This is a genomic window from Delftia sp. DS1230, from assembly GCF_040112715.1.
Lineage (GTDB): Bacteria > Pseudomonadota > Gammaproteobacteria > Burkholderiales > Burkholderiaceae_C > Comamonas > Comamonas tsuruhatensis.
The window spans coordinates 3,922,979-3,978,879 of sequence record NZ_CP157763.1; the positions used below are offsets into that span (position 1 = coordinate 3,922,979).

The 55,901-nt window shown below is 67.8% G+C and carries 48 protein-coding genes, 2 tRNA genes and 2 pseudogenes (2 of these 52 running past the window's edge); 30 read left to right on the forward strand and 22 right to left on the reverse strand.

Annotation, left to right across the window (positions count from 1 at the left end):
* The 3 genes in view from AAN986_RS17640 to AAN986_RS17650 are tightly spaced (at most 10 nt apart) and all read right to left on the reverse strand, a layout consistent with a single transcriptional unit that may run on beyond the window.
* Positions 1-255, reverse strand: partial view of a thioredoxin family protein gene (locus AAN986_RS17640; protein ID WP_016452383.1) — the 5' portion only. It extends 147 nt beyond the left edge of the window; only the first 255 of its 402 coding nucleotides appear in the window; the start codon lies at positions 253-255; its stop codon lies beyond the left edge, outside the window.
* 10 nt (positions 256-265) lie between these two features.
* The gene (locus AAN986_RS17645) at positions 266-1,606 is read right to left on the reverse strand and encodes a cytochrome c (protein ID WP_016452384.1); all 1,341 of its coding nucleotides are present in this window, start codon (positions 1,604-1,606) and stop codon (positions 266-268) included.
* The gene (locus tag AAN986_RS17650) at positions 1,603-2,430 is read right to left on the reverse strand and encodes a c-type cytochrome (RefSeq protein ID WP_047217230.1); all 828 of its coding nucleotides are present in this window, start codon (positions 2,428-2,430) and stop codon (positions 1,603-1,605) included. The genes AAN986_RS17645 and AAN986_RS17650 overlap by 4 nt, the downstream gene beginning before the upstream one ends.
* Before the next feature lie 168 nt (positions 2,431-2,598).
* On the opposite strand from AAN986_RS17650, the gene AAN986_RS17655 reads away from it, so the two are divergent.
* Complete coding sequence (locus AAN986_RS17655; protein ID WP_047217229.1) at positions 2,599-3,588, forward strand: J domain-containing protein; 990 nt, start codon at positions 2,599-2,601, stop codon at positions 3,586-3,588.
* Complete coding sequence (locus tag AAN986_RS17660; RefSeq protein WP_047217228.1) at positions 3,585-3,920, forward strand: MerR family transcriptional regulator; 336 nt, start codon at positions 3,585-3,587, stop codon at positions 3,918-3,920. Before AAN986_RS17655 ends, AAN986_RS17660 begins: the two co-directional genes overlap by 4 nt.
* Positions 3,921-4,009: 89 nt before the next feature.
* Here the strand turns inward: AAN986_RS17660 and AAN986_RS17665 are convergent, their stop codons facing one another.
* On the reverse strand, positions 4,010-4,171 hold the full coding sequence (locus tag AAN986_RS17665; protein WP_012204826.1) for a hypothetical protein: 162 nt from the start codon (positions 4,169-4,171) through the stop codon (positions 4,010-4,012).
* A gap of 246 nt (positions 4,172-4,417) precedes the next feature.
* On the opposite strand from AAN986_RS17665, the gene AAN986_RS17670 reads away from it, so the two are divergent.
* On the forward strand, positions 4,418-5,044 hold the full coding sequence (locus tag AAN986_RS17670; RefSeq protein WP_016448892.1) for a lipocalin family protein: 627 nt from the start codon (positions 4,418-4,420) through the stop codon (positions 5,042-5,044).
* 24 nt (positions 5,045-5,068) lie between these two features.
* Here the strand turns inward: AAN986_RS17670 and AAN986_RS17675 are convergent, their stop codons facing one another.
* From AAN986_RS17675 to AAN986_RS17690, 4 genes are all read right to left on the reverse strand, one after another.
* Positions 5,069-6,757 carry a dipeptide ABC transporter ATP-binding protein gene (locus tag AAN986_RS17675; RefSeq protein ID WP_047217227.1) on the reverse strand — a complete coding sequence of 563 codons (1,689 nt, stop codon included), beginning with the start codon at positions 6,755-6,757 and terminating at the stop codon, positions 5,069-5,071.
* Positions 6,754-7,884: an ABC transporter permease gene (locus AAN986_RS17680; protein ID WP_235434632.1), complete on the reverse strand. Its 1,131-nt coding sequence runs from the start codon at positions 7,882-7,884 to the stop codon at positions 6,754-6,756. Before AAN986_RS17680 ends, AAN986_RS17675 begins: the two co-directional genes overlap by 4 nt.
* Positions 7,885-8,000: 116 nt before the next feature.
* Positions 8,001-9,029, reverse strand: coding sequence for an ABC transporter permease subunit (locus AAN986_RS17685; RefSeq protein WP_016448895.1), 1,029 nt, complete (start codon positions 9,027-9,029; stop codon positions 8,001-8,003).
* A gap of 96 nt (positions 9,030-9,125) precedes the next feature.
* Positions 9,126-10,955 carry an extracellular solute-binding protein gene (locus AAN986_RS17690; RefSeq protein ID WP_047217226.1) on the reverse strand — a complete coding sequence of 610 codons (1,830 nt, stop codon included), beginning with the start codon at positions 10,953-10,955 and terminating at the stop codon, positions 9,126-9,128.
* Positions 10,956-11,066: 111 nt separating this feature from the next.
* Between AAN986_RS17690 and fabI the strand changes: the two genes are divergently transcribed.
* The 4 genes from fabI to AAN986_RS17710 all read left to right on the forward strand — a co-directional run bounded on the left by fabI (position 11,067) and on the right by AAN986_RS17710 (position 13,879).
* Entirely contained in the window at positions 11,067-11,867 is an 801-nt protein-coding gene (gene fabI / locus AAN986_RS17695; RefSeq protein WP_016448897.1) for an enoyl-ACP reductase FabI, read from the forward strand.
* Between the two features lie 215 nt (positions 11,868-12,082).
* Positions 12,083-12,208 carry a hypothetical protein gene (locus AAN986_RS17700; protein WP_016448898.1) on the forward strand — a complete coding sequence of 42 codons (126 nt, stop codon included), beginning with the start codon at positions 12,083-12,085 and terminating at the stop codon, positions 12,206-12,208.
* A gap of 69 nt (positions 12,209-12,277) precedes the next feature.
* Entirely contained in the window at positions 12,278-12,913 is a 636-nt protein-coding gene (locus AAN986_RS17705; RefSeq protein WP_047217225.1) for a superoxide dismutase, read from the forward strand.
* 45 nt (positions 12,914-12,958) lie between these two features.
* On the forward strand, positions 12,959-13,879 hold the full coding sequence (locus AAN986_RS17710; protein ID WP_016448900.1) for a ZIP family metal transporter: 921 nt from the start codon (positions 12,959-12,961) through the stop codon (positions 13,877-13,879).
* 24 nt (positions 13,880-13,903) lie between these two features.
* On the opposite strand, the gene AAN986_RS17715 is transcribed toward AAN986_RS17710, so the two are convergent.
* Entirely contained in the window at positions 13,904-14,635 is a 732-nt protein-coding gene (locus AAN986_RS17715; protein ID WP_012204816.1) for an IclR family transcriptional regulator, read from the reverse strand.
* Between the two features lie 159 nt (positions 14,636-14,794).
* Here AAN986_RS17715 and AAN986_RS17720 point away from each other — a divergent pair, with 159 nt between their 5' ends.
* The 3 genes from AAN986_RS17720 (at position 14,795) to AAN986_RS17730 (ending at position 18,230) form a co-directional block, all read left to right on the forward strand.
* Positions 14,795-15,748, forward strand: coding sequence for a hydroxymethylglutaryl-CoA lyase (locus AAN986_RS17720; protein WP_047217224.1), 954 nt, complete (start codon positions 14,795-14,797; stop codon positions 15,746-15,748).
* A gap of 39 nt (positions 15,749-15,787) precedes the next feature.
* Entirely contained in the window at positions 15,788-17,035 is a 1,248-nt protein-coding gene (locus AAN986_RS17725; RefSeq protein ID WP_047217223.1) for a CaiB/BaiF CoA-transferase family protein, read from the forward strand.
* A gap of 145 nt (positions 17,036-17,180) precedes the next feature.
* Entirely contained in the window at positions 17,181-18,230 is a 1,050-nt protein-coding gene (locus tag AAN986_RS17730) for a tripartite tricarboxylate transporter substrate binding protein (protein ID WP_349335426.1), read from the forward strand.
* Positions 18,231-18,317: 87 nt separating this feature from the next.
* On the opposite strand, the gene AAN986_RS17735 is transcribed toward AAN986_RS17730, so the two are convergent.
* Positions 18,318-20,891, reverse strand: coding sequence for an arginine/lysine/ornithine decarboxylase (locus tag AAN986_RS17735; RefSeq protein ID WP_016452397.1), 2,574 nt, complete (start codon positions 20,889-20,891; stop codon positions 18,318-18,320).
* Positions 20,892-21,042: 151 nt separating this feature from the next.
* On the opposite strand from AAN986_RS17735, the gene AAN986_RS17740 reads away from it, so the two are divergent.
* Complete coding sequence (locus tag AAN986_RS17740) at positions 21,043-21,468, forward strand: NfeD family protein (RefSeq protein WP_016448906.1); 426 nt, start codon at positions 21,043-21,045, stop codon at positions 21,466-21,468.
* A 127-nt stretch (positions 21,469-21,595) separates the two neighbouring features.
* Complete coding sequence (locus tag AAN986_RS17745) at positions 21,596-22,513, forward strand: stomatin-like protein (protein WP_047217221.1); 918 nt, start codon at positions 21,596-21,598, stop codon at positions 22,511-22,513.
* A gap of 68 nt (positions 22,514-22,581) precedes the next feature.
* Here AAN986_RS17745 and AAN986_RS17750 read toward each other — a convergent pair whose 3' ends face one another.
* Entirely contained in the window at positions 22,582-22,989 is a 408-nt protein-coding gene (locus AAN986_RS17750) for a tautomerase family protein (protein ID WP_047217220.1), read from the reverse strand.
* Between the two features lie 185 nt (positions 22,990-23,174).
* Here AAN986_RS17750 and AAN986_RS17755 point away from each other — a divergent pair, with 185 nt between their 5' ends.
* Positions 23,175-24,134 carry a LysR substrate-binding domain-containing protein gene (locus AAN986_RS17755; protein ID WP_349335427.1) on the forward strand — a complete coding sequence of 320 codons (960 nt, stop codon included), beginning with the start codon at positions 23,175-23,177 and terminating at the stop codon, positions 24,132-24,134.
* A 13-nt stretch (positions 24,135-24,147) separates the two neighbouring features.
* Positions 24,148-24,237 (forward strand) — tRNA-Ser (locus AAN986_RS17760).
* 72 nt (positions 24,238-24,309) lie between these two features.
* Here AAN986_RS17760 and AAN986_RS17765 read toward each other — a convergent pair.
* Positions 24,310-25,047, reverse strand: a pseudogene (locus AAN986_RS17765) (zinc-binding dehydrogenase); the annotation flags it as partial.
* A 98-nt stretch (positions 25,048-25,145) separates the two neighbouring features.
* On the opposite strand from AAN986_RS17765, the pseudogene AAN986_RS17770 reads away from it, so the two are divergent.
* Positions 25,146-25,910, forward strand: a pseudogene (locus AAN986_RS17770) (sigma 54-interacting transcriptional regulator); the annotation flags it as partial.
* Between the two features lie 62 nt (positions 25,911-25,972).
* Here the strand turns inward: AAN986_RS17770 and AAN986_RS17775 are convergent.
* Positions 25,973-26,401 carry a hypothetical protein gene (locus tag AAN986_RS17775; RefSeq protein WP_223275261.1) on the reverse strand — a complete coding sequence of 143 codons (429 nt, stop codon included), beginning with the start codon at positions 26,399-26,401 and terminating at the stop codon, positions 25,973-25,975.
* A 64-nt stretch (positions 26,402-26,465) separates the two neighbouring features.
* Between AAN986_RS17775 and AAN986_RS17780 the strand changes: the two genes are divergently transcribed.
* Positions 26,466-26,891, forward strand: a complete 426-nt coding sequence (locus tag AAN986_RS17780; protein WP_227469615.1) for a hypothetical protein — start codon at positions 26,466-26,468, stop codon at positions 26,889-26,891.
* Positions 26,892-26,936: 45 nt separating this feature from the next.
* Here the strand turns inward: AAN986_RS17780 and AAN986_RS17785 are convergent, their stop codons facing one another.
* Positions 26,937-28,874: a PAS domain-containing sensor histidine kinase gene (locus AAN986_RS17785; RefSeq protein ID WP_016452403.1), complete on the reverse strand. Its 1,938-nt coding sequence runs from the start codon at positions 28,872-28,874 to the stop codon at positions 26,937-26,939.
* Between the two features lie 86 nt (positions 28,875-28,960).
* Entirely contained in the window at positions 28,961-29,254 is a 294-nt protein-coding gene (locus AAN986_RS17790; protein ID WP_016452404.1) for a DUF2789 domain-containing protein, read from the reverse strand.
* Positions 29,255-29,457: 203 nt separating this feature from the next.
* On the opposite strand from AAN986_RS17790, the gene AAN986_RS17795 reads away from it, so the two are divergent.
* Entirely contained in the window at positions 29,458-29,721 is a 264-nt protein-coding gene (locus tag AAN986_RS17795; RefSeq protein WP_016452405.1) for a hypothetical protein, read from the forward strand.
* A gap of 183 nt (positions 29,722-29,904) precedes the next feature.
* Here AAN986_RS17795 and AAN986_RS17800 read toward each other — a convergent pair whose 3' ends face one another.
* A complete protein-coding gene (locus tag AAN986_RS17800; RefSeq protein ID WP_016448914.1) occupies positions 29,905-30,861 on the reverse strand; it encodes a LysR family transcriptional regulator in 957 nt (318 codons plus the stop codon).
* Positions 30,862-30,967: 106 nt separating this feature from the next.
* Between AAN986_RS17800 and AAN986_RS17805 the strand changes: the two genes are divergently transcribed.
* Complete coding sequence (locus AAN986_RS17805) at positions 30,968-32,185, forward strand: MFS transporter (protein WP_070080484.1); 1,218 nt, start codon at positions 30,968-30,970, stop codon at positions 32,183-32,185.
* Positions 32,186-32,232: 47 nt separating this feature from the next.
* Here AAN986_RS17805 and AAN986_RS17810 read toward each other — a convergent pair whose 3' ends face one another.
* From AAN986_RS17810 to AAN986_RS17820, 3 genes are all read right to left on the reverse strand, one after another.
* Positions 32,233-34,038, reverse strand: a complete 1,806-nt coding sequence (locus tag AAN986_RS17810; RefSeq protein ID WP_047217218.1) for a tetratricopeptide repeat protein — start codon at positions 34,036-34,038, stop codon at positions 32,233-32,235.
* Positions 34,039-34,108: 70 nt separating this feature from the next.
* Positions 34,109-35,209, reverse strand: coding sequence for a peptidoglycan-binding protein (locus AAN986_RS17815; protein WP_034364978.1), 1,101 nt, complete (start codon positions 35,207-35,209; stop codon positions 34,109-34,111).
* A 45-nt stretch (positions 35,210-35,254) separates the two neighbouring features.
* Positions 35,255-36,277 carry a hypothetical protein gene (locus AAN986_RS17820; protein ID WP_241150310.1) on the reverse strand — a complete coding sequence of 341 codons (1,023 nt, stop codon included), beginning with the start codon at positions 36,275-36,277 and terminating at the stop codon, positions 35,255-35,257.
* 590 nt (positions 36,278-36,867) lie between these two features.
* On the opposite strand from AAN986_RS17820, the gene AAN986_RS17825 reads away from it, so the two are divergent.
* The 12 genes from AAN986_RS17825 (at position 36,868) to AAN986_RS17880 (ending at position 53,209) form a co-directional block, all read left to right on the forward strand.
* Positions 36,868-36,957 (forward strand) — tRNA-Ser (locus tag AAN986_RS17825).
* Between the two features lie 584 nt (positions 36,958-37,541).
* A complete protein-coding gene (wecB, locus tag AAN986_RS17830) occupies positions 37,542-38,726 on the forward strand; it encodes a UDP-N-acetylglucosamine 2-epimerase (non-hydrolyzing) (protein ID WP_047217217.1) in 1,185 nt (394 codons plus the stop codon).
* Between the two features lie 99 nt (positions 38,727-38,825).
* On the forward strand, positions 38,826-41,057 hold the full coding sequence (locus AAN986_RS17835) for a cellulose biosynthesis cyclic di-GMP-binding regulatory protein BcsB (RefSeq protein WP_160855127.1): 2,232 nt from the start codon (positions 38,826-38,828) through the stop codon (positions 41,055-41,057).
* Positions 41,058-41,099: 42 nt separating this feature from the next.
* Complete coding sequence (locus AAN986_RS17840) at positions 41,100-42,821, forward strand: glycosyl transferase family protein (protein ID WP_047217216.1); 1,722 nt, start codon at positions 41,100-41,102, stop codon at positions 42,819-42,821.
* Positions 42,818-45,685 carry a tetratricopeptide repeat protein gene (locus tag AAN986_RS17845; protein ID WP_047217215.1) on the forward strand — a complete coding sequence of 956 codons (2,868 nt, stop codon included), beginning with the start codon at positions 42,818-42,820 and terminating at the stop codon, positions 45,683-45,685. The genes AAN986_RS17840 and AAN986_RS17845 overlap by 4 nt, the downstream gene beginning before the upstream one ends.
* A gap of 54 nt (positions 45,686-45,739) precedes the next feature.
* Positions 45,740-46,792, forward strand: coding sequence for a hypothetical protein (locus AAN986_RS17850; RefSeq protein WP_016449886.1), 1,053 nt, complete (start codon positions 45,740-45,742; stop codon positions 46,790-46,792).
* A 3-nt stretch (positions 46,793-46,795) separates the two neighbouring features.
* On the forward strand, positions 46,796-47,929 hold the full coding sequence (locus AAN986_RS17855; protein WP_047217214.1) for a cell division protein FtsQ: 1,134 nt from the start codon (positions 46,796-46,798) through the stop codon (positions 47,927-47,929).
* Between the two features lie 13 nt (positions 47,930-47,942).
* Entirely contained in the window at positions 47,943-49,523 is a 1,581-nt protein-coding gene (locus tag AAN986_RS17860) for an MBOAT family O-acyltransferase (RefSeq protein WP_047217213.1), read from the forward strand.
* 22 nt (positions 49,524-49,545) lie between these two features.
* Entirely contained in the window at positions 49,546-49,785 is a 240-nt protein-coding gene (locus AAN986_RS17865) for an acyl carrier protein (protein ID WP_016449889.1), read from the forward strand.
* A 69-nt stretch (positions 49,786-49,854) separates the two neighbouring features.
* The gene (locus AAN986_RS17870; protein WP_047217212.1) at positions 49,855-51,318 is read left to right on the forward strand and encodes an AMP-binding protein; all 1,464 of its coding nucleotides are present in this window, start codon (positions 49,855-49,857) and stop codon (positions 51,316-51,318) included.
* A 17-nt stretch (positions 51,319-51,335) separates the two neighbouring features.
* Positions 51,336-52,037 (forward strand): alginate O-acetyltransferase AlgF, encoded by a 702-nt coding sequence (locus AAN986_RS17875; RefSeq protein WP_349335428.1) that lies wholly within the window; start codon positions 51,336-51,338, stop codon positions 52,035-52,037.
* Positions 52,038-52,063: 26 nt separating this feature from the next.
* Complete coding sequence (locus tag AAN986_RS17880) at positions 52,064-53,209, forward strand: acyl-CoA dehydrogenase family protein (RefSeq protein WP_016452419.1); 1,146 nt, start codon at positions 52,064-52,066, stop codon at positions 53,207-53,209.
* Between the two features lie 16 nt (positions 53,210-53,225).
* Here the strand turns inward: AAN986_RS17880 and AAN986_RS17885 are convergent, their stop codons facing one another.
* The 3 genes from AAN986_RS17885 to iolE form a co-directional block, all read right to left on the reverse strand.
* A complete protein-coding gene (locus AAN986_RS17885) occupies positions 53,226-54,200 on the reverse strand; it encodes a DUF4434 domain-containing protein (protein WP_016449893.1) in 975 nt (324 codons plus the stop codon).
* A gap of 135 nt (positions 54,201-54,335) precedes the next feature.
* A complete protein-coding gene (locus AAN986_RS17890; RefSeq protein ID WP_047217210.1) occupies positions 54,336-55,433 on the reverse strand; it encodes a porin in 1,098 nt (365 codons plus the stop codon).
* 44 nt (positions 55,434-55,477) lie between these two features.
* Positions 55,478-55,901 carry the end of a myo-inosose-2 dehydratase gene (gene iolE, locus AAN986_RS17895; RefSeq protein ID WP_047217209.1) on the reverse strand. 503 nt of this gene lie beyond the right edge of the window, so only the last 424 of its 927 coding nucleotides appear in the window; its start codon lies beyond the right edge, outside the window; the stop codon is at positions 55,478-55,480.

Consider the following 55,901-nt stretch of genomic DNA (forward strand, 5'->3'; position numbering starts at 1 on the left):
CCCCAGAAAGCGCGCGCGCTCGCCGTCAGCGATCAGCACAGAGGGAAAGGTTTCGATGTCCAGGTCCCCGGCCACATCCTCGCGGTCCTCGACATCAAGCCAGACGAAGTGCATCTGCGGGAACTGGGTGGCCAGCTCCGCAAACGCGCTCCGGTACTGGTTGCAAACGCCGCACCATTGCGCACACAGGCAAACCACCCACCAGGGGCTGGCTGCCGCGCTGTCGTCCGGCAGCTTGCCGGCCATTGAATCCATGGAAAACCTCTCAGAAACCACGCCCTTCCCGGGCGCGATAAACCTCCATGGTACCGATTTCCGCCGCCTTGTTGCCCCATGCATTGCGCACATAGCTGGCCACGGCGGCCACCTGTGCGTCAGACAGCACATGGCCAAAGGGCGGCATGCCATGCGGCTGCGGCTGTTGCCGGGTGGACGGGGGATAGCCACCGTCCAGCAGCACCAGCAGCAGGTTGCGCGGCTCGGCCATGGTCACGGAGGCATTGCCGGCCAGCGCAGGAAACGCGCCCGGTGTTCCCTGGCCCTGCGCACCATGGCAGACCGCGCACTGCCGTTCGTACACGGCCCGCCCCAAGGCCATCTGCCCAGGCTGCACAGCCTTGATGGCGCCGTGCCCGTCTGTGCCGGCAGATGGGGCAGCAGCGCCCTGCTCCTGCAGATAGGAAGCCAGCGCCTGCAGATCCTGTGGCTGCCAGTGCTGGGTGCTGCGCGCCACGACTTCGGCCATGGGGCCCAGTGCCGAGCCTGAAGGGCCGGACCCCGTCTGCAGCAACTGCACCCAGGCGGATTCCTGGCCGGCGCGCACACCCGCCTCGCCGGGATCGAGCAGCGAAGGCGCATACCAGGACTGCCCTGCCACAAAGCCGCCGGACATGGCCTGGCCGGAGGCACCCAGGCCATTGCGCGGCGCATGGCAGGCCGCGCAATGGCCCAGCCCCTGGGCAAGATAGGCGCCGCGATTCCAGGCCGGGGCCTTCCCTGGCTGGTCCTGCCAATCCTTCGGCGAGAAGAACAGCGCCCGCCAGACGGCCAGCGACCCCTGCCAGCCATAGGGAAAGTCCAGCGCATGCGGCGGCGTCTGCGCGCGCACGGCGGGCAGGCTTTGCAGATAGGCGAACAAGGCGTCCGAATCGGCGCGCGTCACGCGGGTGTAGCTGTCATACGGGAAGGCGGGATACAGCAGGCGCCCTTCGCGCGAGCGCCCGTTGTGCAGCGCACGCCAGAAGTCCTGCGCCGACCACAGTCCCAAGCCCGTCTCCTTGTCGGAGGTGAGATTGCTGGTGTACAGCGTGCCGAACGCGGTGGGCAAGCCCCGCCCGCCCGCATATTCGGCACCGCCCGCCGCCGTGTGGCAGCCAGCGCAGTTGCCTACCCGCGCAAGGTAGGCGCCGCGCTCGACCAGGGCGGCCCGTGTTTCGGTCGATCCCGACCAGCCGCCGTGGCCATAGGCATGAACCCCCTGCTCCCCCCGCAGGTTGAGCCAGACCAGCAGCAGCCCCACCAGGACCAGGGCCAGGACCACAAGAGCCAGCAGGGGCCACCGCCCGCGTACGCTCGCGCTGGCCGGATTTTCCACTTGGACACTCATGGCCGGCCCTCCTGACCGCCCACAGCGGCCACCGCACCGCAGCGCAGCGGCAAGGGGCGCGCCAAGGCCTCGTGCCCTCCCGGCGTCGCCGATGCAGGCCGCGACGACAGCCATGCCGTGACGGCCACGACTTCCTGCGGCGTCAGCGCCTTGGCCACCTGGTCCATGCAATCGGGAGCGGCCGCCTGGCGCTGGCCCGAGCGCCAGGCGCCGATCTGGCTGTTGAGATAGTCGCGTGACAGGCCCAGCAGACCCGGGATATCGTCGCCCGCGCCCATGAGCCGCTGGCCATGGCAGGCAGCACAGGCGGGCAGGCCCCGCTGCGCGTCGCCCTGCAGCACCAGCTGCTCGCCACGCGCGAGGTCGGCGGGCGGCAGCTGCGCCGGCACGGGCGGCGCATAGGGCAGCTCAAGGCTTGCGAAATGCACGGCGATCTGGCGCAGATAGTCGTCCGACATGAATTCGATCAGCCGGTTCATGGCCGGATAGCTGCGGCGCCCCTGCTGGAAATTCTTGAGCTGGCGGTAAAGATAGCCCGCAGGCTTGCCCGCAATGCGAGGAAAGTAGCCGCTGGGTGTGGCCCGTCCCTCGGGACCATGGCAGGCCGTGCAGGCCAGCACCCTGGACGCCATGGAGCCCACATCGGGCAGAGGCGCACTGACCACGGCGGGGGGCAGGTCCGCCATCGGCACGCCCGGTGCCGGCTGGGCGGACTGCGCCATCACGCCGCATGCACAGGCCGCCAGCCATGCGCCCAGCAAGCTCCTTGCCTCCTTGACGCCTGAAAGCCCTGTCCCGTACCGCCATCGCCTGCCATGTGCCATGTCCGACGCCTCCTGTTGCGTCCTGCCGACGCGCGAATGTAGTAAACCCGTCACAAGATGCCAGTCCAGCAGGAAAAGGCCCATCGGTTGAGACCCTGCCATGACCGGGCTATGCTGGCTTCTGGCTTGTCCAGAACATCGCCCGCAAGGGCTGGAGGACGGAAATTCATGGAATACAAGGACTACTACCGCATCCTGGCCGTGGACCGGCAGGCCAGTGCTGACGAGATCAAGAAGGCCTACCGCAAGCTGGCGCGCAAGTACCACCCGGACATCAGCAAGGAAGCGGATGCCTCGCAACGCATGGCCGAGATCAATGAAGCCAACGCCGTGCTGTCCGATCCCGAAAAGCGTGCCGCCTACGACGCGCTGGCCGATGCGCCCCGCCGCAGCGCAGGCGCCGGCGGATTCCAGCCGCCACCGGACTGGGAAGGTCAGGACTTCCACTTTCGCAGCGGCGATGGCGCAATGCCGGACGGCGATGCGGATTTCAGCGAATTCTTCTCGCAGATGTTCGGCCAGGGCGCCCGCGCGCGCCATGCGGGCGGCGGGCAGCACCGACCTCCACCCGACCTGCGCGGGCAGGACCAGCACGCCAGCATCGAGCTGGACCTGCTGGACAGCTACCACGGCGCCCAGCGCAGCCTGCACCTGCGCAGCACGGTGCTGGATGAGGACGGGCGGCCGGTGGCGCGGGACAAGGAATTGCAGGTCAGCATTCCCAAGGGGGTGCGCGAAGGCCAGATGATCCGTCTGGCCGGCCAGGGGGGCCCGGGCCTGGGCAACGGTCCGGCAGGCGATCTGCTGCTGGAAGTGCACCTGCGCCACGACCCGCGCTGGTGGGCCGAGGGCAAGGATGTCTATCAACCCATCGCGCTCGCGCCCTGGGAAGCCGCGCTGGGCGGCACGGTCCGTCTCGCCACGATTGCCGGCGAATTCGATGTCGGCATCCCTGCCGGCAGCCGCGCCGGCCGCAAGCTGCGGATCAAGGGCAAGGGCTTGCCCGCCGCCACGCCGGGCGATCTGTATCTGGTGCTGGGCATCAGCCTGCCGGAGCCGCAGACCGACGCCCAGCGAAAGGCCTATGAGGCACTGGCCCAGGCCTTCCCCTCGTTCGATGCCCGCCAGCACGGCACGGGCCAAGGAGCCACGCGATGAGCACGCCGCTGTATCCCTTCTACGAGCCCGCAGAACTGCTGGGCGAAGGCGCTCTGGACCTGCAGGATCTCGCCCGCCACTGCCAGCGCAACACCGCCTGGGTGGTGGAGCGCGTGCAGACCGGGGTGCTGTACTGCGAGAACGAGCCGGCCGGCGACGCGGCCGACGCGCAGGCACAGTGGCGCTTCAGCAGCCACATGCTGGTGCGTGCGCGCCGCATAGCCCATCTGGAGCACAGCTTCGATGCCGACCCTCAACTGGCCGCGCTGACCGCGGACCTGATCGAGGAAGTGCAGATGCTGCGCCGCAAGCTCCAGGCACTGCAGCACTGAGCGCATTCGCCCCAAAAGCAAAAGCCCTCTTTCGAGGGCTCTTGCTTTCAGAACGCGGCCGCAGCAGTCATGCATGCGGCCCGCCGTGCTCAGCGGTGACGCTTGCCGGGGTTCTTCTTGGTATGGGTGTGGGCGCCACGGGCGCGGCTCACGCGCTGGCCACGGCCGGGCGTCGGCAGGGTGACGCCGTTGGGCAGGGGAGGCTGGGGAGTGAACTTGCGGTCGGCTTCGGTAACGATCTTGTTGCCCATGGCATTTCCTTCTTCAAAAAAATGAGAACGCGCAATTAGGCCATAGACCTGCAGGCCCGCGCATAAAAAAACACATGGCCTGCTCCGGCATAGGGAAAGTTCCTGCGTTGCGCAGCCCGCACAGCCGCAGTTCCGGCAGCGCCGGCCTACACCGCGGCCCGGCGTTCTGTCCTAAAGTAGGAGCACGCTGCCAAGCGCACATGATGCCCCTGGCATGCGCTCTGCCTGAACACGGAGTTCCGCACGATGTCACCCCGCCAACCACGCACAGAAGTCACCACCCCGTCCACACCCCGCCCTGCCTGGGTTCGGCCCGCGGCAGGCCTGGCTGGGCTTGCCGTCGGGGCCGCTGCAGCCGCCTTGCTTTGGAAGGGCCTGCGCAACCCGCCCATTCCTGCCACAGTGGAGCCCGTACGCGGCTGGGACATCCAGCGCTACATGGGCCGCTGGTACGAAGTGGCCCGCATAGACCACCGCTTCGAAAAAGGCCTGGAGCGCACCCAGGCCGAATACACGCCGCTTCCCGATGGAAGCGTGCATGTGCTGAACCGGGGCTACGACGCAGGCCGCCGGCGCTGGAAGTCCGCTGAAGGCAAGGCCCGCACGGTGCATGGCCCCGGCGTTGCGGCGCTCAAGGTCTCGTTCTTCGGACCGTTCTACGGCGGCTACAACGTGGTGGCCCTGGATGCCGACTACCGCTGGGCCATGGTGGTCGGCTCGGACCTGCGCTATTTCTGGATTCTTTCGCGCACCCCTGAACTGCCCGATGGCGTGGCAGCGCGCCTGCTGGCCCAGGCCCGGCTGCTGGGCGTGCCCGTGGACAAGGTGCAGTGGATTCTTCAGGACGGGGTCAATCCCACAGGCAGCTGGTAGCGGCCCGGCGGCAGGCCGGCGAACTCAGAACCCTTCGGGCATGCCGTCACCCGAAAAGCCAGCAGCCTCCACCAGCCGCTGCGTATAGGCCTCACGCGGCGCGCCCAGCACCTGGGCCACGGGGCCGGATTCGACGATGGCACCATCCTTCATCACCACCACGTCATGGGCCATGGCGCGGATCACGTCCACATCGTGCGTGATGAGCAGATAGGCCAGGCCACGTTCCCGCTGCAGCCGCTGCAGCAGGCCCAGCACCTGCTGCTGAATGGTCACATCCAGCGCACTGGTGGGCTCGTCAAGCACCAGCACTTCAGGCTCCAGCACCAGGGCACGCGCAATGGCGATACGCTGGCGCTGGCCCCCGGAGAACTCATGCGGATAGCGATCGAGCAGACCGGGGAACTGCTCATCCGTCAGCCCGACGGCAGACAGCATGTCCACGACACGGTCACGGCGCTGCCGCCCCGTGAGCGCCGGGGCGTGCACGCGCAGGCCCTCGCCAACGATCTGCTCCAGCGTCAGCCGTGGCGACAGCGATGAATACGGGTCCTGGAACACCACTTGCACCTTGCGCCGCAGCGCAAGATTGGCCGGCGAGTTGCGCGTGGCCGGCTGCCTCCAGGCCTGGCCAGCGATGCGCAGCTGGCCTTCATGCGGCAGCAGTCCCAGCACGGCCTGGGCCAGCGTGGACTTGCCCGAGCCCGACTCCCCGACCACACCCACGGTGCGCCCGGGCATCAGGTCCAGGTCGGCGGACTGCACGGCAACAAAACGCCCCTGGCCAAACCAGCCGCGCACGCCCGTCAACGGCACCGGGTAGCTGACCTTGAGGCCCTGCGCATGGACCAGCGGCTCGGGAGCCGCCCCCGGTATACCGGCCTGCGCCTCGACCAGATCGCGGCGCGGCACACTGGCCAGCAGCTTGCGCGTGTAGGCATGGCGCGGAGCTGCCATGACCGCCGGCACCTCGCCCTGCTCCACCAGCTGCCCGCGCTCCATCACCGCCACGCGATCGGCAAAGCGCCGCACCAGGTGCAGGTCGTGGGTGATCATCAGCACGGCCATGCCGGTCTGGCGTTGCAGGTCATCGAGCAATTGCAGGATCTGTCCGCGCAGCGTGACGTCGAGCGCCGTGGTCGGCTCATCGGCCAGCAGCAGGCGCGGGCTGCTGGCCAGTGCCATGGCGATCATGGCGCGCTGACGCTGGCCGCCGCTGAGCTGATGCGGAAAGGCGCGGGCACGGCGCACGGGCTCGGCAATGCCCGTGGTCGCCAGCAGTTCGGCCGCCTGGGCCAGGGACTGCGCCCGCGTCAGCCCCTGCTTGAGGCGCAGCACCTCGCCCACCTGTTCGCCCACGGTCATCAGCGGATTGAGCGCCGTCATGGGCTCCTGGAAGATCATGGCCACGTCGCCGCCGCGCACGGCCCGCATCTCGCGCTCGGGCAGGCGCAGGAGGTCGCGGCCGTCGAAAAGCGCCTGCCCGCCCAGCTGGGCGTCACCGGCCAGCCGCAGCAGGGACAGCGCCGTGATGGTCTTGCCCGAACCGGACTCACCCACCAGCGCCAGCTTCTCACCGGCCGCCAGATCGAAGCTCACGCCGTGCACCACGTCCTTGCTGCCAAAGCGCACGCGCAGGTTGCGCACAGACAGCAGCGTCCGGCCGCGACCGGGGGCGGAAGGCATGTCCATTGCCGGCTGCTCTGCGTTCATGCGGCGTCCTTCGCATCAACGGCCGGGGCTGCATCGGTGGCAGCGGCCTTGCGCGGGTCCAGCGCATCGCGCAGCGCATCGCCCATGAAGGTCAGCAGCAGCAGCGTCACCACCAGCACCGCAAAGGTGGACAGCGAGATCCACCAGGCATCGATGCTGTTCTTGCCCTGGCTCAGCAACTCGCCCAGGCTGGGCGTATCGGGCGGAACGCCCAGGCCCAGGAAATCAAGCGAAGTCAGCGCCAGGATGGCTGCACTCATGCGAAACGGCAAAAAGGTGACCACGGGCGTCATGCTGTTGGGCAGCAGATGGCGCCAGATCAGCGCGCCATTGCCCACGCCCAGCGCACGCGCCGACTTCACGTAGTCGAGCTGGCGGTTGCGCAGGAATTCGGCCCGCACATAGTCCGACAGCCCCATCCAGCCGAACAGCGACAGCAGCACCAGCAGCAGCGAGACGCTGGGCGCCAGCACCGCGCTGAAGATGATCAGCAGATACAGCTCGGGCATGGAGCCCCAGATCTCGATGAAGCGCTGAAACGCCAGATCGGTCCTGCCGCCGAAAAAGCCCTGGATGGCCCCCGTCACCACGCCCAGCACAACGCCGGAGGCCGTCAGCGCCAGCGCAAACAGCACGCTCACGCGAAAGCCGTAGATCAGTTGCGCCAGCAGATCGCGCCCGCGATCGTCCGTGCCCAGCAGGTTCTCGCGCGAGGGCGGCGCCGGATTGGGCAAGCTCGCAAAGTAGTTGAGCGCCTGCGGTCCGTAGGGATTGAGCGTGTACAGCGCCCAGTTGCCACCCTGGCTCAGGCGATCCCGGATGTAGGGATCCAGATAGTCGGCCGCCGTCTCGAAGTCGCCGCCGAAGGTCTTCTCGGAATAATCGTTCCACAGCGGCCAGTAGGTCTGGCCTTCGTAGCGCACCACCAGGGGCCGGTCGTTGCTGATCAGCTCGGCGCCCAGGCTCAGCACCACCATCACGCAAAAAGCGACCAGGCTCCAATATCCCAGCCGATTGCGCCTGAACCGCAGCCAGGCCCGCCGCGCCGGCGAAACCGCCGCCGCCGCCAGCGGTGCAGCCGCCCCAGCCCCTGGCAGCCCCGTTCCAGAAACCACAACGGATTGCATTTCAGTGTCCATGTCGCTCCAGGAAACGAAGCCCGGCGCCACGCGCCGCCCGTCCGCCCTCCGCGATACAGGGCGCCGTGCATACCGGGCAAGCCGCGAAGCGGCTCGGAAGGTACCTAGTCAAACCGTACACGCGGATCCACCCACACATAACAAAGATCGCTGACCAGCTTGGTCACCAGGCCGATCAGCGTGAACAGGTACAGCGTGCCCAGCACCACGGGATAGTCGCGCCGTATCACGCTGTCATAGCTGAGCAGGCCCAGGCCGTCCAGCGAGAACAGCGTTTCTATCAGCAGCGAGCCCGTGAAGAAGGCACCGATGAAGGCGGCCGGAAAGCCGGTGACGATGGGAATCAGCGCATTGCGCAGCACATGCCGATAAAGCACCTGCCGCTCCGACAGGCCCTTGGCGCGGGCTGTCAGCACATATTGCTTGCGGATCTCTTCCAGAAAGGCATTCTTGGTGAGCATGGCGGTGATGGCGAAGCTGCCCGCCACCATGGCCGTGACCGGCAGCGCGATATGCCATAGATAGTCCACGATGCGCGCGCCCCAGGACAGCTCATCCCAGTTGGCCGAGGTCAGCCCGCGCAGCGGAAACCATTGCAGCTGCCCGCCGAAGATCACCAGCAGCGCCACGCCCAGCACAAAGCCCGGAATCGCATAGCCCACCAGGATCAGCAGCGTGGTGAAGAAGTCGAAACGCGAGCCGGCACGCACGGCCTTGGCAATGCCCAGGGGCACGGCCACGAGGTAGCTGATGAAAAAGGTCCACAGGCCCAGGCTGGCCGAGACCGGCAGCTTCTCCTTGATCAGCTGCCAGACATCCTTGTTCTGAAAGAAACTGCGCCCCAGATCGAACCGCGCGAACTGCCCGAGCATCTGGAAGAAGCGCTCATGGGCCGGCTTGTCAAACCCGTAGAGGGCCTTGATCTGCTCTATGCGCTGGGGGTCCACCCCCTGGTTGCCACGGTAGGCCAGGCCACCGCCTTCGCCGCCACGGCCCACGCTGGCCTTGGCTTCGGCAAGGTACTGCTCCACCGGGCCACCGGGCACGAACTGCACGACCACGAAGGTCAGCAGCAGCACGCCCAGCAGGGTCGGCACCATCAGCAGCAAGCGTTTGAGTATGTAGGCCCACATAAGAAGTCCTGCATTATGTCGATTGCCGGGGGGCACCCCGGCCCGGGAGCGTGCCCATCATGCAACGGATCGCAACGATGCGGCGGCAGCGCCCGCTCATGGAGGCGGCGCGGTCAGCACCGGCATGCGGGCCCACCAGGTATCCATGGCCCAGCTCTCGCCCTTGGCGTAGGCGGGAACCACGGCGGGCCGCACCAGCCGCCAGGAGTCGTAGACCATGCGGTGCGTTCCCGCGCTCCACTGCGGAATCAGGTAGTGTCCATGCGCGATGACACGCTCCAGTGCGTGGCACGCGGGCAACAGCTGCGCCTCGGTCTTGGCCTCGGTCATGCGCCGGATCAAGGCATCGACGGCGGGATTCTTGACTCCGGGAAAATTGCCCGAGCCGTCCGTGTCCGCCGCCCGACTGCCGAACAGGTCGGCGAATTCCTGGCCCGGGTTGTTCGTGCCCTGGTAGGCAATGGAGATGATGTCGTAGTCGAACTTCTCCACGCGCTGCTGGTACAGCGCGAAGTCCGCCGAACGAAAGCGCAGCCGTATGCCCAGCTTTTCCAGATTGCGTATCCAGGGCGAGACCTGGCGTATGCCCGACTCGCTGCTGTCCAGGTACTCCAGCTCCATGGCCTGGCCCCGCGCATTGCGCAGCACACCATCCTGAATGGTCCAGCCGGCATCGGCCAGCAATTGCCGCGCCTGGCGCAGGTTGGCACGCAGCGAGTTGTTGCCATCGGTGCGCGGCGGCTCGGCCATGGGGCCGAAGGCCTCCGGCGGAATGCTCTTGCGCAGGGGCTCCATGAGCGCCAGCTCCTCTGGCGAGGGCTCGCCATGGGTCTCGCAGGCCGTGTTGCCGAACAGCCCGCGCACGCGCTGGTAGGAGCCGTAGAACATCTGCCGGTTCATCCATTCGTAGTCCAGGGCCAGGTCCAGCGCACGGCGAACGCGCACGTCCTGCAGCAAAGGGCGCCGGGTGTTGAGCACATAGCTCTGGAACCCCGAGGGCAGCTTGTTGCTGAATTCGCCCTTGACCAGCTCGCCCCGGTCGAAGCGCTTGCCGTACAGGCGCCGCGCCCAGTCGCCGGCGCTGTAAAAACGCATCAGGTCGAACTCGCCGGCCTTCAGCGCTTCCAGCTTCGCCGTGTTGTCGCGGTAGATCTTGACGGAGATGCGATCGAAATTGGCCGTGCCCACGCGCGCAGGCAGATCGCGCCCCCAGTAGTCCGGGTCGCGCACATAGGTGATGTCCTTGCCGAAGCGCACAGGTCCTATCCTGTAGGGCCCACTGCCGATGGGCGTATCCGTCACCACCTGGTCGAAGGGCTTGGGCTTGCCGTTTTCCATGCCCCAGTCGCGGCTGAAGACGGGAATGGCGCCCACAACCAGCGGCAGTTCCCGGTTCGGCTGCTTGAAGCGAAAGCGCACCGTGCGTTCATCCAGCACGTCGACCCCCGCCACATCGAAGAACAGCGATCGGTAGCCAGGCAATGCGTGCGGCCCCATCAGCGTGTCATAGCTGAACTTGACATCGGCAGCCAGCACGGGCTTGCCGTTGTGAAAGCGCGCTTGCGGCCGCAGCCGGAACGTGGCCGACAGGCCGTCGGGGGCAGCCTGCACATCCTCTGCCAGCAGTCCGTAGCCCGTGGCGGTCTCGTCCAGCGAGGGCCACAGCAGGGTGTCGAACATCAGTTCGGCCAGATAGGCCGGAGACGATCCCTTGATGGTGAACGGGTTGTACTTGTCAAAGGTGGAGATGCGCAGGTTGCTCACCAGGCGCAGCTCGCCGCCCTTGGGGGCCTTGGCGTTGACATAGTCGAAATGGCTGAAGCCCTCGGCATAGCGGGGCTCTCCCCACAGGGCATAGGCATGCGAGCCCCACGCCGGCACACACGCCGAGGCCAGCAGCAGCGAAGAAATCATCCAATGGCGCATGCGACAATTCTGCACCACGCAGCCAGCCGCCCGCTGGCAAACGCTGACGCGGGGCCCCGCCTTCGCCGCCAGCTGCTGCGCACTTCCACTCACTTCCTCTGGAGAACAACAATGGGCTTTCTCGCCGGTAAAAAACTGCTGATCACGGGCGTTCTGTCCAACCGCTCCATCGCCTACGGCATCGCCAAGGCCTGCCACGCACAGGGCGCGGAGCTGGCGTTCAGCTATGTGGGCGAGCGCTTCAAGGACCGCATCACTGAGTTCGCCGCCGAATTCGACTCCAAGCTGATCTTTGACTGCGACGTGGCCGACGACGCCCAGATCGACAAGCTGTTCGCCGACCTGGGCGCCACCTGGGGCAAGTTCGACGGCTTCGTGCACAGCATCGGCTTCGCGCCGCGCGAGGCCATCGCCGGCAACTTCCTGGAAGGCCTGTCGCGCGAGGGCTTCAAGATCGCGCACGACATCAGCGCCTACAGCTTCCCCGCGATGGCCAAGGCGGCCCTGCCTTACCTCAACGACAAGTCCTCGCTGCTGACGCTGTCGTACCTGGGCGCGCTGCGCTCCATCCCCAACTACAACACCATGGGCCTGGCCAAGGCATCGCTGGAAGCCTCGGTGCGCTACCTGGCCGAGGCCGTGGGCCGCACGGCAGACGGCCGCGCCATCCGCGCCAACGGCATCTCGGCCGGTCCCATCAAGACGCTGGCCGCATCGGGTATCAAGGACTTCGGCAAGCTGCTGGGCCGCGTGGCCGATGCATCGCCGCTGCGCCGCAACGTGACCATCGAGGATGTGGGCAATGTGGCCGCCTTCCTGCTGTCCGACCTGGCCTCGGGCGTGACGGCTGAGATCACCTACGTGGACGGCGGCTTCAGCCAGACTGCAGGCCTGTCGGCCGACCAGGTCTAAGCGGCCACCGCCACCCGACCGGCCCCGCAGGCATTGCCGCCTGCGGGGCTTTTTTTCGCCCGGAACCCACGACTGCGGGTCCTGCCTGCACGCGCAAGGAAATACACATCGGCTTGACTGAGGTCATTTTTGTTTTGAATGAGAATGATTCTCATGAATAATACAATTCTCAGATCAATATCAAGGAATCTCTGAAACCCTCGGAGCCAGCAGAGATGCAAGCAACCCCTGACCTCAGCCTGCCCTCTCCCGTTCCAGCCCCCATCGATGCGGCACTGCAGGCCTCGTCCCGGGTCTTCGACATCGCGGCAACGGCCCTGCCCTCGCGGCTGGCGCACTGACTGCAGGTCTCGCCCCCCCCACACGCCTTCGACGCACCGATTTCCCCCGTAGTCCCTGAAAGAAACCACATGAGTAACTACACCCTGCCTCCCCTGAACTACGCCTACGACGCGCTGGAGCCCCATATCGATGCGCAGACCATGGAGATCCACTACACCAAGCACCATCAGGCCTATGTGAACAACCTGAATGCCGCACTCAAGGACACGCCGCACGGCAGCCAGCCCGTGGAGCAGCTGATCGCCGACCTGTCCCTGCTGCCCGAAGGCGTGCGCGGCGCCGTGCGCAACAACGGCGGCGGCCATGCCAACCACAGCCTGTTCTGGACCGTGATGGCCCCGGCAGACCAGGGTGGCGGAGGCGCCCCCTCGGGCGAGCTGGCCCAGGCCATCGACAGGGAGCTGGGGGGCTTAGATGCCTTCAAGGCCGCCTTCACCCAGGCCGCGCTCACGCGCTTTGGCAGCGGCTGGGCGTGGCTCGTGGTGGGCAAGGACGGCAAGCTGGCCGTGGAAAGCAGCGGCAACCAGGACAGTCCGCTGATGGCCGGCATCGGCTCCGGAGCCACCCCCATCCTGGGCCTGGACGTGTGGGAACACGCCTACTACCTCAAGTACCAGAATCGCCGCCCCGAATACATCGCGGCGTTCTACAACGTAGTCAGCTGGGCCGAAGTGGCCCGCCGCTACGCCGCAGCCCGCGGCTGATCGGCCAAGCCTGCCCGCCAACGCCCCAACCCATTCCCGACCAGCATGGATCTGCCACAACGCTTCCGCTCCAAGACCAGCGTACGGTCCAACATCCGCCTGTGGATCGGCCTGGCCATCATGATGGCCGGCGCCTGGGCGCTCACCAGCCAGTTCTGGGCCTATGCCCAGAACCATCCGGTGGTCTTCCAGGCCCTGGCCGGCGGCTCGGCAGCCGCGCTGGCGACAGCCCTGGGCACCGTGCCCGTGATGCTGTCCCAGCGCCTGTCCGAGCGCACGCAGGACACCTTGTTCGGCTTTGGCGCCGGCGTCATGCTGGCGGCCTGCGCCTTCTCGCTGATCCTGCCGGGGCTGGAAGCGGTGCGTACGCAGGGCCTGTTTGGGGGCGGGGGCTGGGCGGCAGGCGCTGTCATCGGCACGGCAATCCTGCTGGGCGGCGCGGCGCTCATGCTCATGGACCGGCTGCTGCCGCACGAACACTTCATCAAGGGCCGCGAAGGCCTGGACCCGCAAGGTGCGCGCAAGCTGCAGCGCACCTGGCTGTTCGTCTTTGCCATTGCCCTGCACAACCTGCCCGAAGGCCTGGCCATCGGCGTGGGCTATGCGGGCAACGACGGACTGCGCGCCAATGCGCTGGCCACAGGCATTGCCATCCAGGATGTGCCCGAGGGCCTGGTGGTCGCCGTGGCCCTGCTGGCTGCGGGCTACAAGCGCAGCTTTGCCGTGGCGCTGGGCATGGCATCGGGCCTGGTGGAGCCGCTGGGCGCCGTGCTGGGCGCAGTCATCGTCAGCGGCTCGGCCGCGCTGCTTCCCTGGGGCCTGGGCTTTGCGGCAGGCGCCATGCTCTTCGTGATCAGCCACGAGATCATTCCCGAGTCGCACCGCAAGGGCCACGAGGCCTTTGCCACGGGCGGCCTCATGCTGGGCTTTGTGCTGATGATGGTGCTGGACACGGCGCTGGGATGAGTCCGCGCACCGCGCACGCCTGGCTCAGGGCAGCAAGAGCCCCAGCTCCCGCGCCGCCGCCAGCACATGGCGGGCGTGGCGCTCCTCGTAGCGGTGGGCTGGCATGGTCAGTGTCAGTGCCGCTGCCAACTCTCCATCGCGCTTGAAGACCGGGGCAGAAATCCCGGCGATCTCCCGGTGCCTGTCTCCCACCATGGCGCAGTAGCCATCGGCGCGCACGCGGGCCAGCTGCGTGCGGCTGCCGCCGCGCGATGCGGCGTACAGCTCGGCATCGAACGCGGACAGCACCCGCCCGCCCGCGCCCTGCCCCAGCGGCAGCAGATCGCCGGTGCGCGCATGGTCGCGCACGGGGTGGGGCGAATCCACGCGGTACAGGCACAGCCGGTCCTGCCCCTGGCGCACGTGGTAGGCCGCACTCTCGCCCGTGGCCTGCACCAGGGTGCGCAGCACGGGCATGACCACGCTGTCCAGCGAGAAATGCCGGGCATAGACGGTGTTCAGCCGCGCCACGGCCGGGCCCACGGCGTAGCGGCCGTCATCCATGCGCAGCACCCAGCCGCCATGCTCCAGCGAAGCCAGCAGCCGCAGCACGGTGCTCTTGTACAGGCGCGTGCGTTCCGACAGCTGGGCCAGCGTCAGCCCGTCATCTCCGTCGCGAAAGGCGGCCAGCAGGCTCAAGGCCCGGTCCACCGCAGCCACGCCGCCCGGCGCGGCGTTCTCATCGGCTACCGATTCCGTCACTGATTTGCGAGGCATATCGAAGGCACCCAAGGGAAAACCCCAGGCACGCAGGCTTGACGATGGCGCGTGCAGCAGGGAATATTTCAATAGAGAGAATCAAGTTCTATCTATTAGAACGACTCAAGCAACCGATGTCAACAGGCGAATCCTGCGGTCATCGCCACCCACCACCGGATGTCCCTGCCCATGTCCTCCCACCGTTTTGACGTACTCATCAGCGAAGTCGGCCCGCGCGATGGCCTGCAGTCCGTGGCCTCCACCATGTCCACAGCGCACAAGCTGGCGTGGATCGACACCCTGGCCCATGCGGGCCTGCAGGAGATCGAGGTCGGCTCCTTCGTCTCGCCCAAGCTGCTGCCCCAGATGGCCGACGCGGCCGAGGTGGTCGCCCACGCCATCACGCTGCCCGGCGTCACCGTGATGGCCCTGGTCCCCAATCTGCGCGGCGCCGAGGCTGCGCTGCGCGCCGGCGTCCACAAGGTCACCCTGCCCGTATCGGCCAGCCCCGCGCACTCCATGGCCAATGTGCGCAAGACCCCCATGCAGATGGTGGACGAGGTGCGGGCCATTGCCGCGCTGCGCGACGAGATCGCGCCGCATGCCCTGATCGAGGCGGGCATCTCCACGGCCTTCGGCTGCACGCTGCAGGGCCTGGTGCCCGAGGACGAAGTGATTGCACTGGCCCTGGCCTGCGTGGCGGCGGGCGCCGATGAATCGGGCCTGTCCGACACCACGGGCATGGCCAACCCGGCCCAGGTACGGCGCCTGTTCACACGGCTGCGGGCCGAGCTGGGCGAACAGGCAGGCGCGGCCCACATGCACAATACGCGCGGCCTGGGCCTGGCCAACTGCCTGGCCGCCTACGAGGCTGGCGCGCGCACCTTCGATGCCTCGCTGGCCGGCCTGGGTGGCTGCCCGTACGCGCCGGGCGCCTCGGGCAACGTGGTCACCGAAGACCTGGTCTTCATGTTCGAGGCCATGGGCATCCGCACCGGCGTGGACATCGATCGCCTGATCGCCGCCCGCCAGCCGCTGGCCGCAGGCCTGCCCGGCGAGGAGCTGCACGGCATGACGCCGCTGGCCGGACTGCCCAAGGGCTTTGCGCCCCGCATCTACGCTCCGGCCTGAGCCGCAGCGACAACCCACACATTCATTCACCGTTTTTCCATGAGCCAACCCACTACCCCCGACACGGCCGCAGGCCAGGCCACGCCACTGCCCTACGCAGGCATCCGCGTGGTCGAGTTCACCCACATGGTCATGGGCCCGTCCTGCGGCATGATGCTGGCCGACCTGGGCGCCGAAGTCATCAAGGTCGAGCCCGTGGGCCACGGCCGCGACGGCGATGCCACGCGCAAGCTGCTGGGTTCAGGCTCGGGCTTTTTCCCGCTGTTCAACCGCAACAAGAAGAGCGTGACGCTGGACCTGCAGACCGAGGAAGGCAAGCAGGCCGCGCTGCGCCTGATCGCCACGGCCGACGTGGTCTGCGAGAACTTCAAGCCCGGCACCATGCGCAAGCTGGGGCTGGACTACGACAGCCTCAAGGACCGCTTCGAGCGCCTCATCTACGTGAGCCACAAGGGCTTTCTGCCAGGCCCCTACGAGCACCGCACGGCGCTGGACGAGGTGGTGCAGATGATGGGCGGCCTGGCCTACATGACGGGCCGCCCCGGCGACCCGCTGCGCGCCGGTGCCAGCGTCAACGACATCATGGGCGGCATGTTCGGCGCCATGGGCGCGATGGCTGCCCTGGCCCAGCGCGAGAAGACCGGGCGCGGCCAGGAAGTGCAAAGCGCACTGTTCGAGAACAACATCTTCCTGGTCGCCCAGCACATGATGCAGTTCGCCGTCACCGGCAAGCCGGCCGCGCCCATGCCGGCACGCATCTCGGCCTGGGCCATCTACGACGTGTTCGAGGTCCAGGGCGGCGAGCAGATCTTCCTGGCCGTGGTCAGCGACGGCGCCTGGCGCCTGTTCTGCGATGCCTTCGGCCTGGGCGAGCTGCGCGACGATCCGCGCCTTGGCAGCAACAACGACCGCGTGCTGGCGCGCAGCTGGCTGATGCCGCTGCTGCGCGAGAAGATGGCCCCGCACAGCGCCGCTCACATTGCCGAGGTCTTCGAGAAGAACGGCCTGCCCTTCGCCCCCATCGCACGCCCGCAGGACCTGCTGCAAGACCCTCACCTGAACGCCACGGGCGCGCTGGCCCCCATCACCCTGCCCGATGGCCGCGAGACCAAGACCGTGCTGCTGCCCTTCACGCTGGACGGCAAGCGCCTGGATGTGCGCCTGTCGCCCCCGCGCCTGGGCGAGCACAGCCTGGAGATCCTCACCGCACTGGGCTACAGCAGCGAGCAGGCCCTGGCCCTGGCCCGGGGCGAGACCACCGACAGCCACGCCAAGGCCTCCCATTGATGCCAGGCTGAGCCACTGAAGCCGCCGCCGTCCACCCGACGCGCGGCGCCCCTGCAACCTTGCACCCCATCCACCCCACACCGGACGACGCTTGCCGCGCGCCCGGCGGGGAGGCCTTTTCCCAAAAATTCCCGGAGACAACACCATGCCCGCCATCCAACGCAACCCGGCCGCCCAAAACCGGACACAGACACAGGCCCGCCCTTGTTCCGCCCCGCGCCGCCAGTTGCTGCTGTGCGCCCTGCCCGCATTGGCTGCCGCCCTGCTCCCGCTGGCGGCCCAGGCCCAGCCCGGCAACTGGCCCTCGCGCGCCGTGCGCATGGTCGTGCCCTACACGCCGGGCGGCGGCACGGACGCGGTCGCGCGCCAGATCGGCGAGCGCGTGGGCACGCTGAACCAATGGACCGTGGTGGTGGACAACCAGCCCGGCGCGGGCGGCAACATCGGGCTGGATGCGGTGGCCAAGTCCGCGCCGGATGGCTATACCTTCGGCATGGGCCAGACCGCCAACCTCGCCATCAACCCCGCCCTGCTGCCCAGCATGCCCTTCAACCCCCGCACCGACCTGATCCCCGTGGCCCTGGTCGCCGCCCAGCCCACGGTGCTGGTCGTGCCGCAGGACTCGCCATGGAAATCGGTGCAGGACCTGGTCAAGGCCGCCAAGGCCGACCCGGGCGGCATCCGTCAGGGACTGGCATCGACGGGCACGGTGGGCCACCTGGCCGGCGAGATGCTGGCCTTCAAGGCCGGCATCCAGGTGCTCAACGTGCCCTACAAGGGCGCAGCGCCGGCCGTGACCGACCTGCTGGGCAAGCAGACGCACTACATGTTCGGCACGCCCCAGGCCGTCTATCCGCTGCTCAAGGGCGGCAAGCTGCGCGCCCTGGCCGTGACCTCGGCCAGGCGCCTGCCCATCCTGCCCGAGGTGCCCACCGTGGCCGAGTCGGGCTATGCAGGCTTCGAGGCCGTGGACTGGAAGCTGATCGTCGCGCCCAAGGGCACGCCGGCCGCCGTCGTGCAGAAGATGAATACCGCCGTGAACGCGGCCCTGCAGCAGCCCGCCGTGCAGCAGCAACTGCAGGCCGAGGGCAGCACGGCCCTGGGCGGCAGCATGCAGGACGCGGCCCGGTACCTGCTCAAGGAGCAGACGGACTGGGCCGCGCTGATCCGCGATGCCAGGATCCGCCTGGAGTGAGCGGCAAACAGCGGGCAAGAAAAAAGGCGCGGCGCCCCTTGCGGGGACCGCGCCTTTTTGACGGGCCGTCGTCAGCCGGCCAGCCGATCAGATCGTGCGGCCGAAGGGGCCATCATCGCCCACCTGCACCATCTTGCGGCCGCGCGCCGGCTTGGCGGCCGTGCCGACTTCCGGCGCCGACCCGGCCTTGCGGGCCGCTGCGGGGCGCTTGGCCGGCGCCTTGACGGCAGCAGCCTTCACGGCCTTTTTGGCGGCGGGCTTTGCCGCAGCCTTGGCAGCCGGCTTGGCCGCAGCCTTGGCCGCTGCGGATTTTCCGGCCACAGACTTGCCGGCAGCCGGCACCTTGCGGGCAGGAGCGGCCTGGGCCACGCAGTCGGCGTAGTAGCGCACCTCGCCGTCCGCGTCCTCCAGCTCCACCAGGCCGTGGATGTCGGTCTCGAAGCCAGGGCACTCCTTGGCGAACTCACGCGCGAACAGCAGGTAATCCACGATCTTGCGGTTGAACACCTCGCCGGGGATCAGCAGCGGAATGCCGGGCGGGTACGGCGTGACCAGGCCCACGGTGATGCGGCCTTCCAGGTGGTCGATCTCCACGCGCTCGGTCTTGCGGTGCGCGATGTGGGCGTAGGCATCGCTGGGCTTCATCGCGGGCTTGAGGTCCGACAGATACATCTCGGTCGTCAGGCGGGCGATGTCGTACTTGGCGTACAGCTCGTGCACGTGCTGGCACAGGTCGCGCAGGCCCATGCGCTCGTAGCGGCGGTGCTGCTGGCAGAACTCGGGCAGGATGCGTGCCAGCGGCTGGTTGCGGTCGTAGTCGTCCTTGAACTGCTGCAGCGCCGTCAGCATGGTGTTCCAGCGGCCCTTGGTGATGCCGATGGTGAACATGATGAAGAACGAGTACAGGCCCGTCTTCTCCACCACCACGCCGTGCTCGGCAAGGTACTTGGTCACGATGGAGGCCGGGATGCCCGTGTCCGAGAAATCGCCGTCCAGGTCCAGGCCCGGCGTCACGATGGTGGACTTGATCGGGTCCAGCATGTTGAAGCCGTCGGCCAGCTCGCCAAAGCCGTGCCAGTTGTCGAACTCCTTGCCGTTCTTGGCCTTGGAGCGCTTGGGCGCCGCGTCCTGGCCGCGGATGATCCAGTCCTGGGCCGAGCCGACGCCTTCATCGGCCAGTTTCTCGGGACCCCAGACCTCGAACCACCAGTCGTCGTCGCCGAACTCGTCTTCGACCTTGCGCATGGCACGGCGGAAGTCCAGCGCCTCCAGAATCGACTCTTCCACCAGGGCCGTGCCGCCGGGCGGCTCCATCATCGCGGCGGCCACGTCGCAACTGGCGATGATGCTGTACTGGGGGCTGGTCGAGGTGTGCATCAGGTACGCCTCGTTGAACAGGTGGTGGTCCAGCTTTTCGGTCTGGCTGTCCTGCACCAGCACATGCGATGCCTGGCTGATGCCGGCCAGCAGCTTGTGGATGGACTGCGTGGCATACACCACCGAGTGCTTGGGGCGCGCGCGCTTCTTGCCCATGGCGTGGTAGCTGCCATAGAACGGGTGGAAGGCAGCGTGCGGCAGCCAGGCCTCATCGAAGTGCAGGTTGGCCACATAGCCGTCCAGCATGCTCTTGATGGTCTCGGTGTTGTAGAGCACGCCGTCGTAGGTGGACTGCGTCAGCGTCAGCACGCGCGGCTTTACCGTCTTGGCATCCACGCCCTTGAGCAGCGGATTGGCCGCGATCTTGGCCTGGATGGACTCCACCGAGAACTCGCTTTGCGGGATCGGGCCGATGATGCCGAAGTGGTTGCGCGTGGGCTTGAGGAACACCGGAATCGCACCCGTCATGATGATGGAGTGCAGGATGGACTTGTGGCAGTTGCGGTCCACCACGACCACGTCGCCGGGCGCCACGGCGTGGTGCCAGACGATCTTGTTCGACGTGGACGTGCCGTTGGTCACGAAATAACAGTGATCGGCATTGAAGATGCGCGCGGCATTGCGCTCGCTCTCGCCGATGGCGCCGTTGTGGTCCAGCAATTGGCCCAGTTCCTCCACCGCGTTGCACACGTCGGCGCGCAGCATGTTCTCGCCATAGAACTGGTGGTACATCTGGCCCACGGGGCTCTTGAGGAAGGCCACGCCGCCCGAGTGTCCGGGGCAGTGCCAGCTGTAGGAGCCGTCTTCCGCATAGTCCAGCAGCGCCTTGAAGAACGGCGGCTGCACGCCTTCCAGGTAGCTCTTGGCCTCGCGGATGATGTGCTTGGCCACGAACTCCGGCGTGTCCTCGAACATGTGGATGAAGCCGTGCAGCTCGCGCAGGATGTCGTTGGGCAGGTGGCGGCTGGTCTTGGTCTCGCCGTAGATGTAGATCGGCACATCGGCGTTCTTGCGGCGCACTTCGCCGATGAAGCTGCGCAGGCTGTGGATCACGGGATCGCTTTCGCCACCCAGCGAGAACTCCTCGTCATCGATGGACAGGATGAAGGCACTGGCCCGGCTTTGCTGCTGCGCGAACTGCGACAGGTCGCCGTAGCTGGTCACCCCCAGCACCTCGAAACCTTCTTGCTCGATGGCCTGTGCCAGGGCGCGGATGCCCAGGCCCGAGGTGTTCTCGGAACGGTAGTCCTCGTCGATGATGACGATGGGAAAGCGAAACTTCATGGGGGCAGCCTCCGTAACCTGAGCGGGCCTAAAAAACGAAACAGGCGCGAAGTGTAAGGAATATCCTTATTGCGCCTTTGAAGCGTGCGGCTTTTCACCCAGAATGTGGTGCACTAAACACAAGCAACCGTCATAAACAGGGAGTCTGGGAATGGAATATTCCACCATCTGGTGGCTCGTCGCCGGCGCATTGGTCATCGCCGAATTGCTGACCGGCAGCTTCTATCTGCTGATGCTGGCACTGGGCGCCATCGTCGGCGCGCTGTGCGCCCACATGGGCCTGGCGCCCATTGCCCAGCTCGTCATTGCCGCCGTGCTCGGCAGCGCCTTCGTACTGGCCTGCTACCTGGTGCGCCGGCGCCTGCCCAGCCGCCAGCCCGCCTCCAGCAACCGCGACGTCAACCTCGATGTCGGCGAATCCGTCATGGTCGAGCAATGGAACTCCGACGGCACGGCCCAGGTCCGCTACCGCGGCGCCCAATGGACCGTGATCAGCCGTCCGGGCAACCTGCCCTCTGCCGGCATGCACCGCGTGGCCGAGGTCGTCGGCAACCGGCTGCTGGTGGACAAACTCTGATTGCCCATCCCCACGCCCGCGCTTCACGGCGCGGGCATCTGCATCGGGCATAGTGGCAGGCACCATCCGCCAGCCGTCCCGCCGCCCTCTTGTTTCACCGAACGCCCCTCCGGGGCCTGGAGACACCATGGAAATCGCCATCGTCATTCTGGTCATCGCGGCCATCTTCATCGCACGGTCCATCAAGGTCGTGCCCCAGCAGCACGCCTGGGTCAAGGAACGCCTCGGCAAGTACGCCGGCACGCTCACGCCCGGCCTGAACTTCCTCGTGCCCTTCGTGGACCGCGTGGCCTACAAGCACAGCCTCAAGGAAATCCCGCTGGACGTGCCCAGCCAGGTCTGCATCACGCGCGACAACACCCAGCTGCAGGTGGATGGCATCCTCTACTTCCAGGTCACCGATCCCATGCGCGCCAGCTACGGCTCGTCCAACTACATCATGGCCGTCACCCAGCTGGCCCAGACCTCGCTGCGTTCCGTGATCGGCAAGCTCGAACTGGACAAGACCTTCGAGGAGCGCGACATGATCAACGCCCAGGTGGTCTCCGCCATCGACGAGGCCGCGCTCAACTGGGGCGTGAAGGTGCTGCGCTATGAAATCAAGGACCTGACGCCGCCGGCCGAAATCCTGCGCTCCATGCAGGCCCAGATCACGGCCGAGCGCGAAAAGCGCGCCCTGATCGCAGCCTCCGAAGGCCGCCGCCAGGAACAGATCAACATCGCCACGGGCGAGCGCGAAGCCTTCATCGCCCGCTCCGAAGGCGAGAAGCAGGCCGTCATCAACAAGGCCCAGGGCGAGGCCGAGTCCATCAAGGCGGTCGCAGACGCCACGGCCCAGGCCATCGAACGCGTGGCCAACGCCATCCGCCAGCCCGGTGGCGAGCAGGCCGTGCAGCTCAAGGTCGCCGAAAAGGCCGTCGAGGCCTATGGCCAGGTCGCCTCTGATGCCACCACCACGCTGATCGTGCCCAGCAGCATGACCGAAGTCTCCAGCCTGATCACCTCGGCCATGAAGATGATCCAGACCGGCCAGCGCACCAGCTGAGAGCTGCCGCCACGCCATGAACAACGGGCCATCGCGGCCCGTTTTTCATTGCAGCGGCGTTGTGCGGATCAGGCGGGTGCGCCCACCTGCTGCACCAGGCCCATGGCGAAGCGCCCGTGGCCCACGGACCAGTCCGAGTAGTCGTTCTCATGCATGAAGATGAACACGTCGGCCGGCACAACCCCCGCCCCTTCATGCAGATTGCGCGCAATGGCCGCATACAAGGCCTTCTTCATCGCATCGCTGCGCCCGCGCCGCATGGTGATCTCGACCACCACCACCGCATCCGAACGCGCTACCCCGTTGAAACTGCGGCTGAACGCGAACTGCCCGGGAGCGTACGGATGCACCATGTTGAACAGTTCGTCCTCGGGCATGCCGATGCCCTCCACCAGGGCGCGGTGAATGCCCTGCACGACGGCATCGCGCTGGGAAGTGGAGGTGGACTGGGGCAGATAGGTGTGGACGAAGGGCATGGTGCTATGTGCTTTGGGATCGAATGGAGAGGGAAAGTCCGGCCAGAATCCACGCAGGATTGCCAGCCGAAGCGGCAAATCTACCGACCGGCCCATGGCCTGAAAAGCGATGATTCGGCCGGTTCTATGTACCTGGAACTCACATAGCCTCCACCCGCCCCGTGACCCGACCCATGACCCGACCCATGACCCGCCGCCTGCCCCCGCTGGCCGCCCTGCGCGCCTTTGAAGCCGCCGCACGCCTGGGCCGCATGACGGCGGCTGCGGACGAGCTGTGCGTTTCGCCCGGCGCCGTCAGCCGCCAGGTCAGGCAGCTGGAGCAGCACCTGGGCCTGCCGCTGTTCGCAGGCACCAAGGCCCGCCCCACGCTCACCGCGGCAGCGCGCACCCTGCAGCCGGCGCTGACCCAGGCCTTCGAGCAGATCCATGAGGCGGTGCGCAGCCTGGGCGACGCCCACGAAGGCCCTCTGGACGTGGCCTGCTTCAGCACCTTCACCGTCAAATGGCTGATCCCCCGGCTGTTCGACTTTCACGCGCACCACCCCGGCATCGAGGTGCGCCTGCGCACCACCGACACCGGCACCGACGCTGCACGCGAAGGCTGCGACCTGCTCATCACGGCCATTACGCACGACAGCGGCGAGGCCCTTGCAGACAACGAGACGTCCCTGCCTCTTTTCGTCGAATACCTGGGCCCGGTGATGTCCCCGGCCATGGCAGGACGCCTCCAGCAGCCTGAAGAACTGGCCAGCCTCCCCTTGCTGCACACACGCGGCCGGCGCAACGCCTGGGACCTGTGGGCCGCCTCCATGGACATGGCCCCGCCCGCAGCGGCCGGCCCCGTCTACGAGCACTACTACTTCACGCTGGAAGCTGCGCTGCGGGGCCTGGGCGCGGCCGTCGCCCCCTGGCACCTCGTGATGGACGACGTGCAGGCCGGCCGCCTGCTGGCGCCCTTCGGCTTCACGGCCTCCGGCTACCGCTACCTGGCGCTGCGCCGCAGCACTGCGGCGCAGACCCGGCTCGACATCTTCTGCAACTGGCTGCAGGCGCAGGCACGGGCCATGCCCGAAGCGCCAGCCGTCCAGGGCATATCGATCACGCATGCAGGAAACTTCGCGGCCACCCCAAAAAATCGATGCTAGAATCGCGGTCTTCGGAGAGGTGGATGAGCGGTTTAAGTCGCACGCCTGGAAAGCGTGTGTGGGCTAATCCCCACCGCGGGTTCGAATCCCGCCCTCTCCGCCAAAATGATCTAAGCCCTTGATTGATTCAATCAAGGGCTTTTTTCTTTGCGCAGCGTGACCACACGGCAGGCATCAGGTCATCGAGCTGGATGCACTGGGTGATGAAGGGCTCGAGGTTGATCTTGCCCTCCTCGACCAGCTTGATGGTTTCCTGGTGGTCGTTGCAGTAGGCAATGGTGCCGCGCACGTCCAGCTGCTTCATGACCACGCTGTGCACGTTCGAACGACACATCCACGCCCTTGCCGCCGGTGAGCTTCATCACCTCGGCCACCACGTTCACCTCGGAGGGGTCCAGGATGTGATCGGCCACGCCCGATTCACGCGCCTTTTGCTTGCGCTTGGCACTGAGCTCGGTGATGACGACGGTCAGGCCCTTGGCCTTGAGGATGGCCGACAGCAGCAGGCCGATGGGGCCGGCGCCGCCCACCAGTGCCACATCGCCGGCCTTCGCTCCGCTGCGGGTGTAGGCATGGTGGCCCACGGACAGCGGCTCGATCAGCGCGGCCTGGTCCAGTGGAATGGCATCGGAGATGGGATGCACCCAGCGGCGCTTGACGGCAATGCGCTCGGACAGCCCGCCACCACGTCCGAGAACTCATGCCCCATGGTGATGGATGCGGACTCGCCCGAGATGGGATGCGGGTGGCCGCAGGGCGGGATGAAGATCGGCCCTTCCATGAACTCATGCAGATCCGTGCCGCAGATGCCGCACCAGGCCACCTCGATGCCCACGGTGCCGGGCTCCACCACGGGTTCGGGGATGTCCTCGATGCGGATGTGGCCCCGGTCGTGGAAACGTGCTGCTTTCATGATTGAACTTTCTGTTTTGCAAGGCTGGGTTGGCGGGCGGCACAGCCGCCCCATGGCGACTATTCGGCCTTACCGCAGGTGATGAACTTGCTGCAGGTAACTGCGCAGCCATTCCCGAGGCACTGCTGGAAAGCGAGCTGTTCGGCTACCTGCCCGGCACCTGGACCGGCGGCGCCAGCAAGGGCCGCGAGGGCCTGATCGCCGCGGCGCACGAAGGCACGCTGTTCCTCGACGAGATCGGCGATATGCCACTGGCCCTGCAAGCCAAGCTGCTGCGTGTCCTGTCCGAATCCGAAATCACCCCGCTGGGCGCCCGCGCGCCACGGGCGGTGTCCGTTCGCGTCATCTCGGCCTCACACCGGCCGCTGGCCGAATTGGTGCGGCGCGGCAGCTTCCGCGAAGACCTGCTTTACCGCCTCAATGCCGCCGAGCTGCAACTGCCCGCCCTGCGCCAGCGCAGCGACCTGCAGGCCATTGCCGACCAGATGCTGGCCACGCTGGGCAGCCATCTGCACCTGGGCGACGCGGCCCGCGCGTTGCTGGCCGCGCACGCATGGCCCGGCAACCTGCGCGAGCTGCACAACGCGCTGCGCTACGCCGCAGCCCTGTGCGGGAACGATGGCGACGGCAGCATCGAGCCCGACCACCTGCCCGACGCGCTGCACAATGCCCCGCCCTGCACCGCCGCCCTGGCCAGCAACACCAGCGAGCCCGCCGCACAGGCGCTGGAGCAACTGCTTGCCCAATGCCAGGGCAACGTCTCAGAGGCCGCGCGCCAGCTCGGCGTCAGCCGCTCCACCATCCACCGCCGCATCCAGCAGCTGCAGCTGGGCGTGCGGCATGCCCAATGGCGCGGGCCATAGGGCCGAGCGGCAACCGGCAATCCCGAAGCATCGCTGACACGGTGTTACAGCAGCTGCGGCGTTCACCAGTAGATTGGCGCGTTTCGTCCATTGCAGCCCCAAAAAAGATGAAACCCAAGATCAACTTCATTGAACGCGAGCGCCTGTTCCGGCGGGAACTGAAACGGCGAAAGGTCAGGTTCCTGCCCATGCAGGTATTGCGCCGGCTGTTCGAGAAGGCAGGTGTCTGAGCCCTCCCCCCACGGCTGCAACAACTGGAGCAGGTCCGGCTGCGCATGCAGCCTCGTCAAACCCGCCGCATTCAGCGCTACACTGCCCGGCTCGCTGCCCATGGGCGAAGCAATGAATACGGCCGGGTGACTTGGCATGTATGGGCAGCTTTGGCTTTGGATTGCCCCAGAAAAACGGGAGAGTGGCTTGCCGATATACAGCTTGTCTTGTGCCAATTGCTCCGCTCCACTGGAGATTGGAAGTGATACGGAACGCTTCATCTGCGCGCATTGCGGAAGCGCCCAAATTCTTGAACGTCAAGGCGGAATCATTTCACTGAAAAAGGTGGAAAACTCCCTTCACGCCATCCAACGGGGCACGGATCGCACAGCCGCAGAACTGGCCATTCCAAGGCTGACGCAAGAAAAGCAGCAGATTCTTGCGCTGCGTGCACAAGCGTTGGAAGCCCATCAAAAGAAGCGTGCACACGCCCGCGGCCGAAGGTTGAAGCTGGCCGGCATCAGCTTCCTCGTCCTGCTTCTTGCGGGTCCTACGGCGATAAACCAGATCAAGATGACTGCCCTCAACACTGCGCTCACGTTGGCGTGGATGCTTTCCTTGATCGTCATACCCGTTCTTGTTTTTCTAAAAACAAGGATGCCGCGGAGTACCTCCGCGCAGCAAGTCATCAGTGACTACGACGCGCAATTGGCGTCGATTGAAGCCCACCTGCAGGCCAATCGCGCCATTGTTTCCACCCTGCCATCTTGATGTGATGGCTTGCGAAAACGCTTCGCAGGCCATCTCGATGGGTGCTCACGCCCTCACCAACTGATGCAGCAACTGGCTCAGATCCTCCTGCGAATACGGCTTGGCCAGCCGCGTCATTCCAGGCGGCAGCGCCGGGATGTCTGCAAAGCCGCTGGCCAGGATGAAATTCAAGCCCGGATACCGCTGCGCAATGTGTTCGGCCAGCTCGACGCCGTTCATGCCGGGCATGGCGTAGTCGGAGATGACCACGTCAAAGCGTGCCTGGCGCGCCAGCAGGTCGATGGCCTCCTGCCCGGCGCTCAGGGTCGTGACGCGGTGGCCCAGGTCTTCCAGCAGGGCCGAGGCATTGGCCCTCACCAGCGGGTCGTCATCCACCAGCAGCACATCCAGGGGCCCCACGTCCTGCACGCTTTGCCCGCCCAGATGGCAGGCCGTGCTTTCGTCTTTGGAGACGGGCATCCACATCTCCACCGTGGTGCCGCTGCCCAGGGCGCTGTGCAGCACGAGCTTGCCGCCGGACTGGGCCACCAGCCCGTCCACCATGGCCAGGCCCAGGCCGGTGCCCTTGCCCACGCCCTTGGTGGTGAAGAAGGGCTCGACCACATGCGAGAGTGTCTGTTCGTCCATGCCCTCGCCGGTGTCCACCACGCGCACGCAGACATACGAGCCCGAGGCCAGGCCCGCAAGCTGGCGCGGCAGCGTGGTTTCCACGGCCGCCGTGATCTTGATGACGCCGCCGCCCGGCATGGCATCGCGCGCATTGGCAACCAGGCTGAGGATGCTGCTCTCGAACTGGCTGGGGTCGGTGGCGATGCGCGGCAGGTCTGAGGCCAGGGCCATCTTCAGAAAGATATGCGGGCCAGCCGTCTGCTGCAGCAGGCCTTGCATCCCGGTCAGCAGCACAGCGACGTCCACGGCCTGCGTCTTCAATTCCTGCTGCCGCGCAAAGGCCATCATGCGCTGGGTCAGCGAGGCACCGCGCTGTGCGCCGCGCGTGGCGATCTCCACCAGCGAACGCAGGCGATCGTCGGGCGGCATGCGCTTGCGCAGCAATTCCAGGCTGCTGAGCACGGCCATCAGCAGATTGTTGAAATCATGGGCCACCCCGCCCGTGAAGCGGCCGATAGCCTCCATCTTCAAGGCCTGGCGCAGCTGGGCCTCGGCAGCCTTGCGCTCCGTCACATCACGCGTGACCTTGGCAAAACCGATCAGTTGGCCCTCGTCGTAGATGGCATCGATCACGACCGATGCCCAAAAACGCGAGCCGTCCTTGCGCACGCGCAGGCCTTCGGCCTCCATGCGGCCGGTGCTGACGGCCGTGCGCAGTCCCGCCTGTGGCAGCCCCGCCTGCTGGTCCTCTGGTGTGTAAAAGCGCGAGAAATGGGTATGGAGGACCTCGTCCTCTTCATAGCCCTTGATGCGCTTGGCACCCAGGTTCCAGCTGACGATGCGGCCCTCGGGATCCAGCATGTAGATCGCACAGTCGGTCACGCTCTGCACCAGCAAGGCAAAGCTGCGCTCGGCGCTGGAAAGAGGGCTGGACCGGGAAGGCACGGCCAAAGCCTGCGATGTCCCGGACGGGGGTGCATCCGCCTCGCGCACACTCAGCAGCAGGGCCAGGCTGCCATCGCCGAGCCGTACGCGCGAGCTGCATGAGGCCACGGGCCGCTCGCGTCCCGTGCAGGTCAGCAAGGGCCAGCGTCTGGCCTGCCGTGCGGCGCCGGCGGGCTCGCACTGGCTGTTGAACCAGCCTGCGCGCCCGCTGCTGGCGACGAAGCGGTCCTCGAAAACACTGCCCTCCAGGGCATCGCCGGAATGCTCCAGCAGGCTCAACGCATGGCGGTTGCAGCGCGCCAGTCGCCCATCGAGTCCGACGACGAAGACTGCGTCCGGAAAGGCCTCCAAAGCAGCAAGGCCCGGATCAAGGGGGAGTTGTGCGTCGGAGCCTGCAGGGGCCGGCGCCAGACCAGTCGAGGTCAGCATGTGAACGACTCCGTAGGCAAATGGGTTGAACGAGCCGGAAAAATTGTAAGCACCACGGGTTCATCGCAAGCGGTTGCATCACAGGATCAGGGACGAGCCTCCTGCTCGTGCCCGGCAATTGCGGGCGAAGGCGCAGCCTGGAGGTCCGGCTCGGCATGCAAGGCCTCGCTGAGCTGATCCACCACCAGTGCCCAGGTCGCATCGGCATGCCACTGCTGCGAGAACAGGGCACGTTGCGCGTCGGTCCAGAACGGTGCATCCACCAACAGCGTATCCTTTTCCAGCCGGTGCGAGAGGATGAACTGCTTGATGCCCTCCGGGCTGGAGTCCAGACCCAGCTGGTCGAAAAGATTGGTCATGGTGGGTTCGGCTGTGATCATGGGGGGGTCCTTGTTGTGACGGGGTTGGCTCAAGGCTAGAAGCTCGGCCGGCGGCACCATGTCGGACACTGAAGCAAGCTGCCGTCGGCGGCCCTTCTGCGAGTGGGCCGCAGCGCCCGCGCCGTGCAAAGCCCTGCTCCTACACGGTTGCCTCGGCGGTCCGGCGCACCATGCAGCCATCTCATCACAGGACATTTCATTCCATGAAGAAACTGCTGCTTGCCACCGCCATTTCCTTCGCAGCTGCCGCTGCCCTGTCACCCGTCCATGCCCAGGTGGGCAAGGCCGCCTCCGAAGCCGCCGACGCTGCAGACCACAAGGTGAAGGAAAAGCAGGCCGACGCCAAGGCCAAGGACAGCGGGCCGGTCGGCAAGGCCGTGAACAACGTCAAGTCGGACTACCACAACAAGCGCTCCAAGCAGTCGGCAGAGAACGCCAAGGAATCGCTGAAGAAGGCGACCGAGTAGACGGCAACGCCCGGATAGACCAAGGCCCACTCGCGTGGGCCTTTGTCTTTTGGAGAAGCCCGGCCATGCCGGGCGCAGCCTCAGAAGCTGTGCCGCAGCGCCAACATCACACTGCGCGGCGCACCGGGCAGGTTCAGGTCGGGGCTGGTGCCGTGGGCGGACACGATGCAGCAAGCAAGCAACTCAGGGCAGCGGCGCGCGCATTCCCGTCAGGCCCGGCATGACTTCCCGCATGGCCGCAATGAAGGCGCGCAGCCGCGCCGGCTGGTGGCGCGCGGGTGGGTAGACCAGATGCACGGGCAGCGGCGCCGCCTGCCAGTCGGGCGCCAGATGCACCAGGCGCCCGGCCTCCAGATCCTCGCGCACGATCCAGGCCGAGGCCAGGGCCGCGCCCAGTCCGCCCAGGGCGGCGTTGCGCAGCGCATAAAGGCTGTCGGTGCTGAGCCGGGGCTCGAACTGCAGGCGCCAGGATTTGCAGACCCGCTCATCGCCCACGCGGTGCAGCTCCAGCTCGCGCTGGTAGAAGGTGCGCAGCGCAATCCAGGGCAGGCCCTGCAGTTCGCGCGGGTGCTGGGGCACGCTGCCCTGCCCCAGCAAGGCGGGCGCGGCCACGGCAATGCGCGGCACCTCGGCCACGCGCAGCGCAATCACCGAAGGGTCGACCACGGTGCCGACCTGCACGGCGCAGTCGATGCCTTCGGCAATGAAGTCCGGCTGGCGGTCATGCAGCAGCCATTCGACCTTGACGGCCGGATGGCGGTCCAGAAACGCCAGCAGCGGCGCCATGAGCTGGTCCTGGCCAAAGGCGTGGGGCGCGACCACGCGCAGCAGGCCGCGCGGCGTGTCCTGGGCGCCGCGCAGGTCGGACTCCAGCGCGTGCCATGCCTCCAGCAGCTCGCGCGCATGCTCCAGGCAGCGCTGGCCGTCGTCGGTCAGCGCCATGGCGTGGGTGGAGCGCCGCAGCAGGCGCAGGCCCAGCGCGCGCTCCAGCGTCTGCAGGCGCCGGCTGACCGTGGGCTGGGTGGTGGACATCTGCTGCGCAGCGGCCGAAAGACTGCCGCTTTCGACGATGCGCACAAAGGTCTGCAGCAGTTCGATGCGGTCAGCGCCAGAAGGCAGGGGAAGGTCGGCAAGGGTCATACGCCAAGCGTATATCGATTCTGCAGGCGCAGCCACTACCGTGGTGTGCTGCGCCGCACCACACTACGGCCATCGCTTTTCAACTGCGCCTGACAGGCGCCTCAACATGTCTTCTATTCAATCTACGCATATGCAAACCGCTGCGGGCGCGCAGGCTGCCGGCGTACCGGCATCGCTGGTGCTGCTGATGGCGACCACGGCGGGCGTGGGCGTGGCCTCGCTCTACTACAGCCAGCCCATGCTGGGGGTGCTCGGCCCCGACCTGGGCGCAGGTGAACGCGCCGTGGGCTTTGTGCCCACGCTGACCCAGCTGGGCTATGCGCTGGGCATTTTGCTGCTGGCACCGCTGGGCGACCGCATGGACCGCCGGCGCATCATCCTGGCCAAGACCGCCGCGCTGATGCTGGCCCTGCTGGCCAGCGGGCTGGCTCCGGACCTGGCGCCGCTGCTGGCTGCCAGCCTGGCCGTGGGCCTGGCCGCCACCCTGGCGCAGGACGTGGTGCCGGCCGCCGCCACGCTGGCGCCCGAGCACCAGCGCGGCAAGGTGGTGGGCACGGTGATGACGGGGCTGCTGCTGGGCATCTTGCTGTCGCGCGTGGTCAGCGGCCTGCTGGCCGAGCATGGGGGCTGGCGCAGTGTCTACCTGCTGGCCGCCGCTGCCATGGCACTGCTGGGGGTGGCCCTGTGGCGCGGGCTGCCGAGTTTCAAACCCACCACGCAACTGGGCTATGGCGCGCTGCTGGGCTCCATGGTGCAGCTGTGGCGCAGCCAGCCTGCGCTGCGCCGCGCGGCACTGGCACAGGGCCTGCTGTCGGTGGCCTTCAGCGCGTTCTGGTCCACGCTGGCCGTGATGCTGCACCAGCAGTTCCACATGGGCAGCGCCGCTGCCGGCGCCCTGGGCCTGGCGGGTGCGGCCGGTGCGCTGGCCGCCCCGCTGGCAGGCCGGCTGGCCGACCGCAGCGGCCCGCAGCGCGTGACCTGCCTGGGTGCGGGCCTGGCCCTGGCATCGTTCGCCGTGCTGGCACTGTCGCCCTGGCTGCCGGCCGGCGCACAGCTGCCACTGCTGGTGGCCAGCGCCATCGGTTTCGACTTCGGCATCCAGGCCACGCTGGTGGCGCACCAGACCCTGGTGTATGGCCTGGAGCCTGCCGCGCGCAGCCGGCTCAATGCGCTGCTGTTCACGGGCGTGTTCATCGGCATGGCCTCGGGCTCGGCGCTGGGCGCGCTGGCCCTGGCGCAATGGGGCTGGGGCGGCGTGGTGGCCCTGGCCTGCGCGGCATCGGCGGCAGCGCTGGGCGTGCGGCTGGCCGGCCGCCAGCACTGAAGCTGGCAGGCCGGGCCGTTGGCGGGCCTGCCAGCCTATGTCCTGGCCTATGCCCCGGCCTGCAGACGCGCCGCGCGCTGCGCCAGCCGCTGCTGCTGCGAGGCACGCAGGGCAGCGATCTGCGCCAGGATCTGCTGCTGCTTTTCCATCAGGCGCTGCGTGTGCACGCCATGGGCATCTCCCGCCAGGCCCTGGGCGATGCAGGCGAGCGCGCGCCCCGGGTCGCCGCACTGCTGCCAGGTGTAGGCCAGGTTGAGCTGGGTGCGGGCATCGCGCGGGTCTATGCGCTCGGCCTGCAGGTAGGCGTCATGCGCGGCAGCAAACTGCTCCTGGCAGAACAGGCAGTCGCCCAGCACGTTCCACAGCCAGGTGCTGAGCCAGGGGTTGAGCTCCAGCGCGCTGCGCGCCAGCTCGATGCCTGCCGCAAAGTCCCGCAGCTGCAGGCCCACGAATTCGGCCACCTCGCCCAGCAGGCGCCAGTCGCGCGGGCTGCGGGTGATGGCCTGGCGGTAGCTTTCCAGTGCGGCGTCCTGCCGGCCCGACTCCAGGTGCGTGCGGGCCTCATGGGCCGGGGCCTCGAAGAACTGCTGCGCGTCGGCGCTGAAGCGGTTGAGAAAGGCGGCCGCCGTGCGCTCGCAGCCCTCGCCGATCAGCAGCCGCGCATGGATGGCCCTTTGCGCATCGCCCGGAGGCGCCAGCACCTGCCAGCCCTCGCGCCCGAACAATTGCGCCAGCAGCGGGAAGTTCAGGCCGATGGCGCTGGTGCGGCCAAAGCGCTGGGAGGCGCCCGACTGGGCCGCCGCCTCGGGCGTGCAGGCGCCGTAGTCGTTGATGAGCACCAGGCCCTTGGGCGCCAGCCGCTGCTGCAGCGTCTGCAGCGCGCCGAAGGCGCCGTGGTTGACCAGCAGGCGTGTCGCGTCCTCGCTGACGGACAGGGCGGCATCCACCCAGGGCGACAGTGCCGCGTCGCCGCAGTCGAAAAATCCCGTCTCCTGCTCGAACAGGCCCACCAGGGGCAGCAGGCGCGCGCGCTCGGCCGCATCCGCGTGATCCACCAGGGCGCGGATCTCATGCGGCGACAGCGCGGTGTACTGGCGCACGAGCTGGGCATCGTCCGTCAGGCGGGTGCGTATGCGCAGCTCCTGCACCGGCCCGCCATTCTGGCGCCGCACGACGGTGGCGGGCAGCACATCCAGCACGTAGTTGCAGAACACGGCATGCAGCGGCGGCAGCGGCACCGTGCTGCCGTCGTGCAGCCGAACGGCCTCGGGGTGCATGGCGTCGCAGCAGCCTGCCACGACCTGGCCGCCAAACTCGGCAAACAGGCCGCGCTCGTGCCACTGCGCAACGGTGCGCGGCGAGCCGTCTGTCACGTAGCAGACCAGCCGCTGGTCGAAATCACGCCCTTCCTGCTGGCACAGGTGCCGGAAGGCCTGCAGGAACATGCGCGCGAACAGGCCGCAGCCCGCGCCCAGCTCCAGCACGGCAATCGTGCCCTGCGGCGCCGTGTCCGCGCAGTGATGGAACAGCAGGGCCGCCGCATCTTCGGAGAGACGGCCGCTGTTGTTGACCACGTAGGGCACCTCGTTCTCGGCAAAGGTCAACAGGCCCGCCTGCGCCCAATGCAGATGGCCCAGCTCCCACTCGATGCTTTCGGTGATGGGCCGAAAGTCCTGCAGCAGTTGCGAGGCGACGCGCACACCGGACAGCACGTCCTGCGGCGCACGGACCGCAGCGGGCGGCCCGGTGGGCGCACCGGCAGAGGCGGAAAGGGACAGGGAAACGGGCATGGACATGGACAGGGGCAAGGGCACGCGCAGCGCGGCCTCGCCCTTCGAATAGTCGGTTCTCAAGATGCTTTCTCCGGGAGATGCACGGCAGTGGCGCCTGCCCGCGCGGCAGGCGACAGACGTCCGGCCGGGCTCAGGGCACGGGTGCCCACTTGGACCAGTTCAGGTCGGCCTGCTCGAAATCGGCCTTGAGCATGCGGCGCATGGCGGCCACCTCGTCCTGGGTGATCTGCGTTTCCTTCACCTGCTTGCCCGTGGCCAGGGTGCGGGCCTTGGCCAGATCGGCCTTGGTCACGGAGGCCGTTCCGGCCCAGATGGACTTGGCCGAACCCACGGTGACCCAGTGCTTGCCCTGGGACTGCAGGTCGGCCTGGTAGGCGGATTTCCAGCGCATGTTGTTCTGCGAAACGGCATTGAGCAGCTTGGCCAGCGAGCGCTGGTTGCTCACGCCTTCCTGGGCGAAGGCCTGCAGGTGCACGCGCTCGAACTTCAGCGGCAGCAGGCCCTGCTTGGCGGCCAGGCGGTCGCGCTCATCCCACCAGCGCGCGGCATCGGCCGCTTTGGCGGTATGCAGCTGGTTGAGCCAGTCGGCATCGGTGACGATGCTGCCGTCGCCCTTGACCCACTGGAAGCGCTTGAAGCCGATGTCGGCCGCCCGGCCGAAGTTGTGGTTGCTCTCGCCGGGGCCGGCCTTGGTCTGGGTCTCTGCCGCCTGCTGGGCAAAGGTGCGGCGGCGGCCGGTGGGCGTGATCCACAGCGCGATCTTGTGCGTGTCGTACATCTGCTGCACCAGGCTGGCCAGCTTGGCGCGGAAGGTGGGCTCGTACTCCGCATCGTTGGCAATGGCGGCCTTGCTGGTGGCCGCATCCTGGGCCTTGGCCTCGATATACACCGTCTTGGAGTTGTTCGCGGAGCGCATGTTCTGGTGCGATGCAGGCAGCATGGCGCTGAGCTTGGCCACCGTGGCGCCACCGGCTGCCGCCAGGCCCAGTGCCTCCTTGGCGCCACCGGCCTGCGGCTGGCCGGGCGCGGCCTTGGCCGCCGCCAGCTTGTGGTCGTTCTGGAAACGCTCCAGCGCGGCGCGCGTCTGCGCGCCGTAGCTGCCGTCGTAGTCCACGCCCAGATACGGCGCGTTCTTGGCGTCCTTCACCACGCGCAGCATGGCCTGCAGCAGGGCCACGTCATGGACCTGGTTGCTGCCGCCCTCGCCTACGCTGTCCTTGATGTCTGGCATGTGTCTTCCCTCTTTGCGGTTGTCGGTGTCACGCGCTGCACGGGCTCAGCGGGCGGGATCGGTCTTGCGGTCAGGTTTCCGGCCGGGCGCCTGTTCCGCCTTCGGCAGCAGATGCGCCAAAGGCACCGTGCGCGGCTGCAGCCTGGCCGAGCAGGCACGCAGCCGCAGCGATTCGGCATGCGCCTGTGCCATATCCGCGGCCACCTGCACCAGGGCGTGATGCGGCGCAGCTCCTGCGGGGCGCGTGAGCACCACGGCATAGCCTCCCAGGCAGTCGGCCTGCTGCGCGCGCGCTGCACGCGCGGCGGCCACGCCGGCATAGCGCGCAGCCACCACGGCCTGCACGGCAGCCGGCGGCGCCGATGCCTGTTCGGCAAACGCCTGCCGGCCTGCGTTCCAGCGCAGGCTGCGGGTCTCGATCTGGTCGGGGGCGTCGTCCTGCGGTGAGTCATAGCGCACCAGCAGCACCGGGATCCGGCCCGTGGGCGCCAGCACCCAGCTTTGGTAGCTGCCTGGAGGCTCTTCGTACTGCCAGGCCAGATGCGGCCCCTGGGCCGTGGCGACATAGAGCGCATGGCGGCGCTTGGGATGGTCGAAGCCGCCCATCTGCGTGACCAGCAAGGCGCGCGCCCCGCCTTGCACGCCGGGCAGGCGCAAGGTCCGCGCCGCAGCGGTGACCGTGCCTTCTTCCTCGCCGGTCGTCCAGACGCGCGCGCGCTGCGCGGCCTCGGACAAGGGGTCGCCCGCGCCGTACAGCGGATCGGATGGCGCCAGCTGGGCCTGCCCTCTTGAAGCAGGCCAGGCCAGCGCCGCTGGCTTGCCTTGCTCCATACCGGCACGCACCAGCCTCAGTTCGAAGGGACAGGCCGACTCCGTGCAGGCAGGCAGGGACAACTCATAGGCAGGCGCCCCCTTGGCCGTGCCGGACGGCAGGCTTTCCAGCACCTGCCGCTGCAGCCCGGCAGCGAACGCCGTCGTACCCAGCAGCGCCACAAGCCCGAAGGCCAGTGCGGGCAATACCGGCGTCTGGCGAAATGAAGAATCGGCGCGCATTGAGTGGAAAGCCATGGTGATAGCGAGTTCCTATGATTTGCCAGACGGAAATCCGTTACTGCTGCATTTCATCGGCGCAGGCATTTTCCACAAGCTCCCATTCGATGTCTGTTGCAAAATGCATCCAACGCCGCATGAAGGAAATTCGTCCCCCGCAATGCCTCCCGGACCCCGTGCAAATACCGATTCATTGGCGGTGTTTTTTCAAGAAACATCAACAATATCAATAGCTTGCACCAACACAGATGGGCAATGAAAATACCATCTTGTACACATGAAAAATGTCGCCACAGATGGACGGGCCGCACCGGAGATTCACACCGCATTCCGGCACCTTCCATTTACACGAACTCCATTACATTTTCCACCCTGAAAATCAGTGGATGACACCAGGCGCATGCATTGAACCCATCGCAAATCCGTCCCATGTCACGGTATTGCCTGCCGTCACTACCCGCCTGTCCGCGCCCGGACAGGCAACACCCGGCATTGCCACGGTTGCACTGCAGGCCCTGAGTGGGGCAACCATCGCCGCACGGGCCAGCGCAGCCGGCACCAGTTTCTTACCGTGGACGCCCGAAATCACTGCTACAATCGAGGGCTTCGGAGAGGTGGATGAGCGGTTTAAGTCGCACGCCTGGAAAGCGTGTGTGGGCTAATCCCCACCGCGGGTTCGAATCCCGCCCTCTCCGCCATACACCCAGCAAAACGGGCCCCTACACGGGGCCCGTTTTCTTTTCCGGGCCTGCATTCGGCCCGGGTCCTGCCCCGCGCAGCCTCGCGCCGCATCCACCCGGCAGGCCGTCAGCGCATCAGGGAAAGTCACAGGCTGCACCTGCCCCTCAAGCCTTGCGCAGACCCCTGCCTGGGCATGCAATACGCAGGTGTCCGACAGGCACAGCCTTGTTTCAGTGATGTACTAGCTGCAACAAAGCACCCAGGCGCGCAGCTTTGTGCAACCGCAGCGCGGCGCGAACAAGCATTCAGGCCCAGCCGCAAGAGGCTTGCAGGGTGAGCGATCCGACGGAGGTTCCAAATGGAAAGCAATGTCACAAAATCCCTTCAAGTCCTCTTAATTTCCGTCAATTTCACTCAATTGACGATAGTTTTCAATCAGAGACGCCAAGCCGATCGAAAAAGCCAAAAACCCGACGTATATTCCACACCGCCTTGCAGCCTGCCCGGCCCGCCCTCGGGCTGAGACGGCCCCCGCTCTCCGGGCGCGGAGCACCAGAACAACGCAGGAGCGAAGAGCACAAGAAGACGCAAAGGGGTTGGCATGAAAATTCTTTCGTTTTTCGGGACCCGTCCCGAGGCCATCAAGATGGCGCCGCTGGTGACGGCCCTGTCGCAGACGCGCGGCATCGAAAGCGTGGTGTGCGTGACGGGCCAGCATCGCCAGATGCTGGACCAGGTGATGGAGCTGTTCGGCCTGCAGGCCCGGCACGACCTGGCCGTCATGCAACCCAGCCAGACACTCAACGGCCTGTTCTCCCGCGTGGTGGCGGGCGCCGACGGCGTGCTGGAGCAGGAAAAGCCCGACTACGTGCTCGTGCACGGCGACACCAGCACGGCCACGGCCTGTGCGCTGGCAGCATTTCACCGGCGCATTCCCGTGGGCCATGTGGAAGCCGGCCTGCGCACGGGGGATCTGGCACAGCCCTTTCCCGAGGAAATGAACCGCCGCGTGGTCGATGTGGTCAGCCAGTGGATGTTCGCGCCCACGCCCACGTCGCGTGCCAACCTGCTGCGCGAGAACCTGCAGGGCCGCATCGCCGTGACCGGCAATACCGTCATCGATGCGCTGGCCACGCTGTGCGACCGGCTCGATGCCCGGCCCGAGCTGGCCCGCGACATTGCCGGGCGCCATCCCTGGGTGGACGCGCAGCGCCCGCTGCTGCTGGTCACGGGCCACCGGCGCGAGAACTTCGGCGAAGGCTTCCAGAACATCTGCGCCGCGCTGGCCGAGCTGGCGCGGCGCCATCCGGACCTGCTCATCGTCTACCCGGTGCACTTCAATCCTGCCGTGCGCGAGGTGGTCATGTGTACGCTGGGCGGCATGGACAACATCCGCCTCATCGATCCGCTGGACTATGTGGACTTCGTCTGGTTCATGCAGCGGGCCCGCATCATCCTGACCGATTCCGGCGGCGTGCAGGAGGAAGCACCCTACCTGGGCAAGCCCGTGCTGGTGATGCGCGATGTGACCGAGCGGCCCGAGGCCGTATCGGCCGGCACCGTGCTGCTGGTGGGCACGCAGCGCGCGCGCATCGTGGCCGAGGTGAACCGCCTGCTGACCGATGAAGGTCACCGCGCCTCGTTCGCGCGCCGCATCAATCCCTATGGCGACGGACGGGCCTCGCAGCGCATCGTACGGGCCTTGCTGGGACAGCCCTTCGAGGAGTTTGCCGCCGGACCGGCAGGCATCCTCGCCACCATGGGCAAGGGCCTGGCGCCGGCCTGAAGGCCGCCAGTCCCAACGCAACGGCAGCCGCCCTGCAGCAACTGAACGTGTCACGAATCGCGTCACGAACCGAGCACCGAAGTGAAAAAGAGGCCACCCATGCAACCGACCATCCACCGCCATTCGTTTTCCCGCACCGGGGCCCGCTGGGCGCTGGGTTCGCTGCTGGGCCTGGGCGCCCTGTTCGCCCAGACGGCATCCGCCTCGGCGCTGGGTGACGCCATACGGCAGCTGGGCGCCAGCGACGGGCTGCAGCGCAGCGTCACGCTCAAGGAGCTGGGCATTGTCGACCCGGTCGTGCTGGCCGGCACGGCCACCCAGGACTTCTACCTGCCCGTGCCGCGCGGCCTGCCTCTGGGCGATGCCAGCATCGCCTTCGATGGCCGCTACCTGAAGGGAGAGCCGGGGACCTCGACCGTGGTGATCTCGCTCAACGGTACGCCGGCCGTATCCCAGACCGTGCCGGACGGCGAAGGCACGCTGCAGCGCAACCTGCCCGTGGCCCAGCCTGCGCGCGCCAGCGACTTCGTGCGCCTGGGCGTGAACTGGCGCAACCGCAACAACAGCCAGCAGCGCTGCGACGAAAACCACTCCCTCGCCAACTCGCTGACCATCTCGCCGCAGACACGCCTGAGCTACCGCTTGGACCCGCGCGATGTGCGCACCATCGAGGATGTCTGGAACACCCTGCCCGTGCGCACCACCGTGCTGGTGTCGGGCAGGCAGCTGGAGCAGGCCTCGTTCGACAGCGCCTGGCGCATCGGTGCCAGCCTGCAGCGCAACAACAGGCGCATGCAGGTACGGGCCCTTCCTGCCGTGGGCGAGGTGATCGACCTGCGCGGCCTGGAGGTTCCCGCCGCCCTGGCCGGCGTGCCAGCCTTTGCCGCGCTGCGGGGCGCCGAGCCCCAGCACAAGCTGGCCAGTGACGCCGAGCTGGGCGCGCTGATCATGCTGGGCTCAGCCCAGGTCAGCGGCGACATCGTGGTGGCCGACAAGGCACTGCAGCAGCGTTTGACCGCCGCCTTCGCGGCCCTGCAGACCCAGCTGGCGGCCGACCCCGATGCGGGCCAGGCGCTGCAGCAATGGCGTGCCCGCCGCGCGCCGCTGGCCAGCGAGGCGCTGGCCTCGCAGCAACTGCGAGCCTTGCCCATGGGCCGCCAGATGGTGCTGGCCGTGGCCTCCGATGCGGGTGCGCGCGTGGCCGGCCTGCAGGAGGCCGCCCTGCAGCGCCTGCTGGTCAGCGACAACGTGACGGTGGCTGCGGCCCAGCCCCCGCAATGGGACGAGGCCAAGGGCATACGCCTGTCCAGCCTGGGCGGCAGCCCCGACAGCTTCGACGTGCTGTCGCGCGGCGAGTGGACGATGAACTTCCCGCTGAGCGCCGTCGCCTCGCAGGGCCGGATGCCGGGCGAGATCACGCTGTACGTGGCCGCAGCCCCCGGCGCCTCGGCCACGCGCCCCGTGGCCACGCTGTTCTGGAACGGCATGCTGCTGTCGGCCCGCCAGCTGGACGCCAACGGCCAGCCCGAGCGCCTGCGCGCCCGCGTGCCCGGCTACGCGCTGGGCATCAACAACACCTTGCGCGTGTCGGTGCAGCGCCAGCCCTACTCGGCCGACTGCAACGAGATTCCCCAGCCCTATCCCGCCAGCGTGCTGCCGGCCATCAGCTATGTGACGCCCGGCAAGGCCGAGCCCAACGGCAGCTTCATCGGCCTGCTGCCCCTGCTGGGCGCCAGGTCGCAGCTGCTGGTGCCTGCCAGCTACCTGTCGGCCGCGCCGGCCGCGCTGGAGCGCATGGCCAACCTGGCAGCCGCCAGCGGCCTGTCGGCCTCGCAGGCCGAGCTGGTCGTGGCCCAGGCCGATGCGCCCGCCAAGCCTTCCATGCCCTTCGTGGCCATGGAGGTGCCGGTGGACGGCGCCAAGCCCCTGGTGACGGTCACGGACGGTCAGCAGCTGCGCATTCGCGGCAAGTCGCTGGACTGGCTGGACATCAAGGGGCTGAAACAGCTGTCCTCGGCCGAAGTGGTCACTGCCGGCGGCCAGCAGGGCGTGCTGTGGCGTGCCATCGGCGAGTGGACTGGTGGCCTGGGCGAGCCCTTCCTGCTCAATCGCGGCAACATCGCCGTGATCGGCGGTGACGGCCCGCTGGCCTGGGTCGACAGCAGCAACCCCGATGCCGGCATTCCGTCCGGTCCGCGCGAAGGCGCCTTCCACGAATGGCGCAATTTCCTGTCCTGGAGCGTGCCCGGCATCGCCATTGCGCTGGTCGTGGTGGTGCTGCTGGTGCTGCTGGCCTGGGCGGTGGCGCGCAGCAAGCAGCCCAGGCACTGAGCCGGGCCCGAGCCACGATGACGACGGCATGAGGCGATCACCATGATCTCTTCCCTCTACTGGCCCTACCTGGTGGCCGACTACTACCACGCGCTGGAGATCACCAGCGCCGTGGTGGCCGTCGTCATCCTGCTGTCCAGCATCGACGACCTGTTCATCGACGCCTGGTACTGGGTGCGCGAGGCCTGGCGCGCGCTGACCGTCAAGCGCCGCTACCAGCCGCTCAAGGCACAGCAGTTGCAGGAGGTCGAGGAAAAGCCGCTGGCCATCATGGTGCCGGCCTGGCTGGAGTACGACGTGATCGCGCCCATGCTGGAGAGCATGGTGGGCACGCTGGACTACAAGAACTACATGATCTTCGTGGGCACCTACCGCAATGACGAGCGCACCAAGAACGAGGTCGAGCGCATGCGCCGGCGCTACCGCCAGCTGGTCCGCGTGGAGGTGCCGCATGACGGCCCCACCTGCAAGGCCGACTGCCTCAACTGGATCGTGCAGGCCATCTTCCAGCAGAACACGCTGCAGCCCGAGCCCTTTGCCGGCGTGATCCTGCACGACAGCGAGGACGTGCTGCACCCGCTGGAACTCAAGTACTACAACTACCTGCTGCCGCGCATGGACTTCATCCAGTTGCCCGTGACCTCGCTGGAGCGCGAGTGGTACGAGCTGGTGGCCGGCACCTACATGGACGAATTCGCCGAATGGCACACCAAGGACCTGGTGGTGCGCGAGAGCATGTCGCACATGGTGCCCTCGGCCGGCGTGGGCACCTGCTTTTCGCGCAAGGCGATGGAGGAACTGGCCGCCGAGACCCACAACCAGCCCTTCAACACCGACACGCTGACCGAGGACTACGACATCGGCGCGCGGCTGGCGCGCCGGGGCATGAAGCAGATCTTCGGCAAATTCCCCGTGGACTACGTGATACGGCGCAAGCCGCTGTTCGGGCTGGGCAAGGAAAAGGTGTCCACCCTCACCATGCCGCTGGGCATCCGCGAGTTCTTTCCCAACACCTTCAAGACCGCCTACCGGCAAAAGGCGCGCTGGACACTGGGCATCGGCCTGCAGGGCTGGAGCCAGGTCGGCTGGGCCGGGCCGCTGTCCACCAAGTACCTGCTGTTCCGCGACCGCAAAGGGCTGGTGACCTCCTTCGTGGCCATCCTGGCCTATCTGCTGCTGCTGAACTTCCTGGTCTTCCTGCTGGCCGACCACATGGGCTGGTGGACGGTCTACTACCCCTCCCTGTTCGCCCCCAATGGCTGGCTGGTGACGCTGATGAGCGTCAACGTCGTCGCCCTGCTGCTGCGCGTGGTGCAGCGCGCCTGGTTCGTCTCGCGTCTGTACGGCTGGGAGCACGCCTTGCTGTCCGTCCCGCGCATGGTGATCGGCAACTTCATCAATGCCATGGCAGCGGCGCGCGCCTGGAAGCTGTTCATCGCCCACCTGGTCACGGGCAAGCGCCTGGCCTGGGACAAGACCATGCACGACTTCCCCTCCACAGACCAGTTGGTGCACCAGCGCCAGCGCCTGGGCGAGCTGCTGCTGTCCTGGCAGGCCATCGACGAAACCCGGCTGGCCAGCGCGCTGGAGATCCAGCGGCGCGAACGCCGCCCGCTGGGCGCCATCCTCATGGAGCAAGGCTGGCTCGACGAGGCCACGCTGCGCGAGGCCATCAGCTTCCAGCAGGGGGAGCCCACCGATCCCCCGGCACATCCCGGCTTGGCCGCAACAGGCAATCCAAGCACACCAAGGGCCGGCATATGAAGCGTCTCGCAACCCTCGTTCGCCCACTCACCCTGGCCGCCCTGCTGGGCGCCGGCTGGAACGCGCCGCCGGCCTGGCCGCAGGCCGCAGCAGCCGTCAAGGCCGAGGCGCCGCTCAGGGGCCGCGCATGGCAGCTGGCCAACCAGGCCTATGCCCACTACCAGGCCGGCCGCTTTGCGCGGGCCGCCAGCGCCGCCGCATCGGCCATACAGCTGCGCCCCGACCTGCTGCGCCTGCGCATGCTGCTGATCTACTCGCTGCAAAGGCAGGGCAAGAACGAGGAAGCGCTCAAGGCCATCGCCTCGGCCCGCGCCGCCGGGATGGACGAGGCCACGCTGCAGCAGGCCGAGACGAATGTGCGCGCGGCTGCGGCAGGCGGGGCCGCCGCAGGTGGCGGCGCGGCCACGGCCTCCGAGGCCTACAACAAGGCCTTTCCCATCGCCACCGAGGCCTACGCCGACTACAACGCCAGGAACTACGCAGACAGCGCGCGCAAGGCCGAGCAGGCCTTTCGCCTGGACCCCACGCAAGGCCAATGGGCATTGCTGTGGATTGGTGCGCTGGAAGCCCAGGACCAGCTGGGCGCCGCCATCGAGGCCGCAGATGCCGCCCTGTCCCTGGACCCACCCAACAAAAGCGACCTGGTGGCCAAGCGCCAGACCCTGCGCCGCAGCCAGGCCGTGCTGCCCGCGCAAAAGGCCTACCAGGCGCTGATCGCCAACAACCCGGCGCAGGCCGTGCCCTTTGCGCGCGAGGCCGTGGCGCTGGCGCCGGGAACGGCATCGCACCGCTTGCTGCTGATCACCTCGCTCATGCTGGCCGAGCAACTGCCCGACGCGGAAAAGGCTGCCGACGAGGCGCTGGCGCAGGACAACGAAGACACAGCGGCGCTGGGCATGCGCGGCTACATACGCCAGCGCCAGGGCAAGACCACGCTGGCCAACGAGGACTTCGACGACGTGCTCAAGCAGGACTGGCTGGACGAAAAGCAATCGGCCAACCTGCGCCTGATCGCGGCCGACGCAGCCCTGGCTGCGGGCGATGCGGCACGCGCCCGCGCGCTGCTGGCGCCCATGCCGGCGCAGGATGAAGCCGTGGCCCGCCGCCTCAAGCAAGCCGATGGGCTGCGCCCGGGCCGCGACACGCCCATGGTGGCCGATACGCGCGGTGCCTCGCAGACCCTGGCCATGGCCGACTACCCGCCGCCGCTGCAGGACTGCCGCGACACGCCCTACGGAACGGTCTGCGAGCTGCAGCCCTCCGATGCCCAGGGCGCAGGCGGCCCCAGCGCCCAGGCCTATGCGGCCTACGCGCGCCAGGACTACAAGGCCGCCATCGAACATGCGCAAACGGCCGTGGAGCAGGACCCCGACAACGAGCAGCTGCAAAAGCTGCTGACCACCACGCTGGCCGCAGGCAACCGCGACCAGCAGGGCCAGGCCCTGCTGCGGCTGGACAAGTCCCTGTCCCTCACCCCCAACGACGCCCAGCTGCTGATGCAGCGCGGCTACCTGTACTCGCGCCAGGAAGAGCCGGCCAAGGCGCTGCAGGATTTTCGTGCCGCCCGCGCCACGGGCGAGGCACCTGCGGGCGCCATGCTGGACGAGGGCTATGCCCTGGCCGGCACCGGCGACAGCCGGGGCGCCGTGCGCACCTTCAAGGAAGCCATCGACCTGGACGATGCCGGCACCGCCAAGCTGACGCCGGGCCAGCGCGAGAACGCGCGCAGCGCCGTCTCCGGCTACTCGCGCGAATGGGGCGCCATCGTCTCCCTGGGCTACCGGGGCGCGCGGCCTGCGGGGCGCGCATTCTCGGACGGCATCCTCACCCAGGCCGGCGACGCCGTCTTCGGCACGGCCGAGGCCTACTGGCGCCCGTCCAACTTCCTCAACTCATCGACGCGCATCTTCGATGTCTACGGACGGCTGGGCAGCACCTTGCATGACGGGGGCGGCACCACGCTGGGCCAAAGCGCCATCGACCCCTGCACGGGCCTGCCCATCAATGTGCAGGCAGGCGACAACCGCGGCATCTCGGGCCTGCCCACCACCACGGGCTCGCTGGGCATGCGCTTCACGCCGTCCACCAAGTACGCGCTGACCTTTGGCATAGAGCGCCAGTTCAACATCGGCTCCGCCACGCGCTCGGGCTTCATCACGCCTGAATCGCCCCAGCTGCGCTGCCTGATGAGCGGGCGCGATCCGCTCAACCCCACGGGCCCGGCACTGGGCAATCCCATCTTGGCCAAGTACAGCGCGGGCGCGGGCCAGGGCGGCTGGCTGGCCTATGTCACCCACGGCTTCTACGAGGGCACGGGCCGGCGCACGGACCGCTCCAGCTGGTTCACCATGGAAGGCTACAGCCAGGCCGGCTATGCCAACCAGAGCATGGCCTCGCGCTTCACGCTGACAGACCAGACCAATGGCGCCGTGGTGGGCGACGGCTCGGGGCGCTACAAGCGCGAGCAATGGTTCTTCTCCACCGAGGCCCGCATCGGGCGCAGCTTCCGCGCCGACGGCATCAACCAGGGCCTGGTGATCTTCCCGTTCGGCGTGGTCGCGGCCGACTGGATCAAACAGAGGAACCGCGTGCAAGTGCGTTCCCTGCAGGCCGCCCCTGGCGCCACGCCCACCGCAGCCCAATTGGCCGCCCAGCAGGGACAGACCCTGGCCCTGCAAGGCAATGGCAGCAGCTGGTCGGCCAGCGCCGGCGTGGGCATCAGCCTGCGCCAATGGTTCCGCGAAAGCCACTACAGCACGGCCCAGTCCTATCTGGACTGGTCCATGCAGTACCGCTTCAACATCGGCGGCGGCCAGGCCGACCGCGCCAAGGGCCTGTTCATGACGCTGACGCTGTCCTATTGAAAGCCCCGCCCCGCCGCCGCCACCACACAGACAAGAGAAAAGGAGAAAGCTCCCATGGATTCGACCAAGCAAGCACCCCGCCCCGCCCTGCACGGACTGCGCTCGGGCATGGCGCGCGCCGCACGCGGGCTGGCCGGCTGCGCCCTGGTGCTGGGCGCGCTGGCAGCGCAGGGAACGGCACAGGCACAGGCACAGGCACAGGCACAGGACAGCTCCTCCATCGTTCTCAGGGGCAAGGACGGCTGGCTGTTTCCGGGCTGGGGCAGCCTGACCCAGGTGGACCGCGCCGGCATCACGGAATCCACGCGGCTGATCACCGAGGCGCGCAACCTGCTGGCCGCGCGCGGCGTGAAGCTGCAGGTGCTGCTGCTGCCCGACAAGGTGCGCTTCTACGCTGACAAAATGCCCGATGGCAAGGCCATGAGCGCCGATGTCCAGGGCCGCTACAAGCAGGTGCTGCAGGCGCTGCAGGGCGCAGGCATTCCCAGCTTCGACGACGAGGCCGTGCTGCGCACCGTGCGCGACAGCGGCAAGGACGTGTTCTACCGCACCGACCAGCACTGGACCCAGGCGGCGGCCGACGCCACGGCCGAAGCCACGGCCCGCATGGTCCAGGGCGAGGTGCCCCAGCTGGCGGGCCGCGCCGGCAGCGGCCTGGCCCTGGGCGACACCGTCACCGAGCGCCGCTATGGCGACCTGGCCGAGCTCTTTCTCACCGCCGAAGAGCGCAAGCAGGTGGGCCGCGAGGTCTATACCGTGCGCCGCCAGGCCCCCGCCAAGGGCCTGCTCGACGACGAGCCCGCGCCTGTCCATGTGACGGGCCACAGCATGGTCCAGCCCTACTTCGGCTTTCCGCAAAAGCTCTCCAGCCTGCTGGACCGCCCCGTCTCGCTGAACTGGAAGCCCGGCAACGTGGGCCAGTGGACCATGCTGCTGGAATATCTGGAGTCACCTGCCTTCAAGGCCCACAAGCCCCAGGTGCTGGTGTGGCAGATGTTCGAGCCCACCTACAGCTACGGTCCCAACGCGGCCGGCCAGTGGGACAACGCCTCCCTCATGCCCAGCGCCACCTGGCTGGAGCGGCTGCGCGCCGCACTCAAGGGCTGACCCGTGGACCAAGCCGCGCAAGACCTGCAAACCGACAAGGGCCACCGGCGCAATGCCTGGATCTGGGGCGCCCTGCTGCTGTCGGGCCTGGCCTGGGGTGGCTGGTCGCTGGCCCGCCACGGCCCCAAGGCCGGCGAGCTGCAGCTGTCGGCCTGGCTCGATGGCCGCGCGGGCACGGCGCTGAACAAGGGCCTGCGCCTGCCTGCGCAGTCCTCGCTGGAAACCGGCCAGGCCGCGCTGCGCTATCGCCTGCTGGGCGATACGGGCGCGCAGGTGGCCCTGGGCTGCCCGCAGTGGATGTTCTACCGCGACGGCCTGCGGCCCCAGCCCGGGGTAGGCGCCGCGCCCTTCGAGGCGCGCCAGCGCCTGCTGCGCCACTGGACACGGCAGTTGCAGGACAAGGGCATTGCCACCCTGGTGGTGGCCGTGCCCGACAAGTCGCGCATCGAGGCCGACCAACTGTGCGGCCTGCCCGTGGCCCCCGTGATGCTGCAGCGCCTGGACCTGTGGCAGCAACGCCTGCAGGCCGACGGCATTGCCTTTGCCGACCTGCGCCCCGCCCTGCAGGCCCAGAAGCAGACGCAGCCCGTGTTCTTTCGCACCGACGTGCACATGAACGCCGAGGGCGCACGCGCCGCCGCCCTGGCCGTGGCCCGGGCCGCGCTGCCGCTGCTGGGCGGGCAGCGCGGCAGCCAGGCCTTCGAGGAGTCTGCACCCGGGCCGCTGCAGCCCTTGCCCGGCGACCTGCTGGCCCTGGCCGGCCTGGCCGACGCACCGGCAGGCTGGCGCCCGCAGCGCGACGAAATACGCCCCCAGGCCATCACCCCCGTGCGCGGCGGCGGCCTGCTGGACGAGACGCCGCCCGTGCAGGTGCTGCTGGCCGGCAGCTCCAACGGCCTGCGCAGCAATTTCGCGCCACAGCTGGGCCGCGCGCTGGGCCATGAAGTCTGGAACCTCAGCATGGATGGCGGCCAGTTCAGCGGCGCCATGGTGTCCGCCCTCAAGCGCCGCGCCTCCTGGCCGGCCAGCCTGCGGCTGGTGATCTGGGAGTTCTCGGAAAACACCTTGTCCCTGCCCCTGACGGATGATGAAAAAGCGGCGCTCAAGGAGCTGGACGCCGCCTCCCCGCCTGCGTGAAACCGCCCGCTACATGCTGTTCAACTCCTATCTTTTCCTGCTGCTGTTCCTGCCCATCGCGCTGGCGGGCCACTACCTGGCCGGCGCCATCAGCCTGCGGCTGGCCGCGTTCTGGCTGTGCCTGACGTCCTTCGTCTTCTATGGCTGGTGGAACCCGCAGTTCGTCGCCCTGCTGGCCCTGTCCATTGCCTTCAACTACGTGGTGAGCCGGCTGATCCTGCGCTTTGCCGGCCATGCGCGGCTGCAGGGGCTGGTGACTGCGCTGGGCGTGGGCGCGGACCTGGCGGCACTGTTCCACTACAAGTACTTCGCCACGCTGTTCAACTTCCTGGGCGAATGGGGGCTGACGCAGGGCGGCATGCACGAGCTGATCCTGCCCCTGGGCATCTCGTTCTTCACCTTCACCCAGATCGGCTACCTGCTGGACTGCCGCTCGGGCATCGTCAAGGAACGCAGCCTGCTCAGCTACGTGCTGTTCGTCACCTTCTTCCCGCACCTGATTGCCGGGCCCATCCTGCACCACAAGGAAATGATGCCGCAGTTCGCGCAGCCGGATAACTACCGGTTCCGCGCGGACAACCTGTCCATCGGGGGCACGCTGTTCGCGATCGGCCTGGCCAAGAAGGTGCTGCTGGCCGACGAGATCGCACCCTATGCGGACGCCGGCTTCGCCGCGCCCGGCGAGCTGCAGTTCTGGGCCGCCTGGGGCGCCAGCCTCAGCTACGCGCTGCAGCTGTACTTCGACTTCTCGGGCTATTCGGACATGGCCCTGGGCCTGGCGCGCATGTTCGGCATCCGTTTCCCGCTGAACTTCAACTCGCCCTACAAGGCCGGCAGCATCATCGACTTCTGGGCGCGCTGGCACATGACGCTGACGCGCTACCTCACGGCCTACCTGTACTACCCCGTGGCCATGGCCATCTCGCGCGCACGCGAAAAGCGCGGCCTGTCCGTGGGCTCCAGCGCCGCGCGCACGCCGGGCGGCTTTGCGGCCACCATCGTCGTGCCCACGCTGTTCACCATGGGGCTGGCGGGCATCTGGCACGGCGCCGGCCTGCAGTACGTGATCTTCGGCCTGCTGCATGCCTTCTACCTGTCGGTCAACCATGCCTGGCGCATCTTCGTGGTCAGCCGCAAGCCGGCCGCCGCCCGCAAATCGGGCCGGGGCGTGCAGGCGCTGTGCGTTGTCATCACCTTCATCGCCGTGCTCATCGCCCAGACCTTCTTCCGCGCCCACGGCGTGGGCGACGCCATGCTGCTGCTCAAGGGCATGGCCGGCCTGCGCGGCGTGGAGGCGCTGGAGTCGCTGTCCCACGTCCAGGGCCTGGCACTGGGCGATGCCATCCGCCTGGCCATAGGCCACCATATGCAGCTGGCCCTGGTGCTGCTGCTGCTGGCCATTGCCTGGTTCACGCCCAATGCCCACCAGATCCTGGGCCGCTTCTCGCCCGCCATGTTCAAGGTGCAGGAGGCGCCCCGGGCCTGGATGCGCTGGCGCCCCAGCGCGGGCTGGACGGCCGTGACCCTGGTCCTGCTCTTCCTGTGCCTGGTCAACCTGCACAAGGAAACCCGCTTCCTGTATTTCCAGTTCTGAAACGCCTGTTGGAGAAAAAAGCATGTCCCACAATGACATCGAAACCAAGATTGCCCAGATCATCGGAGCCATCATCCTGACCTCGGTCGAGCCCGATACGCTGCTGCTCGAATCGGGCCTGGTGGACTCGCTGTCCGCCGTGGACGTGGCCCTGGCCATCGAGAAGGAATTCGGCGTCAAGATACCGCCATCGGAGATCGACCTGCACCTGGAGTCCGTGCAAACGCTGGCGCAGTACGTGGCCGAGCAGCGCAAGGCGTGATGAGACGCCGGCACTGTCGGCCCGGCCTGCGCAGCCATCCCCATCCACCCACCGCCGCAAGGAGCCCGCATGCGATTCAGTTTTGACCGCTTCGACTTCATCGAGCCCGACGCCGGCACGCAGCGGCCGGCCGTCATCGATGCCGCCGGCACGCTGGACTGGCAGCAACTGGCCCAGGCCGTGGCGCAATGGGAGCAGCAGGCGCTGGCGCGCGGCGCTCGCCGCGACGAGCCGCTGCTGATCACGGGGCACAAGGAGACCGCGTTCCTCGTGGCCATCCTCGGCTGCCTGCGCCTGGGCGTGCCCTTCGTGCCGGTGGACGTGATCAACCCGCCCGAGCGCATGGCGCGCATCGCCACGCTGGTGCAGGCCGGCCTGCACTACGACGCCCAGGCCCGCAGCTTCCTGGACACCGGCATCGCCGCGCAGCCGCTGCAGGAAAAATCGCTGGCCTACATCATGTTCACCTCGGGCAGCACGGGCGATCCCAAGGGCGTGCAGATCGGGCGCGAGAGCATGGGCCTGTTCGCCGGCTGGATACGCGACTGCCTGGCCCTGGGCGAGGCGCCGGTGTTCATGGACCAGATGCTGTTCAGCTTCGACTTTTCGCTGTTCAACTGGATGGGCGCCCTGGTCACGGGCGGTGCCTGCGTGCTGTGCGCGCGCGAGACCATTGCCGACCGCCAGGCCTTTGCCGCCTACCTGGCGCGCACCCATGTGAACGTCTGGGCATCCACGCCCTCCTTCGTGCGCCAGCAGCTGCTGGATGCCGACTTCGACCAGCAGCACCTGCCCGACCTGCGCGTCTTCGTCTTCGGCGCCGAATCGCTCACGCCCACCGTGGCCGAGGCGCTGTGGAGCCGCTTTCCCCAGGCGCGCATCATCAACTCCTACGGTCCCACCGAGGCCACCTGCTCCACCACCTGGGTGGAGATCGACCCCGCGCTGCGCCAGCGCGCGCCGCTGCCCTTTCCCATCGGCCGGGCCAAGCCCTATGCCGACGTCTTCCTGGACGAAGGCGAGATCTGCGTGGCCGGCGACCATGTGATGCGCGGCTACCTCAACCGCCCCGACCTGCACGCCACCCGCATGTTCATGCGCAACGGCAAGCGCGGCTACCGCACGGGCGACCTGGGCGAGATCGACGGCGAGGGCCTGGTCACCTTCCACGGCCGACGCGACGACCAGATCAAGATGCACGGCTACCGCATCGAGCTGGCCGAGGTCGATGCCGTGCTGGCCACCCTGCCCGGCGTGCGCGCGGGCGCGGCGGTGGCGCTCAAGCGGCCCGACGGCTTCATCGTGCGCATGATCGGCTTCGTGGACCTGGACCGCAGCGGCCCGCCCGGCATGCACCCCCTGCCCGAAGACCTGGCCGGATGGCGCGAACTGCTGGCCCAGCGCGTGCCGCCCTACATGATTCCGTCGGAACTGCTGGCCTGCCATGGCTTTCCGCTGACCCAGACCGACAAGGCCGACCGCAAGCAACTGGAGCGCATGTACCTCGACTCGCGCTTGCGCCCCGCCCAATGAAACAAGGATCTGCAGGCATGACTTCCGTTTTTTCCGCTGTGAGGCGCCAAGCATTGTTCACCCTGGCCGGGCTGGCGGCCCTGTCCTGCCTGCCTGCAGCGCATGCCGAAGGCACGCTGGCCCAGCTGTACGCCGCGCGCCCCCCCGCAGGCTCGTCCTTCGTGCGCGTGGTCCACCCCGATGCGGGCAGCCTGCGCGTGAAGATCGCCGACGGCCCCGAGCAGACGCTGTCCGGCAGCAAGCCGGCCAGCAGCTACGCCATCGTCAAGGGCGACACGCCCTTTGCCATCCAGCTGGACGGCAAGAGCGCCGGCAGCATGAAGGTGGCGCCGGGCAGCTTCACCACCCTGGTGCCGCAGCGCCAGGGCAAGAACGCGGCCACGCGCTTCACGGCCATCGACGACTCCGGCGGCAGCCAGAATGCGCTCAAGGCAGAGCTGCGTTTCTACAACCTCACCACGGACTGCCCCCAGGGCAGCCTGCAGGTCGCGCCCGCGGGCACGCCCCTGTTCACGGGCGTGGCGCCGGCTGCATCGGCCAGCCGCTCCATCAACCCGGTCAGCGCCCAGCTCAGTGCCAGCTGCGCCAAGGCCGTCAGCGCGCCGCTGGCACTGCCCCAGCTGCAGCCCGGCGACCACTACAGCCTGTTCATGACGGGTACGGCCGCCTCCCCCGTGCTGCGCGGCCAGGCCAGCGCCACCGACACCTATCGCCCCTGACCCAGCCCAAGGAGACCGACACAGACATGCGCACCCGCTCCGTATTGCGTGAAGACCACCTGCTGTTCAAGGAACAGGTGGACCGATTCGTGGCCACCGAGATCCTGCCCCACATCAATGACTGGGAGGCAGAGGGCATCACGCCGCGCGCCCTGTGGCGCAAGGCTGGCGACAGCGGCCTGCTCAATTGCGACCTGCCCCCGCCGTACGGCCAGGGCGGGGACTTCGGCCACGCGGCCGTGGTCATCGAGGCGCTGGCGCGTGCCAACTGCCTGGGCATCGGCTTTTCCATCCACTCCGACATGGTGGCGCCCTATCTCTGGAACTTCGGCACGCAGGTGCAGAAGGACCGCTGGCTGCCGCGCATGGCCACGGGCGAGCTGATCGGCGCCATCGCGCTGACCGAGCCCGGCGCGGGCAGCGACCTCAAGGCCGTGCGCACGCGCGCCCGCCGCAAAAGCGAGAGTGAAGGCGGCGGCTACGTGCTCAACGGCCAGAAGACCTTCATCACCAACGGCGTCAACGCCGGCCTGATGGTGGTGCTGGCCAGCACCGAGCCCGACCTGGGCGCGCGCGGCCTGTCGCTGTTCGTGGTGGAAGAAGGCATGAAGGGCCTGGGCAAGGGCCCGGCGCTGCGCAAGATTGGCCAGCACAGCCAGGACACCTGCGAGCTGTTCTTCGACGAGCTGCACCTGCCGGCCGACCACCTGCTGGGGCGCGAGAACGCAGCCTTCGAGCATGTGACCCAGGAGCTGGCGCAGGAGCGGCTGGCGATCGCGCTGCGTGCGGCGGCCTCCACCGAAGGCATGCTGGACGAGGCTGCCGAGTTCGTGCGCAACCGCAAGGTCTTCGGGCGCCGCGTGCTCGACTACCAGAACACCCGCTTCAAGTTCGCCGACGCCCTGGCCAGGACCACCATGCTGCGCGTCTTCCTGGACGACTGCCTGGCCCAGCACATGGAAGGCTCGCTGGACTCCGTCACCGCCGCCATGGCCAAGCTCAACGCCACCGAGCTGCAGGGCCAGGTGCTGGACGAGCTGCTGCAGCTGCACGGCGGCTACGGCTACATGGCGGAATATGGCATCGGCCGTGCCTGGGCCGATGCAAGGGCACTGCGCATCTTCGGCGGAAGCAGCGAGATCCTGCGAGAGATCATCGCCAAGCGCTTCTGACCCGGCCGCCTGCCGCTCAGCGCGCGGCGGATTTCCACCCGCGCAGCAGTTGCCGGGCTTCGGGCGTGTCGTTCAGCACCCAGGGATCGATGGCGAAGGCAACGACGCGCTGGGCGCCGTAGTCGCGGGCCACGTCCCATTGGCGACGCACGCGCTCGAAGCTGGCCGTGCGCGCCTGGAAGTCCGAGCCATCGGGCCGCGCGGGCGGCAGTTGCTCGAACAGCTCCACGATGAGATCGAACGGCGCCCTGCGCTCGAGCAGCATCTGCTGCAGCGGCGCCAGCGCCTCGTAATTGCCCAGGCCCGCCACGCCCACGCCGTCCTGCACCATGGGGCGCAGGGACACGCGGTCCAGCAGGATGCTCCACAGCGTGGGCAGGCTGCCCAGGGTCTGCAGCTGGCTGAAATAGGTGGAGATGCCGGGCACCTGGCCGGATGTGGCCGCTGCCGCCTGGGCCAGCGGTTGCAGCGCGCTCACCAGCAGCTCGATGCGCTCGGGCGCGGCCCAGTGGTACTGCTCCAGCTCGTAGGGGATGTACCAGCCGCGAAAGGCCGCATGGCGCGGCCAGGTGCTGGCGTACATGTGGCTGGCGCCCAGCTCGGCGATATGCGCAAGGTAAGGCGCAGGGCCTGCGGCGTTGTCAAGGCTGATCTGCTTCCACCAGCGCTCGTCATAGGGCAGGCCCAGGTGCACGCCCATGCCCAGTTCGGTGCAGATGTCCAGCAGGTCGGCGATCTGCGCGTCGGCCAGCATCCAGCTGTCCGCCTCGGTATCGCCCAGCAGGCCGCTCCATTGCACGAACAGCTCGCGGCAGCCCAGCGCCTGGGTGGCGGCCAGGCGCTGGCGCCATTGGTCGCGCGGCATCTCCAGATGGCTGCGCCACGGCTGCAGGAAACTGCCCGACACGGGCGCCGAGGCCGCGCAACCGACCAGCGAGGCACAGGCGGCGGCCACGCCGGCGCCGAGGAATTCGCGTCTGGACAAATGCATGTTGGGGACGGCCGCAAGGCTGCGTGAAGGCAAGCGCCAAGAATACAGCCAAGCGGCACCGCCCCGCCCCAAGGGGGCCGGCCCAGCGGGGGTTGACCCGGCCGGGCTGAGGGTTGATGCGCGGCAAAGGCGGCTTCAGAACGAGTGCACGACGCCCGCGTAAAGCCCCTGCTGGCCGGAGCCGGGCAGCGGCTTGCCGCTGTTGGCCTCCACCGAGAACGAGGCTGTGCCCCCGTTGGAGAGGGTGCCGACCGTGCCATACAGCATGGTGCGCCGGGAAAGTTGGTAATTGGCACCCAGGCTCAGCAGGCTGGCGCCGCCGCCACTGCGGTTGGCGCGGTAGGCGCCGCCCACCAGCACCAGCGCCGGCGTGGCCTGGTAGTTGGCGCCCATCCAGTAGGTCTGCTGCCTGCGGGCGCCTGCCGGGTTGTCGGCGTCGGCCACCGTCAGGAGGCCTGACCGGATCTGGCTGTAGCCCGTGAACAGCTTGAGGCCGCCCACGCGGTAGGTTGCGCCCACCGTGTAAAGGCGCGATGCCGTGTAGAGCGAACTGAACGCGCCGTTGCCGTCACGGATTTCTTCGTAGAAGGCCTTGAGCACCAGCGGCCCCTGCTCATAGCCCACGCTGGCGGCGGCCTGGCGCCAGGCCCGGGAACGGCCCGCCTCCCCGTTCAGCCCCAGCTGGGTGCGAAACGAGAGCCCGCCCCAGGCCGGCGACTGGTAGCTGATGGCATTGGGGCGCGACCCCCAGGTCCGGTTGCCCTGCAGCGTGCCCGCGCCCATGGCCTGCAGGCCCATGGGGTCCAGCGCCCAGACCTCGCCGTCCGGAATGCCCATGGCCCGGCCCAGCAGCAGCGTGCCGTACGTCTGGCTTCGCAGGCCGACCACCGCATAGCGGCTGAAGAAGCTGTCGCCCACCGTGCCGTCGTCGGCGGAGAACTGGCTTTCGAGATGGAAGACGGCGCTCAGGCCGCCACCCAGGTCCTCGGCCCCGCGCAGCCCCCACCAGGTCGCGCCCCATTGCCCGGCGTGCCGGAGTTGACCGGAAGACCGGCCCGGCCCCTCGGCAATGCGGTTCATATAGTCGACACCGCTGACGATGCGCCCATACAGCGTGACGCTGCCTTGCGCCGCGGCCTGACTGGCTGCGCCGGCCAGCGCCGCAGCGCACAGGCAAGGTACGATGGCCCGGGCCGCAGGGCCCCGCAGGGCGTGGTGGATTGCAGATGTCATGACGTTGTCCTCCCTTGGTTTTCATGCCCAGATGCCGGATGGCCTCAGGCTCCCACCCGCTCCACGAGCGCACTCAGCGTCTCGTAGCCCTTTTTCGCGTATGCGTAGCCGGGCGCGATGGCGGGGTCCTGCTCGGCCTCGACCACGAGCCAGCCCTGGTAGCCGGCGTCCCTGAGCGTGCGCAGCACCGCCTCGAAGTCGAGCGCGCCGTCGCCCGGCACCGTGAAGATGCCGTTGACCACGCCCTGCAGAAAGCTCCAGTCGCCCTGGCGTGCCTGGGCAATCACCTGGGGACGCACATCCTTGCAATGCACATGCGCCACGCGCGCCACATGTTTTTTCAGCAGCGCCGCCGGATCGGCCGCGCCGCCGTAGTAGGCATGGCCGGTATCGAACAGCAGGAAGACCTTGCGCGGATCGGTCAGCGCCATCAGGCGGTCCACATCCTGCGGGGATTCCACCTGGGCG

What these genes read in the sequence shown, in the direction of transcription:
- AAN986_RS17645 (WP_016452384.1), bottom strand. Translation starts at nt 1,606, where the DNA reads ATGAGTGTCCAAGTGGAAAATCCGGCCAGCGCGAGCGTACGCGGGCGG.
- AAN986_RS17715 (WP_012204816.1), bottom strand. Translation starts at nt 14,635, where the DNA reads ATGCCTCGCAAATCAGTGACGGAATCGGTAGCCGATGAGAACGCCGCG.
- AAN986_RS17680 (WP_235434632.1), bottom strand. Translation starts at nt 7,884, where the DNA reads ATGCAATCCGTTGTGGTTTCTGGAACGGGGCTGCCAGGGGCTGGGGCG.
- AAN986_RS17750 (WP_047217220.1), bottom strand. Translation starts at nt 22,989, where the DNA reads ATGCCCTTCGTCCACACCTATCTGCCCCAGTCCACCTCCACTTCCCAG.
- AAN986_RS17700 (WP_016448898.1), top strand. Translation starts at nt 12,083, where the DNA reads ATGCAAGCAACCCCTGACCTCAGCCTGCCCTCTCCCGTTCCAGCCCCC.
- AAN986_RS17885 (WP_016449893.1), bottom strand. Translation starts at nt 54,200, where the DNA reads ATGCATTTGTCCAGACGCGAATTCCTCGGCGCCGGCGTGGCCGCCGCC.
- AAN986_RS17875 (WP_349335428.1), top strand. Translation starts at nt 51,336, where the DNA reads ATGACTTCCGTTTTTTCCGCTGTGAGGCGCCAAGCATTGTTCACCCTG.
- AAN986_RS17835 (WP_160855127.1), top strand. Translation starts at nt 38,826, where the DNA reads ATGCAACCGACCATCCACCGCCATTCGTTTTCCCGCACCGGGGCCCGC.
- AAN986_RS17860 (WP_047217213.1), top strand. Translation starts at nt 47,943, where the DNA reads ATGCTGTTCAACTCCTATCTTTTCCTGCTGCTGTTCCTGCCCATCGCG.
- wecB (WP_047217217.1), top strand. Translation starts at nt 37,542, where the DNA reads ATGAAAATTCTTTCGTTTTTCGGGACCCGTCCCGAGGCCATCAAGATG.
- AAN986_RS17725 (WP_047217223.1), top strand. Translation starts at nt 15,788, where the DNA reads ATGAGCCAACCCACTACCCCCGACACGGCCGCAGGCCAGGCCACGCCA.
- fabI (WP_016448897.1), top strand. Translation starts at nt 11,067, where the DNA reads ATGGGCTTTCTCGCCGGTAAAAAACTGCTGATCACGGGCGTTCTGTCC.
- AAN986_RS17870 (WP_047217212.1), top strand. Translation starts at nt 49,855, where the DNA reads ATGCGATTCAGTTTTGACCGCTTCGACTTCATCGAGCCCGACGCCGGC.
- AAN986_RS17840 (WP_047217216.1), top strand. Translation starts at nt 41,100, where the DNA reads ATGATCTCTTCCCTCTACTGGCCCTACCTGGTGGCCGACTACTACCAC.
- AAN986_RS17710 (WP_016448900.1), top strand. Translation starts at nt 12,959, where the DNA reads ATGGATCTGCCACAACGCTTCCGCTCCAAGACCAGCGTACGGTCCAAC.
- AAN986_RS17850 (WP_016449886.1), top strand. Translation starts at nt 45,740, where the DNA reads ATGGATTCGACCAAGCAAGCACCCCGCCCCGCCCTGCACGGACTGCGC.
- AAN986_RS17665 (WP_012204826.1), bottom strand. Translation starts at nt 4,171, where the DNA reads ATGGGCAACAAGATCGTTACCGAAGCCGACCGCAAGTTCACTCCCCAG.
- AAN986_RS17815 (WP_034364978.1), bottom strand. Translation starts at nt 35,209, where the DNA reads ATGCCAGACATCAAGGACAGCGTAGGCGAGGGCGGCAGCAACCAGGTC.
- AAN986_RS17740 (WP_016448906.1), top strand. Translation starts at nt 21,043, where the DNA reads ATGGAATATTCCACCATCTGGTGGCTCGTCGCCGGCGCATTGGTCATC.
- AAN986_RS17655 (WP_047217229.1), top strand. Translation starts at nt 2,599, where the DNA reads ATGGAATACAAGGACTACTACCGCATCCTGGCCGTGGACCGGCAGGCC.
- AAN986_RS17660 (WP_047217228.1), top strand. Translation starts at nt 3,585, where the DNA reads ATGAGCACGCCGCTGTATCCCTTCTACGAGCCCGCAGAACTGCTGGGC.
- AAN986_RS17705 (WP_047217225.1), top strand. Translation starts at nt 12,278, where the DNA reads ATGAGTAACTACACCCTGCCTCCCCTGAACTACGCCTACGACGCGCTG.
- AAN986_RS17820 (WP_241150310.1), bottom strand. Translation starts at nt 36,277, where the DNA reads ATGGCTTTCCACTCAATGCGCGCCGATTCTTCATTTCGCCAGACGCCG.
- AAN986_RS17720 (WP_047217224.1), top strand. Translation starts at nt 14,795, where the DNA reads ATGTCCCTGCCCATGTCCTCCCACCGTTTTGACGTACTCATCAGCGAA.
- AAN986_RS17755 (WP_349335427.1), top strand. Translation starts at nt 23,175, where the DNA reads ATGACCCGCCGCCTGCCCCCGCTGGCCGCCCTGCGCGCCTTTGAAGCC.
- AAN986_RS17865 (WP_016449889.1), top strand. Translation starts at nt 49,546, where the DNA reads ATGTCCCACAATGACATCGAAACCAAGATTGCCCAGATCATCGGAGCC.
- AAN986_RS17790 (WP_016452404.1), bottom strand. Translation starts at nt 29,254, where the DNA reads ATGATCACAGCCGAACCCACCATGACCAATCTTTTCGACCAGCTGGGT.
- AAN986_RS17800 (WP_016448914.1), bottom strand. Translation starts at nt 30,861, where the DNA reads ATGACCCTTGCCGACCTTCCCCTGCCTTCTGGCGCTGACCGCATCGAA.
- AAN986_RS17685 (WP_016448895.1), bottom strand. Translation starts at nt 9,029, where the DNA reads ATGTGGGCCTACATACTCAAACGCTTGCTGCTGATGGTGCCGACCCTG.
- AAN986_RS17690 (WP_047217226.1), bottom strand. Translation starts at nt 10,955, where the DNA reads ATGCGCCATTGGATGATTTCTTCGCTGCTGCTGGCCTCGGCGTGTGTG.
- AAN986_RS17775 (WP_223275261.1), bottom strand. Translation starts at nt 26,401, where the DNA reads ATGAAGCGTTCCGTATCACTTCCAATCTCCAGTGGAGCGGAGCAATTG.
- AAN986_RS17735 (WP_016452397.1), bottom strand. Translation starts at nt 20,891, where the DNA reads ATGAAGTTTCGCTTTCCCATCGTCATCATCGACGAGGACTACCGTTCC.
- AAN986_RS17795 (WP_016452405.1), top strand. Translation starts at nt 29,458, where the DNA reads ATGAAGAAACTGCTGCTTGCCACCGCCATTTCCTTCGCAGCTGCCGCT.
- AAN986_RS17880 (WP_016452419.1), top strand. Translation starts at nt 52,064, where the DNA reads ATGCGCACCCGCTCCGTATTGCGTGAAGACCACCTGCTGTTCAAGGAA.
- AAN986_RS17675 (WP_047217227.1), bottom strand. Translation starts at nt 6,757, where the DNA reads ATGAACGCAGAGCAGCCGGCAATGGACATGCCTTCCGCCCCCGGTCGC.
- AAN986_RS17845 (WP_047217215.1), top strand. Translation starts at nt 42,818, where the DNA reads ATGAAGCGTCTCGCAACCCTCGTTCGCCCACTCACCCTGGCCGCCCTG.
- AAN986_RS17670 (WP_016448892.1), top strand. Translation starts at nt 4,418, where the DNA reads ATGTCACCCCGCCAACCACGCACAGAAGTCACCACCCCGTCCACACCC.
- AAN986_RS17805 (WP_070080484.1), top strand. Translation starts at nt 30,968, where the DNA reads ATGTCTTCTATTCAATCTACGCATATGCAAACCGCTGCGGGCGCGCAG.
- AAN986_RS17890 (WP_047217210.1), bottom strand. Translation starts at nt 55,433, where the DNA reads ATGACATCTGCAATCCACCACGCCCTGCGGGGCCCTGCGGCCCGGGCC.
- AAN986_RS17730 (WP_349335426.1), top strand. Translation starts at nt 17,181, where the DNA reads ATGCCCGCCATCCAACGCAACCCGGCCGCCCAAAACCGGACACAGACA.
- AAN986_RS17650 (WP_047217230.1), bottom strand. Translation starts at nt 2,430, where the DNA reads ATGGCACATGGCAGGCGATGGCGGTACGGGACAGGGCTTTCAGGCGTC.
- AAN986_RS17745 (WP_047217221.1), top strand. Translation starts at nt 21,596, where the DNA reads ATGGAAATCGCCATCGTCATTCTGGTCATCGCGGCCATCTTCATCGCA.
- AAN986_RS17785 (WP_016452403.1), bottom strand. Translation starts at nt 28,874, where the DNA reads ATGCTGACCTCGACTGGTCTGGCGCCGGCCCCTGCAGGCTCCGACGCA.